Consider the following 55,109-nt stretch of genomic DNA (forward strand, 5'->3'; position numbering starts at 1 on the left):
AGCGCACCACCACGATCCCGATCGTGTTCGCCGTCGTCACCGATCCCGCAGCCAGGGCTTTGTCGAAAACCTCGCGCATCCCGGCGGCAACGTCACCGGCTTTACCGATTACGACGGCCCGCTGGCCGGCAAATGGCTGGAGATGCTGACGCAGGTCACGCCAAAGGTGTCTCGCGTCTTCGTCGTCTACAATCCCGCCACCGCCCCGTTCGCGCCGCTGATGCTGCGCACGATCGAGGACGCCGCACGGACCCTTCAGGTGACGGTCGAGCCCGCGCCGGTGCATGACGCCGTCTCCATAGCAGCGCTGGCTTCGCTGAGGGACGGCGGCCTTCTGATCCTGCCGGACTTCTTCACCATGGCCAATCGCGGCCAGCTTCTGGCGGCGATCGCGCAGGCGCGCGTGCCGGCGGTGTTCTGGAGCCGCACCTTCGTCGAGGAGGGCGGGCTGATGTCCTACAGCACCGACAGCGCCGAGCAGCTCCGCCGCGCCGCGGACTATATCGACCGCATTCTGAAGGGCGCGCGGCCAGCCGACCTGCCAGTGCAGAACCCCACCAAGTTCGAGCTCGCGGTCAACCTCAAGGCCGCTAGGGAGTGCGGCGTCACACTTCACCCGGGCCTCATCGCCCTCGCGAATGACGTGATCGAATGAAATCGTCTAACGTGCGCTTTCAGATTCGTTAATTTTCGCCGCTAGGTTTCCGCTGCACGCTTTCAAGGTCCCGCCGCAAATACATATCGTGATCCTTCCCCGCCTGGATGACTTGTGCAGAATTAGCCCGATACCGACGTGAATTGCGACCGCTGAACCGGTAGGGTTGCACTCCCGACCAATGACAGCGCGGGAATAGGCATTTTCCTGCCTTGGAGGAGCTATGAGCGGTTTCGACATTTTCGCGATTGTTCTGGTGTTGCTCGTCATCGTCACGCTGGTTGCCGGCGTGAAGACGGTGCCGCAGGGCTATGACTGGACCATCGAGCGGTTCGGCAAATACACCCAGACGCTGAGCCCCGGGCTCAATCTGATCGTGCCCTATTTCGATCGCGTCGGCCGCAAGATCAACATGATGGAGCAGGTGATCGACATCCCCGAGCAGGAGGTCATCACCAAGGACAACGCCACGGTAACGGTGGACGGCGTTGCCTTCTACCAGGTGTTCGACGCCGCGAAGGCGAGCTACGAGGTCGCCAATCTGACCCAGGCGATCACGGTCCTGACCATGACCAACATCCGCTCGGTGATGGGGTCGATGGATCTCGACCAGGTGCTGTCGCACCGCGACGAGATCAACGAGCGCCTGCTGCGCGTCGTCGACGCCGCGGTGTCGCCCTGGGGCGTCAAGGTCAACCGCATCGAGATCAAGGACATCGTGCCGCCAGCCGACCTCGTCGAAGCCATGGGCCGGCAGATGAAGGCCGAGCGCGTCAAGCGCGCCGACATTCTCGCCGCCGAAGGCCAGCGCCAGTCCGAGATTTTGCGCGCCGAGGGCGCCAAGCAGGGCCAGATCCTCCAGGCTGAAGGCCGCCGCGAAGCCGCCTTCCGCGACGCCGAGGCGCGCGAGCGTCTGGCCGAGGCCGAAGCCAAGGCGACGCTGGCGGTGTCGGAAGCGATCGGCAAGGGCGACGTCGCCGCGTTGAACTATTTCATCGCCGACAAATATATCAAGGCGTTCGGCCAGTTCGCGGACGCGCCGAACCAGAAGATCATTATGCTGCCGATGGAAGCAACCTCCATGCTGGGCTCGCTCGCCGGCATCGGCGAGATCGCAAAGGCAACGTTCGGCGAAAGCGCCGCCTCCGCAGCCGCCGCCGCGCGCCGCACCGGCTCGGTGCCGACGACCGGCAGCACGCCGCCGGCGGTGCCGCCGCGGCAGGGATAGTCACCGGAGTATGTCCCTCCGCACGGGGGCATGCACCATGATGGAAGGTCGTGTCATGACCGACATGTTCGTATCGCTCGGCAGCTGGAATTGGCTGATCTTCGGCTTCGTCCTGATGGCGCTGGAGGTGCTGGCGCCGGGCATATTCCTGTTCTGGCTCGGGTTAGCTGCGCTGCTCGTCGGCCTGATCTCGTTCACCGTCGTCCTATCGTGGCAGATCCAGCTCGTGATGTTCGCGGTGTTTGCCGCGGCCGCCGTGCCGATATGGCGCCGCCTTGCGCGGCCGAAGCCGGATGCAAGCGCCAGCCCGTTCCTCAACAAGCGCACCGAGGCGCTGCTGGGGCGCGAGTTCACGCTGGAGAAGCCGATCATCGACGGCAGCGGCACCGTGCGCATCGGCGACACCGTGTGGCGCGTCGCAGGTCCGGATACGCCGGCCGGGACGCGGGTGAAGGTGGTGCAGGTCGACGGTGCGAATCTGACCGTGGCGGCGGCGTAGCCGTCTCTTACCCTCCCCTGGAGGGGGAGGGTCGATCGCGCGTAGCGCGAGCGGGGTGGGGTGATCCTCAACACGGGCGCTGCCGCGGTGGAGAGACCGTCACCCCACCCCGTCTCACATTTCGCTACGCTCCATGTGAGCCGACCCACGGGCGAGCTTCGCTCGTCCCGGACCCCTCCAGGGGAGGGTAAGAAAAAGCGCTACCCCTTCCACCTCTCCGCAAACCGGTGCAGCGGCATGACCATCTCGCACAATTCCCGCCCGAGCGGCGTCAGCCCATAGCCTCCGCCTTCCCCCAGCTCCACGAACCCCGCCTCGCGCAACTCCGTCAGCCGCGCTTGCAGCACGGTCGGTGAGGCCTCGTCGCAGGCAGTGCGCAATGCGCGGGAGGTGAGGGGCTCGCCGCGCAACTCCCACAATATTCGCAGGCTCCAGCGCCGGCCGAGCAGGTCCAGCAGCGCCATGATCGGCCGCCCGGTGCGCGAGCCGCGGACGCTTCCTGATGCTGCCTGTTTTGCCATCGCCCCGCCCCCTTGCGCCGTGCTACAGATAATGTAGCGTATAGCTACAATAAATGTAGCAAAGGAGGCGGCCGATGTCCCAATCCACGCCGCGCATTGCCCCGCTCACCCCGCCTTATCCCCCGGAGATCCAGGCGCAGTTCGACCGCATCATGCGCGGCGCCGCGTCGCTGGTGCTTTTCCGGGTGATGGCAGGCCATGCCCGCGCCTGGGACAAGTTTCGCGCCGGCGGCCTGCTCGATCCCGGCCCGCTCTCCCTGCGCCAGCGCGAAATCGTCATCGACCGCACCTGCGCGCTGAACAGATGCGAGTATGAATGGGGCGTGCATGTCGCGGTTTTCGCCGGGCCGGCGAAGCTCGCCGAAGACGAGGTGCGTGCCACCGTGCAGGGCGATGCGACGTCACCGTGCTGGTCGCCGGCCGAACAGGCGCTGATCGCAGCGGTCGACGCGCTGCATCACCGCGCGACGTTCAGCGACGAAGAGTTCGCCGCGCTCTCCGCGCATTACGACGAGGCGCAGATCCTGGAGATCATGCTGCTGTGCGGCTTCTATCGCACGGTGTCGTATCTGGCGAACGGGCTGCGGCTGCCGCTGGAGGAGAACGCGGCGCGATTTCCGGCGGTGGACTCCCTCGCCCCGCAAGCGGGGAGAGGCGAAGAAATTACGCCACGCCGGCCCTCAGCAGATCGTGCAGATGCACGATGCCCACCACCTTGCCCGCCTCGGTCACGACCAGCGTCGTGATCTTGCTAGTGTTCAGCACTTCGATCATCTCGGTGGCGAGCATGGACGGCGGCACGGTCTTCGGCTGCTTCGTCATGATCTCGTCGACCGACGCCGTCAGCAAATCGGGCCGCATGTGGCGGCGCAGGTCGCCGTCGGTGATGATGCCCGCGACCTCGTTCGCTTCGTTGACGATGCAGACGCAGCCGAGGCCCTTGGCCGACATCTCGACCACGGCCTCCGACATCTTGGTGCCCAGGGGCTTGACCGGAATCTCGGCGCCGGTGCGCATGTAGTCGCGGACGAATTTCAGCATCGCGCCCAGCTTGCCGCCAGGGTGGAAATGCGCGAACTCCAGCGCGGTGAAGCCGCGGCCTTCGAGCAGCGCGATCGCGAGGGCATCGCCGATCGCGGCCTGCATCAGGGTCGAGGTGGTCGGCGCCAGATTGTGCGGGCAGGCCTCGCGCGCCTTCGGCAGCTCGATCACGAGGTCCGCGGCTTGTCCCAGCGAGGACGCCGCGTTCGACGTCACCGCGATCATGGGAATGGCGAACCGCGCCGAGTAGTTCACGAGGTTCTTCATCTCCGGCTGCTCGCCGGACCAGGACAGCGCCATGATGACGTCGTCGGTGGTGATCATGCCGAGGTCTCCATGGCCGGCCTCCGCGGCATGCACGAAGAAGGCCGGCGTGCCGGTCGAGGCCAGCGTCGCCGCGATCTTGCGCCCCATATGGCCCGACTTGCCGAGCCCGGTGACGATGACGCGGCCCTTGGCGTTGCGGATCAGATCGACCGCCTTGGCAAACGTCTCGCCCAGCGGGCCGCGCAGCGCGGCTGCGAGCGCGTTGATGCCGCCGCTCTCCGTCTCCAGCGTGCGGAGCGCGGATTCGACGCTGTCGGGGATGGGGCCGGATGATTGGGTCATCAGCGGTTTCGAACTCGGCATGTTCTGGTCCAGGGAGGAGGGGGCGTTTGCCCGGTCGGCGCCTCATTAGCACGCCGCGGCGGTGGAGGCGACGAGCGCGCCTAAGCCCTCAACCGGTCATTAACCATAATTGTTTTAACTCCATTAACGATGGTTCCCGCCAGCCGGCGGAGGTCACCGTGAAAGTGTTTGATTTCGTTGGAGTTATTCCATCGTGGGGTCGTCTCCAGGCACCGGCCGGAGCAAACGCGCGCAGTTCCTGCGCGCGGCTTTGCCGTGCCTTGTGCCGGGTCTTGCGCTGACGGCCCTCACAAGCGTGCCCGTGGCCGGCCAGAGCCTCACGCCCGATCTGTTCAATCCCAATCGCGGCGGCTTCGCCGCGCCCGAGACGCTGCCGACGCGCCGCACGGCAGGCGTGCCGCAGGCGCCGTCGGATGCGTTGCCGGCACTGCCCGATCCCAGTGCCGATCCGCGCAAACGCCAGCAGACGCCGGCGACCTCGCGCGTCGGTCAGGTCCCGACCTACGGACTGCCCGCCGCCACCGGCGCGAGCGGCTCCGGCTATGATTCGCTCAACCGCAAGCGACAGCAACCAAAACTCTATCCGGGCCAGCCGAAGCCGAAGCGCGCCGCCGGGCCCGGCTCGCCGGTGCCGACCACGGCGCCGCCGCCCTCGACGCTCGGCCTGCCCAGAATCGCGCCGCCGCCATCCGCGTCCGCCAACAAGGCGCCGGTGCCGGCGGCGATGGCGGGCACCGTGCCCGGACAGCCGCTGCGCCGCCGCCTCAAGGCGGATGACGAAGCGTTCGGAGCCGTCGGCGACTATGCCGGCAGCTTCCTGATCAAGGGCGGGCTCGAGCTCTCCACCGGCTACGACACCAATCCGACGCGTCTCAACAAGCCGGTGGGATCGCCAGTCTATGTCGTTGCACCGGATCTTCTGGTGATGTCCGACTGGGAGCGCCACGCGCTGGTCGCTGACCTGCGCGGCTCGTTCTCCGGCTACACCAACAACATGCCGGCGACGATCAACGGTTTTGCCTCGCCTTCGCCGGTCGAGGCCGATCGTCCCGACTTCACCGGCCATGTCGACGGCCGCCTCGACGTCGACCGCGATCTCAAGCTGACCTCGCAGCTGCGCCTGCGGCTCGCCACCGACAATCCCGGCAGCCCGAACGTGCAAGCCGGCCTGCAGAAATATCCGGTTTACGCCGCCTATGGCACCACCGTCGGCTTCGACCAGACCTTCAATCGTTTCCAGGTCGCCGCCGGCGCCACCGTCGATCGCACCGCCTACACGGACTCCAAGCTCACCGACGGCTCGACCTTCAGCAACGGCGATCGCGATTTCAACCAGTATGGCGGCATCGGCCGCTTCTCCTACGACCTCAAGCCGGGCCTGAAGCCATTCGTCGAGATCCAGGGCGACACCCGCGTCCACGACCAGGCCGCCGACCGCAACGGCTATTTCCGCGATTCAAACGGCGGCTACGCCAAGGTCGGCTCGTCCTTCGAATTCTCGCGCATCCTCACCGGCGAAATCTCGGTCGGCTATTCCGCGCGCAACTACACCGACCCGCGCCTCAGCCAGCTCGCAGGGTTTCTGACCACGGGCTCGCTGATCTGGAATGCGAGCGGCCTCACCACGGTGAAATTCTTCACCGACACGCAGATCGCCGAGACCACCATCCCAGGCTCCTCCGGCGTGCTGGTGCGCACCTACTCGGCCGAAGTCGACCACGACTTCCGCCGCTGGCTCACCGCCGTCGGCAAGTTCACCTACGGCACGCTCGACTACCAGGGCCAGAACCGCAACGACAAGACCTACTCGTTCGAGAGCAATTTGATCTACAAGCTCAACCGCAACATCTGGGTCAAGGGCACGCTGCGCCACGACATCCTGGATTCGAACCAGCCGGGCTCGAGCTCGCAGGGGACGGTGGTGATGGTGGGCGTGAGGCTGCAGAATTGAGCAATAATTGCTCGTCGGTGTAGCGCAGGTCGTCTTTTGATTATAGCTTAGTCAACGTTCCCAAGATTGGGGAATAGAGAAGACAGTTCGCAAGTAGATCGAGAACGCAGTCTCATAGATGCCGCTGCAGGAAAAAGTAGACTACATCACAATCAAAGGGTTCAAGAGTATTGCTTCAATCGAGAAGCTTTCTCTGAGCTCTGTCAATATTATTGTTGGAGCGAATGGTTCCGGAAAATCGAACTTCATCGGGGCGTTCTCGTTTCTTCATGCGATCCGAGAGGGTCGTTTGCAGGACTATGTTCGCAGGAGCGGAGGCGCAAATCAGATTTTGCATTTTGGTTCCAAAGCGACGGACAGAATGGAGTTCGCACTTTCCTTCAAAGACGAGACCAATCGATATCGACTTGTCCTCGGGGTTTCAGAAGATGACAGCCTGTTCCCGTCTTATGAACAAGTCGCTTACTGGGACAAATCACGAGGCTATGCGAGCCCCTATACAGAATCACTAAGCCCGCAAAATGCGGGGCGCGAAGCGGGAATAAGTAATCCGCGCTTGGTTCGAATTCCAGGGTGGGTGCAGCATCGGCTTGGATTGTGGCGCTTGTATCATGTGCACGATACGAGTCCGACGTCGCCGATGCGTCAGACAGCAAAGCTTGACGAGAATGACTATCTGCGCCCCGACGGCGCTAATCTCGCGGCATTTTTATATTTGCTGCAGGAAAAATATCCGTCGGAGTATGAGTTGATACGTGGGTCGGTGCAGAGAGTAGCTCCCTTTTTCGATGACTTTCTGCTACGTCCTGACCTGTTGAATGAGCTGACAATTCGATTGGCTTGGAAACACAAGAATTCCGATCAATACTTTAATGCGTCGGCGCTCTCTGACGGTTCGTTGCGCTTCATCTTCCTAGCAACGCTTTTTCTGCAGCCGCAAAAGTTTCTTCCCTCAGTAGTATTGGTAGATGAGCCCGAACTGGGCTTGCATCCCTACGCTATCGGACTTTTGGCTTCTTTGATCCGTCAGGTCTCCACCAGAGCCCAAGTTGTAGTCTCTACTCAGTCACCCCTGCTCCTTGATTATTTTGCTCCGGAGGATGTTCTGGTCGCAAAAAGAGAGGACGGGGGGACGACCTTGGTTCGTTTGGAATCCGAGTCCCTTGAAGAATGGCTTTCGGAATACAGCCTCGGACAACTGTGGGAGAAGAACGAAATCGGAGGGCGTCCTACGCCTGACCGAGTATGAAGCGGCTTCTCGTTCACGTTGAAGGGCAAACAGAGGAAACCTTTGTAAATGAGGTCCTCTATAGCCATCTTTCCACTCACGGATACGCCAATGTCGGCGCTCGACTGATCGGAAATGCACGCCTCCGCGTCAACCGCGGAGGTACAAAGCCTTGGGAATCGGTGAAGCGGGAAATCGTAAGTCATCTAAAGAATGACGGAGCCTGCATTTCAACTCTGATGGTGGACTTCTATGCCCTTCCTGCGAGCGCTCCCGGTGGTTGGCCGGGGAGAGCTGAGGCCAACGCATTGGGGTCGGTGGCTGAAAAGGCAGCAATAGTTCAAAAAAGCCTCCTCACCGAAGTGAAAAACGAAATGGGCGGCGGCTTTGATCAAAGTCGATTTGTACCCTTCGTACTTATGCATGAATTTGAAGCTTTACTATTTAGCGACTGCCCCAAGTTCGCGGAGGGCATAGGGCAGACAAGCCTAGCACCCGAATTTCAATTGATACGCGATGCTTTTGTTTCTCCAGAGGAGATCAACGATTCGCCACAAACCGCCCCTTCTAAGCGTATTGCGAAGCTGTTTCCTCAGTACGAGAAAATACTTCACGGAAATCTGGCGATTCTCAGAATCGGTCTCCAGACGATCAAGGACGAGTGCTCAAACTTTCGCGTGTGGCTTGAGACGCTCGAACAGTTGGGTGCGGCTGCCTAACTAGGCTTAGTCTCACCATCCAATTTGCAAAGGTTTATTGACACCTACCGCGGCAGATCCGTCTTCCCCATCAGGAACGTGTCGATCGACCTTGCACACAGCCGGCCCTCGCGGATCGCCCACACCACCAGCGACTGGCCGCGGCGCATGTCGCCGGCGGTGAAGACGTTCGGGCGGGAGGTCTGGTAGTCCAGCGTGTTGGCCTTGACGTTGCCGCGCGGGTCGAGCTCGACGGCGAGCATCTTGAGCAGGCCTTCGTGCACGGGATGGACGAAACCCATCGCGAGCAGGACGAGCTCGGCCTCCAACTCGAACTCGGTGCCGGCAATCGGCTTGAACTTGTCGTCGACGTGGACGCAGTGCAGCTTCTTGACCTGACCGTTCTCGCCGGAAAACTTCTGGGTCAGCACCGCGTATTCGCGCACGGCGCCTTCGGCCTGGCTGGAGGACGTCCGCATCTTCAGCGGCCAATTCGGCCAGGTCAGGCCCTTGTTCTCGCGCTCGGGCGGAGCGGGCATGATCTCGAGCTGGGTCACCGAGAGCGCGCCCTGGCGCAGCGAGGTGCCGATGCAGTCTGATCCGGTGTCGCCGCCGCCGATGACGACGACGTGCTTGCCGCCGGCCAGGATCTCCTGGACGCCGTTCAGCGGCTCGCTGGCGACGCGGCGGTTCTGCTGCGGCAGGAAGTCCATGGCGTAGTGGATGCCTGACAGCTCGCGGCCGGGAATCGGCAGGTCGCGCGGAGCTTCCGCGCCGCCGGTCAGCGCCACGGCGTCATACTCGTTGAGCATCTCGCGCGGATCGACATTGCCGTCGGAGCCGACATGGCTGTTGTAGTGGAAGGTAACGCCTTCGCCTTCCATCTGCTTGACGCGGCGGTCGATGACGCCCTTCTCCATCTTGAAGTCGGGAATGCCGTAACGCAGCAGGCCGCCGGCCTTGGCGTACTTCTCGAACAGATGCACGTCGTGGCCGGCGCGCGCGAGCTGCTGGGCGCAGGCCATGCCGGCCGGGCCCGAGCCGATCACCGCGACCTTCTTGCCGGTCTTGACCGCAGCGATCTCGGGCTTGAGCCAGCCATTGTCCCAGGCGCGGTCGACGATCGCGCATTCGATGGTCTTGATGGTGACGGGGTTGTCGTCGATGTTGAGCGTGCAGGAGGCTTCACACGGCGCCGGGCAGATGCGGCCGGTGAACTCCGGGAAATTGTTGGTCGAGTGCAGATTGCGCGAGGCTTCTTCCCAATTGCCCTGGTAGACGAGGTCGTTCCAGTCGGGGATCTGGTTGTTGACCGGGCAGCCGGGCGTGCCGGGCGCGACCGAGCCGGTGCCGTGGCAATAGGGAATGCCGCAATTCATGCAGCGCGCGGCCTGGTCGCGCGTTTCCTTCTCGGTCAAGGGAACGACGAACTCGTTGTAATGCTTCACGCGTTCGGCGACCGGGGTGTACTTGCGGTCGTGCCGTTCGATTTCCAGAAAACCCGTGATCTTGCCCATTAAACCCGAAGTCCCTGCCGCTTAAGTTCTTTGTTCTCTCACTCCTCATCCTGAGGAGCGGCGCGCTCTTCGCGCCGCGTCTCGAAGGATAGAGGCCCGGATGGTGGTCTCATGGTTCGAGGCGGCGCTTTCCGCGCCTCCTCACCATGAGGGCTTTCTCTTACGCTCCGATCGCGATTTTCGGCTCGGCGTCCGCGTTGGCGGCCATCTCGCGCAGCGCGCGCCGGTACTCGACCGGCATCACCTTGCGGAATTTGGGCAGCCATTCCTTCCAATTGGCAAGGATGTCGGCGGCGCGCTTGGAGCCGGTGGCTTTCGCATGGCGCGAGATCAGGACGTGCAGCCGCTCGACGTCGGAGGCGAGCAGGTTGTTGAACACGTCGACCCGGCCGTGCGCCTCGAGGTCACCGGAATGGTGATAGGTGCCGGCGTTGATCAGCTCTTCCGACAGCACCGGCTCGAGCTCGACCATCGCCATGTTGCACAGCCTGTCGAAATCGCCGGTCTCGTCGACCACGTAAGCGATGCCGCCGGACATGCCGGCCGCGAAGTTGCGCCCGGTCTTGCCGAGCACGACCACGATGCCGCCGGTCATGTATTCGCAGCAATGATCGCCGGCGCCCTCGACCACGGCGACCGCGCCGGAATTGCGCACGGCAAAGCGTTCGCCGGCGATGCCGCGGAAATAGCACTCGCCCTCGATCGCGCCGTACATCACGGTGTTGCCGACGATGATGCTTTCTTCCGGCACGATGGCGGAGTTCTTCGGCGGCTTGACGATGATCTTGCCGCCCGAGAGACCCTTGCCGACATAGTCGTTGCCTTCACCTTCGAGCTCGAAGGTGACGCCGTGGGCGAGCCAGGCGCCGAAGGCCTGGCCTGCGGTGCCCTTGAGGCTGACATGGATGGTGTCGTGCGGCAGGCCGGCATGGCCGTAGATCTTGGCGACCGCACCGGACAGCATCGCGCCCGCGGAGCGGTTGGTGCTGTTGATCGTGGCCTCGATCTTCACCGGCGCGCCGCGATCGAGCGCAGGCGTTGCCTTCTCGATCAGCGAGCGGTCGAGCACCGCCTCCAGATGGTGGTTCTGGCGCTCGGAGTGATAGATCTTCTGGCCCTTCTCTTCCTTCTGCTTGACGAACAGCTTGGAGAAATCGAGGCCCTTGGCCTTCCAGTGCGCGACCAGTTTGGTCTGGTCGAGCAGCTGAACCTGGCCGACCATCTCGTTGAAGGTGCGGAAGCCGAGCGAAGCCATGATCTCGCGGACTTCCTCCGCAACGAAGAAGAAGTAGTTGATCACGTGCTCGGGCTGGCCGGTGAAACGCTTGCGCAGGACGGGGTCCTGGGTCGCGACGCCGACCGGGCAGGTGTTGAGATGACACTTGCGCATCATGATGCAGCCGGCCGCGATCAACGGGGCGGTGGCGAAGCCGAACTCGTCGGCGCCCAGCAATGCGCCGATCACGACGTCACGCCCGGTGCGGAAGCCGCCGTCGACCTGAACCACGATGCGGCTGCGCAGCCGCTCGCGCACCAGGGTCTGGTGGGTTTCGGCTAGCCCAATCTCCCAGGGCGAGCCGGCATGCTTGATCGAGGTCAGGGGTGAAGCACCAGTGCCGCCTTCGAAGCCCGCGATGGTGACATGGTCGGCGCGCGCCTTGGCGACACCCGCGGCCACCGTGCCGACGCCGATCTCGGAGACGAGCTTGACCGAGACGTCGCCCGTCGGGTTGACGTTCTTGAGGTCGTAGATGAGCTGCGCCAGATCCTCGATCGAGTAGATGTCGTGGTGCGGCGGCGGCGAGATCAGGCCGACGCCCGGCGTCGAGTGCCGGACCTTGGCGATGGTCGCGTCGACCTTGTGGCCGGGCAGCTGGCCGCCTTCGCCGGGCTTGGCGCCCTGCGCCATCTTGATCTGCATCATGTCGGAGTTGACGAGATACTCCGTAGTGACGCCGAAGCGGCCCGAGGCGACCTGCTTGATCGCCGAACGCATGGAATCGCCGTTCGGCATCGGCTTGAAGCGGTCGGCTTCCTCGCCGCCTTCGCCGGTGTTCGACTTGCCGCCGATCCGGTTCATGGCGATGGCGAGCGTGGTGTGCGCCTCGCGCGAGATCGAGCCGAAGCTCATCGCGCCCGTGGCGAAGCGCCTGACGATGTCCTTGGCGGGCTCGACCTGGTCGACCGGGATCGGCTTGCGCTTCTCTTCGTCGGCGTTCTTGATCCGGAACAGGCCGCGCAGCGTCAGAAGCCGCTCCGACTGCTCGTTGAGGATCTTTGCGAAGGCGCGATAGCGCTCCTGCGAATTGCCGCGCGCGGCGTGCTGCAGCAGCGACACCGATTCGGCGGTCCATGCATGGTCCTCGCCGCGGCTGCGATAGGCGTATTCGCCGCCGACGTCGAGCGCGGTCTTGTAGACCTGCGCCTCGCCGAACGCGTCGGCATGACGGCGCACCGCCTCCTCGGCGATCTCGCCAAGGCCGACGCCCTCGACGCGGGTATGCGTGCCCGCGAAGAACTTTGCGACGAAGTCCGCCTTGAGGCCGACCGCGTCAAAAATCTGCGCGCCGCAATAGGACTGGTAGGTCGAGATGCCCATCTTGGACATCACCTTCAAAAGGCCCTTGCCGATCGACTTGATGTAGCGCTTGACGATCTCGTAATCGTCGAGCGAGCCGGGCAGGCGGTCCTTCATCGCGACGATGGTCTCGAACGCGAGATAGGGATTGATCGCCTCGGCGCCATAGCCGGCCAGGCAGGCGAAGTGATGCACTTCGCGCGGCTCGCCGGATTCGACGACGAGACCGACCGAGGTGCGCAGTCCGACGCGGATCAGATGATGATGCACGGCGGCGCAGGCCAGCAGTGCCGGGATCGGCACCCGGTCGGTGCCGACCATGCGGTCGGACAGGATGATGATGTTGACGCCCTCGCGCACCGCGCTTTCGGCGCGCGCGCAGAGCTCGTCGAGCACCTGGTCCATGCCTGCCGCGCCGAGACCGGCGTGGAAGGTGGTGTCCAGCGTGCGCGACTTGAAGTGCGACTCGGCGACGTCCGAGATCGAGCGGATCTTTTCGAGATCCGCGTCGGTCAGGATCGGCTGGCGCGCTTCGAGGCGCTTGGTGGTGGCAAGCCCCTGCAGATCGAACAGGTTGGGCCGCGGTCCGATGATGGAGACGAGGCTCATCACCAGCTCCTCGCGGATCGGGTCGATCGGCGGGTTGGTGACCTGTGCGAAGTTCTGCTTGAAGTAGGTGAATAGCGGCTTGGCCTTGTCCGACAGCGCCGAGATCGGCGTGTCGTTGCCCATCGAGCCCGCGGCTTCCTCACCCGTGGCCGCCATCGGCGTCATCAGGATCGCGATGTCTTCCTGGCTGTAGCCGAACGCCTGCTGGCGATCGAGCAGCGACAAATTGGAGCGCACGCCTGTCGTCGGCACCTTCGGCAGCTCTTCCAGCACAATCTGGGTCCGCTCCAGCCACTCCTTGTAGGGGTGGCTCTTGGCGAGCTCGGCCTTGATCTCGTCGTCCGGGATCAGGCGACCCTGCTCGAGGTCGACCAGCAGCATCTTGCCGGGCTGCAAGCGCCACTTGGTGATGATCTGGTCCTCGGGGATCGTCAGCACGCCCATCTCGGACGCCATCACGATGCGGTCGTCCTTGGTGACGAGATAGCGCGCGGGCCGCAGTCCGTTGCGGTCGAGCGTGGCGCCGATCTGGCGACCGTCGGTGAAGGCGATCGCGGCGGGGCCGTCCCACGGCTCCATCAGCGCGGCATGATATTCGTAGAAGGCGCGGCGCTTCTCGTCCATCAGCGGATTGCCGGCCCACGCCTCCGGAATCATCATCATGACGGCGTGCGGCAGCGAGTAGCCGCCCTGCACCAGGAATTCGAGCGCGTTGTCGAAGCAGGCGGTGTCCGACTGTCCCTCGTAGGAGATCGGCCAGAGCCGGTTGATGTCCTTGCCGTAGAGCTCGGAGCTCACCGAGGCCTGCCGCGCCGCCATCCAGTTGGTGTTGCCGCGCAGCGTGTTGATCTCGCCGTTATGCGCGATCATGCGATAGGGATGCGCCAGCGACCAGGCCGGGAAGGTGTTGGTCGAGAAGCGCTGATGCACCAGCGCGAGCGCGCTCTCGAAATCTGTCTCGTGCAGGTCGGGATAGTACTTGCCGAGCTGGTCGGCGAGGAACATGCCCTTGTAGATCACGGTGCGGCAGGACATCGAGCAGGGGTAATAGCCTGCGAGCCCGCGGTCGCGGCGCTGGTAGATCGCCTGCGAGATCGACTTGCGCAGGATGTAGAGCCGACGCTCGAACTCGTCCTCGGTCTTGGCGGTGCCGTTGCGGCCGATGAACACCTGCATGCAGGCGGGCTCGGTCGGCTTCACGGTGACGCCGAGCGAGGAATTGTCGGTCGGCACGTCGCGCCAGCCGAGCAGGGTCAGGCCCTCCTCCTTGATCTGGTCGGCGATGATGCTCTTGATGACGTTGCGCCAGGCGGTGTCGCGCGGCATGAACAGCGCGCCGATGGCGTATTCGCCGGGTGCGGGCAATGCGAAGCCGAGCTCCTTCGCCTTGCGGCTGAAGAAGGCGTGCGGGATCTGCACCAGGATGCCGGCGCCGTCACCGGCGCGCGGGTCGGCGCCGACGGCACCGCGATGCTCGAGATTGCACAGGATGCTCAGCGCGTCCGCGACGATCTCGTGCGACTTCTTGCCCTTGATATTGGCGATGAAGCCGACGCCGCAGGAATCCTTTTCCAGGCTCGGATCGTAGAGGCCAACGGCTGGCGGGCGCGAATTGTGTTCCTGAATCGGATCGGTCGTTTTCGAGGCGACCGTCGCCGACAGCTCTTCTGCCACGATGTTTGCGCGCTCGAATTGCGACCCGTTCATTGTTCCAATCCTCTCCATGCGGCAAGCTGCCTCACCGCCATCATCGGCGCACCTTGGGCGTTCCGCGGCACCCGCCTCTGGGTCACCGCTCGTCCGCTAGCGAGCCGCATTTTCTTAAATTCAGGCCAAGGCGTTCTTCGTCCCCGAGAGCGGCTTTGCCCGTTGCCTTATGGTGCTCGAAAGCACTTCGTTGCAATTCCAATGCCGGAACCGCAAGCAAAATTGAGACAGTCTTCCTGTCCTAACCATCACCTTGCCAAATTTTTGTCTAGCACACAAGCGTGCGGAAGTCCCGATTCCCGATATGTCAATCAATCGCTTTCCGAAAGTTGCGCGGCCCCGGTTTTGAAGCAACGCGCCCCGATTCGGCCCTGTGGGCGCCGAAATCCCAAATGAAGCTTCGGATCAACCCTTCGAAAGGCGCGCCACGCCGCAAGAAGCGAAAGAGCGCGAGGCATTCGGGGGCCTGACAGGAGCGTGTCGCGACGATGAAGTTTTTCACAGGATGTGTGGCTGCCGCCACGCTGGCGCTCGCCATGAGCGCCGGGCATGGGCAGGTTTTGGCGCAAGTTCCCGCGAACGGTATTGCGAGAGGGGCGATCATCCCGGCGTCGGATTTCGACGGACCCTATGCGCCCCCCGAAGCCGCCCCGCCATCGCTGCCGCGTTACGGCCAAGGCTACGGTTACGGCCAAGGCTACGAAGAGCGCGGTCCGGCGTTGCTGCCGTCGACCGAGGTCTACGCGGTCTTGCGTGAAAACGGCTTCTCGCCGCTCGGCATCCCGCGCCTGCGCGGCAGCGTCTACACCATCGCGGTGATCGACCGTCGCGGTGACGACGGCCGGCTCGTGATCGACGCCCGCGACGGGCGGATCATCCGTTTCATGCCAGCCGCCGACGCCTACGGCATGGCGCCCGCCTATGACGAGCGCGCGGCCTCGCCTTACGGTCCGCAAAGCGCGCTGCCGCCGCCGACCGTGATCCGCGGCGGCCCGCCGCGGCCGCCGGCCTTGATCCCGCACGTGGCGAGCCGCGCCGTGCCGCTGCCGAGGGCCGCCCCGCGACGCGGCGAGACGCCGGTCGCCGTCGCCAAGCCGGCCGAACCTGTGACGCAGCAGGCTCAGGCGCCGCAGGCCCAAGCCCCGCAGCAGACCGCTGCCGCGCAGGCCAGGCCTGCCGAGGCCGCGCCACAAGCCATCGCGCCAACCGTCGGCCAGGCCAAGCCGGCCCCAACGATTCTGCCGACGCAGGAGATGCCTGCCGCGCAGGGGCTGGATTAGCACTGCGAGTTTGACGCGATCGCGCCGGCCACACCCACGACGTCGTCCCTGCGAACGCAGGGACCCATACCGCGTAATCATCGGTGCGGATGAGGTGCGAGGACCGGACCACTGGCCTTCGCCAAACTGCTCCCTGGGGTTATGGGTCCCCGCGTTCGCGGGGACGACATCCGGGGGAGAGTGGGCAAAACAAAAAGCGCCCGAGGATCTCGGGCGCTTTTGCGATGTCGCGGCGAAGCCTCAGCTCCGCGGATACCCCGCCGCTTCCAGGATCAAATTCGCGACCTCCTTCGGATGCGACACCAGCGAGAGATGGCCGGCATCGAGCTCGATCGTGGTTGCGTTCATGCGCTTGGCGAGGAAGCGCTCGAGATCGGGATTGATGGTGTAGTCGTTCTTCGACACCGCGTACCAGCTCGGCTTCGAATGCCACGCCGCTTCCGTGGTGCGGCCGGCGAAGATCGACGCCGCGGTCGGCCATTGCACGGCGTAGAGCTCTTTGGCCTGTTCGGGCTTCACGCCGTTGGCGAAGTACTTCAGGAAGGCCTCTTCCGAAAGCTTGGTGTAGCCGTCGCGCTCGACGATGCCGGCGCGGACGGGGCCGGTTGGAAACTGTTTCGACAGTGCGACGAAATCCTCGTTCGCATCCGGCGCACGGGCGGCGACATAGACGAGCCCGGTCACTTTCGGATCGGTGCCGACCTGGCTGATCACGGTGCCGCCCCAGGAATGCGCGACCAGCACCGTCGGACCATCCTGCTCGGCCAGCGCGCGCTTGGTCGCCTCGACCGAGTCCGCAAGCGACGACAGCGGATTCTGCACCGCGGTCACGTGCAGGCCTGCGGCCTGGAGGATCGGGATCACCTCCGACCAGCTCGAGCCGTCGGCCCAGGCACCGTGCACTAGCACGACGTTTTTCGCCTTCACCGTCGTCTGCGCATGAGCAAGGCTGAGGGGAGCCGCCAGAAGGCTCGCGGCGACAAAAAGGCTGCGCCAGAGTGACATGATCTTTCTCCGTCTTGTTTTGGGTTCGATCTCGAAAGGACGGCACGTGGAGCGTCGGCGTTACGCGCGGTCACCAAGCTGTGACAAGCGTCTGGTCGGGGAGCATCGCGATTGCGCAATCGATGCAGCTATCTCTGGTTTCCCGCGCCTGAACCGGACCAGACTTAGAATGACGACCCGAACCTGTATTTCCATTTCGACCGAAAACAAAAGCCGCGGACTGAGCACGCAAAAAACGCCCCGGGGCACCGGGGCGTTTTCGCAACCTGGAAGTGGCCTATTGCTTAGGCGGCGACCGAGTTCTCGATCACCTGCGCCTTGGGTGCGCTGGTGTTGATCGCGATCTGGCGCGGCTTCTTCGCCTCGGGAATCTCACGGACGAGGTCGACGTGAAGCAGCCCGTTCTCGAGCGAGGCGTCCTTCACCTGCACGAAGTCGGCGAGCTGGAAGGCGCGCTCGAAGGCACGCGCGGCGATGCCGCGGTAGAGCACTTCGGACTTGCTGTTCTCGTTGGCGACTTTCTCGCCCTTGATCGTCAGCGTGTTTTCCTTCGCGACGATGGAGAGCTCATCCCTGGCGAAGCCCGACACCGCAACGGTGATGCGGTAGGCGTTCTCGCCGGTACGCTCGATGTTGTAGGGGGGATAACCGGGGCTGCCGTCCGAGCTGGCCTGGTCGAGCAGGCTGAAGAGGCGGTCGAAGCCGACGGTGGAACGATAGAAGGGGGTGAGATCATAGCTACGCATGGTCAAGTCCTCCATTGAGCGACTGTTGGGTAACCCGCCCGCCAATCGGGCCGGGCTTTAGTCTGTGTGCAGCCTGATGTTCCGGTTCCGAAACACTGGTAGCGGCCTGCACGAAGATGATATGGGTGGAACGAGACGGCGTTCAAGAGGGCGGCAATCAGCGCCTTTTCGGCGCTCCCGCCCCTTGATTTGCAGCACTTCGCGCCCAAGCACTTCCAATCATGACGCTGGTCTCGATCCCGTCCAATCCCGTCCCCGAAGACGTCGTCAGCGGTACCATCAAGACGCCCGATGGTGCCGAGCTGCGCTTTGCGCGCTGGGCGCCGCCGGCGAACCGCAAGGGCACCGTCTGCGTCTTCACCGGACGCAGCGAGCAGATCGAGAAATATTTCGAGACCGTGCGCGATTTGCGCGACCGCGGCTTTGCCGTGGCGATGATCGATTGGCGCGGGCAGGGCCATTCCTCGCGCCGCCTGCGCGACCCGCGCAAGGGCTATGTGCGCGATTTCTCCGATTTCGAGGTCGATGTGGAGGCCTTCGTGCAGCAGGTCGTGCTGCCGGACTGCCCGCCGCCCTTCTTCGCGCTGGCCCACTCCATGGGCGGCACGGTGATGCTGCGGGTGGCGCATGCGGGCAAGCGCTGGTTCGATCGCATGGTGCTGTCGGCACCGATGATCGACCTGCCCGGCCGCACCACCTCGCTTCCGGTGCGTGCGCTGCTCAAGACCATGCGCCTGCTCGGGCAGGGCGGCCGTTATGTCCCCGGCGGCAGTGACCGTCTCACCGGGCTCGATCCCTTCATCAACAATCCCGTGACCAGCGATCCGGTGCGCTATGCGCGCAATGCCGCGATCCTGGAGGAGGACCCGACGCTCGGGCTGGCATCACCGACCGTGGCCTGGGCCGACACCGCCTTCCGCGCCATGAACACCTTCAAGGGCAAGAACTACCCCTCGCAGATCCGCCAACCGATCCTGATGCTGGCGGCCTCCAACGACGCCGTGGTCTCGACCGCGGCGATCGAGGAGTTCGCCTATCACTTACGCGCCGGCTCCCATCTCGTGATCGCCGGCGCCAAGCACGAGATCCTCCAGGAGCAGGACCGCTACCGCTCCCAGTTCTGGGCCGCCTTCGACGCCTTCGTGCCGGGCACGCCGTTGTTTAAGTGAGGAGACCTTCTCCCTCGCCCGCTCATGTCCGCCGAAGCCTTGGCGAAGGCGGATGCGGGGACGCGACGAGCTTCGCTCGCGCTGAGAGGGTCGGGGTGAGGGGAGTCTCCGCGGGGGCGGTGAGAGTTGGATTCGCGGAGAGTCCCCCTCACCCGAATCCGATCTGCGATCGAATTCGACCTCTCCCCGCAAGCGGGGAGAGGTGAAGATCATCTACAGCGTCTTCAGATACTCGATCAGGTCATAGCGCTCGGCATCGTCCTTGAAAATGCGGCCGATGACGCCGTCGCGTTTTGGTTCGCCTTCCTTGCGCTCGAAGGAATGGCCGAGCACGCTGTTGCCCTGGACCGGGTCCTTGTCCGACCCCGCCGAGAACTGCGTTTCGCCCGTCTTGCACGTCTCATCCGCGGTCACTGCAAAGCCGACGGTGACGGGATCATAGTCGCGGCGGCCCATGCAGAATTTGGTTGGGCGCTCGTTCGCTGGCTTCAGCAACCAGTACAGCGAAGGCACCGAACCGTTGTGCAGGTAGGGCGCCGTCGCCCAGATACCGTTCAGCGGTCGCGCGCGATAGCGCGGATCAGGCGCCGGATTGAGACAGTTCTTGCGCGCGAGATTCCACATTTTCGCCCGTTCTGCCTCCGGGACCTTCTCGTCGTCCATCCATTTGCGGGCGACGAGATCGACCACCGTCATGAGGCCGAGCGCATAGACCATCTCATTGGGCGATTTGCTCGCGGTGGGGATGTCGCATTGCCACCATTTCTGGAGGTCGGCCGTATTCACCTTCAGGAAGCCGGGCACATCGACGATCCTGTTGCTGAGAACAAGGGATTGTTCGGGATCGGTGCTGATCTCCTTGAGCGGGATCGTGACGGCGTTCAGCACCCTGCTGTCGCCGCTAGGCTCCCAATGCGACGAGGACCAGAAAGCAGGGGTGTCGATGGCAGGCAAATGGCATCCGGAACACATCTCGGCGTAGATCTTGCGACCATTGTCGACCTTCTTCTGATCGATCCTCCAGGCATCGCCGAGGATCTGCGAGGGCCATTTCGGCGCCAGCAGGCCGCCGAATTTCGGATCGGGCGACTTGAACGGATCAGGGCCTCGGAGCATGTCCTCGATCCAGCCGAGTGTCCTGATGTTGACCGAGGACCGCCACAGCCGGTCATCCGGATAGGCGTCGGACAGGTTGAGCAGCGCCGTCACGCCGAGCGCTTCGCCGGCGTTGCGGATCAACGGCTGCTCGATCGATGCGTCGTACTGGGCGAATTTGAACCAGGGCACGGTCCAGATCGCGGGGTAGCTGACCGGCGCGTCCTGGGCATGCAGGTTCTTCTCGAAGCCCTTGATCCCGCTCAGCGCGAGATCCTGCGAGAAGACCTGGTTGCCGATGCGATTGAGAGCGTCGAGGCGGCCGAACCCTTCCTCCGTGTCCTGCTGCTGCCTGCCGTTCCAGGTCTTCTTGCTTTCAACCGTCTTTTGCTGGGTTTTCGCCCAGTCAATCAGGAACGTGCCGATCGCGCTGAGCTTCTGCTTGAGTGCGGCGCGGTCAGTCTTGCTGGCATCGGGGCCGAGCACGCGATCGGCAAAGCGCTGGAAGCGGAACGGGACATACAGGGTGTAGGCGATCGACAGGCCGGTCGAGAGCTCCAGCTTTTTCAGGTCGGTCATGGCCGGGCCGCCGTCGAAGCGCACGTCCACGCCCTGGTAATGGATCTGGCCGGTGTGGCAGGCCGCGCAGGTCAGCCCGATCTTGTCGTCCTCGCGACGGCCGGTCGCGGGATCGACGACGCCGGTCATCCGCGCGAAACCGACCGGCAGGCCGTCGACGTTCTCCACCGGCGTCCATCTGGTCGACCAGTCCGGCACCTGCGTCGTCTCGTAGACATTGGCGTAACCGAAGCGGCGCAACGTCGTCGTGTCGGTCTGAATCGATTGCGGGCTTGGAATAAAGCCGAAGCCTTCGAGGTAGGCGCTGTCCTTCATCATGCCGGGCTTCGAGAACAGATGAAGGCGTGGCTGCTCCAGCGCCATGAACCATTCATAGGGCACGGGGAAGGTCGCGGTGCCCTGGCTGGCATGGTGGAACCAGTGCCGGTCCTTCAGCGACCAGTTTTGCTCGAGCCAGAAAGCGGCCTTCGTCTCCGGGACCGCAGGCAAGGGCGGCGGCAGGAGATTTACGAGAATTCCCTTCTGCGGCAGCATGGCGCGAACCTGATTGGGGAATTCGGCCACCGCGACAAGAGCAACGAGGCCGACGGCGACCAGCAAGGCCGCAAGCTTGAGGGCGCCCCGCACCACGCGCTGGCAGGTCGATAGCACCGGCGGGACCAGTCGCTGGTTGATGCGCGCGGGGAATTGGCGCTCGTTGAACAGCGTGCGCACGTCGGCAACGCCGAGATAGCGATCCTCGCCCGTGCCCTTGCCGATGATCTTCAGGAGGATCGGCCATTCGAACTTCATCAGCAGCGGGTAGTACCAGCGCGCGGCGCTGCCGGCGCGCTTGAGGTTGTCGCGCATGAAGATTTCGATTTCCGAGGCGTTGAGGCCCAGCTCGGAGCCGCCATTCGGATCGGTGTAAGTCCGGCCGAAACTCGCGAACCGAGCGATCTCGTCGTCGTTGACCTTGCCGTCGACGTCGAGGATGCGCGAGCCGGCACCGCGTTTGTCCAGCGGGCCCCCGCGCAGCGCATCGAGCTGCGCGCCCGAAAAGATGCTCTTGAGGATGTGACCGAGACCATTGGCGATGAGCGCCACGCCGCGGACCTGGAGCTGGGCAGACGCCTTCTTCAGCCCGGTCTCGCCGGTCGCGTTCGCGATCGTCTCCGACAGCTTGCCGAGCGGGACGGTGCCGCCCTCGACGAAGCCCTCGCCGACGAGGCCGCGCAGGAATGGGCAGGGATTGTTCGGCGAGACCTGGATCGAGGGATCGAACGGCGGCTTCGAAGCGGGGTCATGCATGGCCCAAAATCCTGAAAACAGCGAATCGTGAAATGAGGCGCCGATCAAGCGCGGAAAGTCCTAACAAACCGACATCAGATTATACTACTTCAGCGTGTGGCGAAGTGTGGCCGAATTCACTGTCCTGTCAACAAGCAGGCGGTTCTGACCAAAGACCAAAGGGAACGGCTGCGGGAGACCGCGGTCTGCCGGTCAGGACTCGGCGACGCGTTTGACGTCGCTCTGAACCAGGGTCAGCTTGCCGAGCGGCACGCCGGCCTTCAGCAGCCCCTCGCGATAATGGGCGAGATCCTCGGGCCGCTTCCAGTGGAAGTTGCGCAAGTGACGATCGACATTGAGGGTCGGGTAGTTGCCCATCAGCACGCCGGTCGCCTCGCTCGCCTCGGCGCTCCGGCCCAATTGTGCCAGGGCTGCGGCGCGGATCGCCAGCGCCTGCATGTGGTTGGGGTTGATGTAGAGCTGCTCGCGCGCCCATGACAGGGTCGCGTCATATTGGCGCAACAGATAATGGCTGAAGGCGTTCAGTGCCGCCCATTGGTAGCGCGGGTCGCTGTTGTCGCGTTGCGCGGCCATCGAGAACAGCTCGATCGCCTCCCGGTGCTCGCCGATGACGAAATGGCAGATGCCGAGGACGCCCCGCGCGCCCATGTCGTAGGGATTGAGCGCGACCGCGCGCTTGGCCGCGTCCATCGCCGCCTCATAATGCCCTTCCATGGCGTGCGCCCAGGACAGGATCGAGAACGCAAAGGACGAGCGCGGGTCGAGCCGGACGCTGGTTTCGGCGAGGTTCATCGCCTCGGCCCACATCTCGCGCGTGCCCTTGACCCAGCCGAACTGGATGCTCTGGATCTGGATCGTGGCGAGATAGGCGTGCGCGATCGACAGTTTGGGATCGACCCTGATGGCTTCCCGGAACAGATCGACGGCGGTGGCCAGGTCCTCCTTGGTCTGCCGGTAGTAATGCGACAGCCCCTTGAGGAAGCGATCCCAGGCGGTGACGTCGGTCGAGAGCCGCGCGGGCGCCGAGGCTTCGGCACGGACGATCTCGGTGGCGATGGCGGCGGACAGATTGGTCGTGATCTCGTCCTGCATCGCGAAGAAGTCGCCGATGTCGCGATCGTAACGGCCGGTCCAGAGCTGCTCGCCGGTCTCCGGTGCGATCAGCTCGGCGGTGACGCGGATCTTGGCTCCGGCGCGCCGCACCGAGCCCTGGATCAAATAGGTGGCGTCGATCTCGCGCGCGATCAGGCGGGTGCTGGTGTTCCTGCCCTTGAAGGCGAAGGTCGAGTTGCGGCTCAGCACGCGATAGAAGGATTGCAGCGACAGCGCGTGGATCAAATCCTCGGTGAGGCCGTCGGAGAAATACTCGTCCTGGGCATCGCTGAGATTGGCGAACGGCAGCACGCCGACGATCGCGGTGCGGTACTGTTGCGAGAGGGCGGACGCCTCCCGGAGCTCGGGCGCGAGCGCCGGCGCACCCTCGGGTGTCCAGGTCCAGACCCCGACCGCATCCTTGATGTTCTTGAAGCGATGATTGCCGGCATCGACCAGCGGCACGCTGAGATGCTTGCTCGCCTCCTTGTAGGCCTTGGCCGAGATCGCAAAGCCGCCGGGGCTCGCCACCGATTCCAGGCGGACGGCAATGTTGACATCGTCACCGAATACCTCGTCCTCATCGGCGATGACGTCGCCCATATGGATGCCGAGGCGGAACTGCATGGCGCGGTCGGCCGGCAGATGGTGGTTGCGCTCCGCCATCAGCGTCTGCATCGCGATCGCGGCTTCGGTGGCGCCGACGATCGAGGGGAACTCCAGCAGGAAGCCGTCACCGGTGTTCTTCACGACGCGGCCGCCGTGATTGAGGATGATCGGGTGGATCGCGCTGCGATGGGCCTTGAAGGCGGCATGGGTGCCGGCCTCGTCGCTGCCCATCATGCGCGAATAGCCGGCGACATCGGCGCAGACGATGGCGGCCAGACGTCTTTCCATATCCCGGAAGCTCCAAGGGATCGATAAGTGATCGTGAAGGGACCTGGGACTGGCCACGGCGTGGCAAGTCGGCTCGAATCCCGCATTTCAAGAACCTCGCCTTTATAAAGCAGATGTGGCCGAGCGGAAGCATGATCCGCATTGCAAATTCGAGGTAAATCCCACGCAATCCCGGCGGTGGACGGCGGCGGCCGAACCGACTAAGCGGAATTGCGACGCACGAACGGGCGGCAGGGGCACCTTTTGCATGCTGGGCATTCACGAAATCGGGCTCTTCATCCTCTCGGGCGTGCTGCTCAACATCACGCCGGGGCCTGATTCCGTCTACGTCATCGGTCGCAGCATGCAGATGGGCTGGCGGGGCGGCGCCGCGGCCGCATTCGGCATCAGTTGCGGCTGTTTTGTCCATGTCGCGGCTGCCGCGATCGGCCTTTCGGCCCTGCTGATGGCCTCGTCGACCGCCTTTTCGATCCTGAAACTGGTCGGCGCGGCCTATCTCGTGTTCACCGGGATTCAGATGCTGTGGTCGCGTCCTGTGCTGGCGGCGGCGATCGACGAGCCGGTGCGAAGCTCGCTGCGGCGGGTGTTCCTCCAAGGGGTCTTCACCAACGCGCTCAATCCCAAAGTCGCGCTGTTCTTCCTGGCCTTCCTGCCGCAATTCGTTGCGGCCGATTCACCGCACAAGCCGCTCGCCTTCCTGACGCTCGGCCTGATCTTCATCTCTACAGGGACGCTGTGGTGCCTGGTGCTGGCCGCGTTCGCGGCCAAAGCCGCCCACCGGCTCCGCGAGTCCGAGGGCGCGATCGCCTGGGTCAACCGCGCGCTCGGCGGCCTCTTCATCTATCTCGGCATCCGCGTCGCCATGCTGGAGACGCGGTAGCTCGTTCGAACGGATGAGGGAAGCTGCGTCGGGTGGGCAAAGGCGCACTTGCGCCGTGCCCACCACCTCTCTCGGTCACAAAAAATGCGTGGGCACGCTTCGCTTTGCTCACCCTACGATCTGCCTCAAACGAATTCCTTCGCCAGCGCGCTGCCGGCGAGATAAAGGCCGAGCAGGATCATCGCGATCAGGAACCAGCGGCGGAACGCTTCCGCCGGCATTCGCGCCCGCACCGACTGTCCCACGAACATGCCGGCAAAAGCCATGGCCATGCCCACCGCGCCCGGCACGACATTGGCTGGCGTCAACAGGCCAACGGCGGTGAGGTTGAAGGCCAGCGCCAGCGTCGCTGTCGTGAAGAACACGCCGAGCGCCTGAACCAGCTCGTCCTTCTCCATGCCGATCGCCTGCATGAACGGCATCGAGGGGATCACCTGCACGCCGGTCGAGGCCGAGATCACGCCGGTGACGACACCGACCACGCCGCCCACCCATTTCTCGTTTTGCTGCGCGACGCGGAATTGGAGCTTGTTCAGACCGATCACGGCATAGATGACGAGCAGGACGCCGAGCACGATCGTGCCGTAGCGCGCATGCGGCCCGGTCAGCGCGCCGGCATTGAGCCAGCATCCGATCACGGTGCCGATCATCAGCGGCCACAGCCGCTTCAGGATGTCGCGCAGATAAGGGCCGACGAAGGTCTGCCAGATGTTGGTGACGATGGCGGGCACGATGACGATGGCGATCGCGCGGCTGGGCGTCATGCTCACCGCGAGCAGGCCCATGGACACGGTCGGCAGGCCGAGCCCGACCACGCCCTTGACGAATCCGGCGATCAGGAAGACGGCGGCGATGACAATGAGAAGCGGGTCGATCATGTCGGCACATTGACCGAAGCCGCGCCGACGCACAATCTGGAGGTTACGGAGCAAGCCTTCGTTGGAGACGAAGGCTGGCGCATGATCCGGACCCGCAGGGCCGCGTCAGCGCAAAGTGCGCAGCGGTTTTCCGTCAAGATCGTGCTCCAACAACAAGAAAGAGACCTGCCATGCGTTTCGACCTCGTCGACCTCCAGCTGTTCATCGCGGTCGCCGACCAGCGCAGCATCACCCGCGGCGCAGAGCGGTCGCATCTGGCCCTGGCCTCGGCCAGCGCGCGCATCAAGGGGCTCGAGGACGCGCTCGGGGTCGCGCTGCTCAAGCGCGGACGGCGCGGCGTCGAGCTGACCGCGGCGGGCGAAAGCCTGCTCGACCATGCGCGGCTGGTCATCCACCAGATCGACGCCATGCGCGGCGATCTCGCCGGCTTTGCCTCTGGCGTGCGCGCCAGTGTGCATTTCCTCGCCAACACCTCCGGCCTGTCCGAGCATCTGCCGAAGGCGCTGGCCGGCTTCCTGCGCGAGCATCGCGACATCGCCGTCGACATCGAGGAGCGCGAGAGCACCGACATCGCGGCCGCGATCACCGCAGGCGCGGCCGATCTCGGTTTCGCCGCCGAGCACGCGCTGCCCGATCATATCGAGCGCTTCGTGTTCAGCGAGGACCGCCTGGCGCTGGTGACCTCGCGCCGCGGCCCGTTCGCCGGCCGCCGCCAGATCGATTTCCAGGAGGCGGGGGCGTGCGAGTTCGTCGGGCTGACCAGCGCCACCGCGCTTCAGATGCATATTTCGAAGCACGCGGCGCGGCTCGGCATGCGCCCGCATTTCCGCGCACGCCTGCGCGATTTCGACGCGATCTGCCAGATGGTCGCCGCCGATGTCGGCGTGGCCCTCGTGCCCGAATCCGCCGCCCGCCGCTGCGCCAAGCTGATGCCTCTCGCCATCGTCCGCCTGCGCGATGCCTTCGCCAACCGCCGCCTCGTGATCTGCGCGCGCAGCTTCAAGGCGCTGCCACGGCCGGCCAAGATGCTGGTGGAGCATTTAAGGGCAGAGACGGTGTGAGCAGTGCCGTCGCGATCGAGGAGCGACGTCCTGACAGACCGCGCCTAGTGCGTGTTCGATTTCTGCCATTTCTCCAGGTCGACCGGTGGCCGCTTCGGATCGATCGGGTCTTTCTCCGGATTGCTCAATTCCCCGCTAGATATCCGTTTCCGCGCCGACGCCTTGGGAAGCATGCTGTTGTTGGTCGGCTACAGCATGTCCGACCCCAACATACGTCTGCTCCTGCATCGGCATATTTGGGACGATTCCGGCCACCGCCAGGACCGGCCGAAATCCCTTGTATTTGTCGCGCAGCGCAATCCTTTGCAGGAAGCCGTCTTGGCGAACTGGGACATCACCACCATTGCGCCGATGGATGGCGTGACCGCTTCCCGCGATCAAGGCTGCCGTGATCGCGCCCGCCGATGAACCGGCCACCCAATCGATCCGCGGTGCCAGATCAGTCAGGGCTTCGAATGCCCCGCCATGATAGGCACCTAGGCCCAGGCCGCCGAGAAGACCACGGCCGTCAGGGATCGCTCCGGGTCCATGGCACGGCTCGCCTTGGCGGAGGTTACTTACCGGTATTCCCTGTAACGGCGTGCCTGGGCATAGCGCGGGTTGATGCCGCAATAGGCGTGCGTGCCCGAGGCGGTCGCCATGCATTGAGCGTAACTGGCAAACTGGCAATTGCCCGGATAGCCCCAGGTCCGGCCCTGGAGGCAGTAGCGATCCTGCGCAACTGCCGAGGTCGAACAGCCAAGGCACGCCATGAACGACAGAGTGGCGGCAGCTATCAGCAAACGACGCTTCATGGAAATCTCCAATTTCGACATTGAAACGCGGCCAGTGAGGCGGCGTTCCAAATGGGCTCGGCACGCCTGGGGTCGCGGCACATCGTGTTCGGCGAGGTCGGCCGCCAGCGGCCCGTCAGCCGGCCCTACTTCGCCGTCTCCACGCCGGCGTCCTTGATCACCTTGGCCCATTTCGCGGTCTCGTCCGCGATGAACTGCCGGAAGTGCTCCGGCTCGTCGCCGACCAGCGTCGCGCCCTGGGCGGCGAGCTTTCCCTTCACCGCCGGATCCGCCATCGCCTTGGTGGCGAGGCCATGCAGCGCCGTGACGATCTCCTTCGGCGTGCCCTTCGGTGCGACCATGCCGTACCAGTTCTCGATCTGGAGGCCGGCAAAACCCGCTTCCGCGGTGGTCGGCACATCGGGCGCGGTCGGCGCCCGCGCGACCGAGCCGACCGCAATGGGACGCAGCGCGCCGGCCTTGACCTGCGGCAGCAGCACGGGGAGATCGAGAAACGTCATCTGCACCTGCTGGCCCAAGAGATCGTTCACGGCCGGAGCTGCGCCGCGATAGGGCACGTGGACGATGTCGATCTTCGCCGTCAGCTTGAACAGCTCGCCAGCGAGGTGTGGCAGGCTGCCAGCGCCGGAGGAGGCGAAGTTGAGCTTTCCCGGCTGCGCCTTGGCGAGCGCGATCAATTCGCCGATGTCCTTGGCGGGCACGTTGGTGGCGATCACGAGCATTTCCGGCACGGTCGCAACCAGCGTCACCGGGGTGAGGTCGCTCAAGGTGTCGTAGGCGACCTTTTCCATGCTCGGGCTGATCGCGAGCGCGCCGGCTGAGGAGATCGCGATGGTGTAGCCGTCGGGGGCGGCCTTGGAGACCGCATCGGTGCCGAGCACGCCGCCCTGGCCGCCGCGATTGTCGATCAGCACCGCCTGCCCTGACAGCTCCGACATGCGCTGGCCGATCACCCGCGCGATGATGTCGTTGGGCCCGCCGGCCGGGAACGGCACGATCAACTTGATCGGCTTCGTCGGAAAGTTCTGCGCGGACGCCAGCGTCGGCAGCAGCAGCAATAATCCAAGAAGAAGCCTGCGTGAGATGGTCATGCAAGCCTCCGCCCGCGTTTGTTATTGGTTGAGCAGCTTCAGTGCTTCTTCGTGAACCCTGGCATCCCCGGCCGCGACGATGCGGCCGCCGCCCTGGGCCGGCTTGCCTTCCCAGGTGGTGACGACGCCGCCGGCGCCGGTCACGATCGGGATCAGCGCTGCGATGTCGTAAGGCTTCAGCTCGGTCTCGACCACGAGATCGACGTGGCCGGCCGCCAGCATGCAATAGGAGTAGCAGTCGCCGCCATAGCGCGACAGACGCGCGCCCTGCTCGATACGGCTGAAAATGGCGCGGTCGCGGTCGTTCATCAGAAGCGGGCTGGTGGTGTAGGTCGTGGCTTCCGAAAGTGAGGCGCAGCGGCGGACCTGGAGCCGGCGCTCGCCGGACGGGCCCTTGTAGTTGGCCGAACCGTTGTCGCCGGAGAAGCGCTCGCCGATGAAGGGCTGGTGCATCATGCCGTAGACCGGCGCGCCCTTGTGCAGCAGTGCGATCAGCGTTCCCCAGATCGGAAAGCCGCCGATGAAGGATTTGGTGCCGTCGATGGGGTCGAGCACCCAGACATAGTCGGCGTCCTCGCGCTCGTTGCCGAATTCCTCGCCGACGATGCCGTGCTGGGGGAAGTTGGCCTTGATCAGCCGGCGCATCACCGCCTCAGCGGCGCGATCGGCCTCCGTGACGGGGTCGAAATCCTTGGTCTTGCTCTTGTCGTCGATCGACAGCGAGGTGCGGAAGAACGGCAGGATAGTTTCGCCGGAGGCGGTGGCGAGCCGTCCGATGAAGGCGGAGAAGTCGATCACCGTCACAGGCCAAATCCTCAAAGCGAAAGTTGGATGGAGCTCCCTCCTGCCTAGCTCAATTCGCCTCCCGCGTGCAGCGCTGTCTTGATCTTGCACCCTGGTATTTTGGATGCCGAAGGCGGCTGCCTCATCCAAGTCATCTGCTGGCCAAATATCGATCACAGAGTTGAAAACTTAGTTCCGAATATGCCTTGTTCGTATGCAAATGACTATCAACCCATTGAATTTCCTTATCAAAGAAACTGAATCTGGGTTTCCATAGAAGCAATTGAGCCATGTGCGTACTGCATGGGAAACGGCTCGAAAGCCCTTGCACTTTGTGCGTCGCGGTCGCATATTGTTGCGGTGCGGTAGCGCTTGGCGTTACCGCTGCCCTCCTTGGGCGTTTCCTCCCTAGACTTGGGCCGCTTGCGTCATTCGCGAGCGGCCCTTTTTTCTTTGTGCCTCTGTTTTCGTTTCAACGTGCGCAGCGAAAGCGAAGCGAAGGCGCGCTCGCGCCAATCACAGGCAATACGATCTGACGAAGGAAAGCCGGCGCCTATTCGGCCGCGGCCTGGAACGGGCCGAGATCGCCGAAGGGAATCGTGGTCGCCAGCACGTCGGCGAGAACGCCGAAGTCGGATGCCACTTGCGCAAAGCGTGCACTCCGCTCGCGCCGCCGCTCGTCCATGTAGATCGCGCGGTTCAGCTCGAGCTGCACCGCGTGCAGGCCGCTCGCGGGATTGCCGTAATGCTCGGTGATGAAGCCGCCGGCATAGGGCTTGTTGCGGCCGATCGAATAGCCGAGGCCGGTCATGGTCTCCTCGACCCGGTCGGGCAGAAGCGGGGTGCAGCTCGTGCCGTAGCGGTCGCCGATCACGACGTCGGGCCGGCGCGGCTCGTCGCGGGACACGCCGACCGACGGCATCGAATGGCAGTCGACCAGCACCACGGTGCCGAACATCTGGTGCACCTTGTTGATCAGCCGGCGCAGCGCGCGGTGGTAGGGCTTGTACAGCGTCTCGATCCGCCCCAGCGCATCGTCGACCAGGATGCGGTCGCGGTAGATCTCCTGGCCGTCGCCGACCACGCGCGGAATGGTGCCGAGGCCACCGGCGACCCGCATCGAGCGGGTATTGGCAAAGCTCGGCAGCCGTCCGCTGAACATGCGGGGATCGAGCTCATAGGGCTCGCGATTGACGTCGACATAGGAGCGGGGAAAGTTGACCCGCACGGTCGGAAAGCCGCGCTCGCTCAAATGGCCGATCAGCTCGTCCATGAAGGAATCTTCGGACCGCCGTAGCGTCGGCAGGTCGATCCTGGACGCCGCGAGGAATTCGTCCGGATAGGTCGAGCCGGAATGGGGCGAGTTGAAGATGACGGGCGCGCGCCATTGCGCGGGCTCAACGATCTCGAAGGCTGGCGACACCTCGCCGTCAAACCGGGTCATCTTCTCAGGCTTCGTCCCTTAGCGGCAGGATCCGGGCCCCGGATCGAATTGATTCGGCCGATCGATGCGGCTCTTATGTGTCGTCATTGTCCGGAATCGCAACCATTCTGCCAAGCGAAAAGATGTGATTGGCGCTGGAACATGTCTTAACCGTGTGGGCAGGGAAGCGGGGATGCGCCGGGGGCTCGATTGATTCGAGCAGCATTCCGGTTCACAAGGAGTCGGCAGCGCAGCCGGCTTGGGGTTAAGATTTTCACCCCAAATTTACCCTCTGTCCGGCTTAGTAAGCTCTGCTGATATCCTCTGGGGATTCGACGTTTCCTGCCATGCCAAAAATCCTGCTCGCCGAAGACGACAACGACATGCGCCGTTTCCTGGTCAAGGCGCTGGAAAACGCCGGTTTTCAGGTCTCGTCCCACGACAACGGCATGGCCGCCTATCAGCGGTTGCGGGAAGAGCCGTTCGAGATGCTGCTCACCGACATCGTGATGCCGGAGATGGACGGCATCGAGCTCGCCCGCCGGGCCTCGGAACTCGACCCCGACATCAAGATCATGTTCATCACCGGCTTCGCCGCGGTCGCCCTGAACTCGGATTCGGACGCCCCCAAGAACGCCAAGGTGCTGTCCAAGCCCGTGCATCTGCGCGAATTGGTCAGCGAAGTGAACAAGATGCTGGCGGCTTAAATCGGCCCCGTTCCGTCCTTGCGCAGGGTCCCCTCGTCCGTTATAGGGACCCCACCCGACGTAAGTGGACTATTAGGGCACGTAGCTCAGCGGGAGAGCACTACCTTGACATGGTAGGGGTCACAGGTTCGATCCCTGTCGTGCCCACCATCCTTCGCTCGCGAAGCGAGAGAAGGATGCCGCGCCGAAGCCCGAAGGGCGCAGGCGGGCTGCCGCCGCGAGCTACGGCTCGGCAAGCCACGATCTCAATGCGAAGCGTGTCCGGCGTAGCTCGAAGAGCGGAGCCGGACTGGCGCGTCTTGCTCGGTTTCGCTGGACAGCCCGTAGCCCGGATGGAGCGAAGCGCAATCCGGGATGCCCCTCCAGAGGCCCATCCCGGCCATCATTTCAGTTCCGTGTTCGCCACCGGCAGGATGGAGGCGACGTGCCAGCCGGTCGCATCCTGAACGTAGGTCTGGCTGATCAGAAACGTATTTTGTTGCGACGGCTTGCCCGGAAGGCCGCGTGTGAAAACGATTGGAACGAGGATCTGCATCACCTCGTTCGAGATCACCGCAACGTGGAATTTCGACATGTCGGGTTCGAGGTGCCAGGTGCCCTCGTAATAGGCCTTGAAGCGGGTGGCGACCGCATCGCGGCCTCGCGTCTCGATGCCTCTCGCAAACAACAGCGTGCCGGGCGAATTCCAGAGCATCACCTTCACATCGTCCGCATCATGCGCATTCTGCGCGGCGATGAATTTCTCGAAGATGGCTCGTGCCTCGGCGTCATTTGCGGCAGCTTGCGCCCCTCCTGCTGACCAGAACGTTGCGGCGAGCACCAGCGCTGCGGTCGCTGCCGCAGCACGACGGCATCGCCCAGATGGCCGCGGCCTGATGGAGCCTCGAGACATCTCGGAAGGGGGCATGGTCACCTCTCGTTTTGAATGATAGCCGTAATATCATCGATCGCCTCGCCGACCTTTCAGGATCGCGCGATCCGCGGTCGCCGCTGCATCACGTCTTCGTTGCCCACGCCTTGGTGGATTGCCGCAGGGATTTAGCCTGCCCCGCGCGGTCGGGGGCTGCCCCTGGAACAGGCCGGTGCTGCCGCGCATTGATCCGCCATGTCCAAGACCCGCGGAAAAAGGTTTGCCGTCGGCGACCACGTCAGCTGGAATTCCGAGGCCGGCCGGGTGCGCGGCCATATCCTGCGCGTGCACACCGCCGACGTCGATTACAAGGGCTACGTCCATCACGCCACGCCCGACGATCCGCAGTACGAGATCAGGAGCGACAAGACCGATCACGTCGCCCTGCACAAGGGCCGCGCGTTGCGGTCGTTGAAAAGCTGACGGCCGGCGAGCCGAGCGGTCGAGGTGTCACCATGGCTCATCCGTTCTTCACCATCGGCCACGCCACACGTTCGATCGAGGAGTTCGTCGAGTTGTTGCAGCACAGCGCGGTCACCTTCGTGGTTGACGTTCGGACCGTGCCCCGCTCCCGTACCAACCCGCAGTACAATCGCGAGACCCTGCCGCAATCGCTCGCGGCTGCTTCGATCGGCTACGAGCACATTGCCTCGCTCGGCGGCCTGCGCAGCCGCAAGCGCGAGGTGCCGCGTGAGACCAATGCCTTCTGGCAGAACGGCAGCTTTCACAATTACGCCGACCACGCGATGGGCGCGGCCTTTCACGAAGGGCTCGCACATCTGCGCGCCGTCGGGCAGGTGGAGCGCTGCGCCATCATGTGCGCGGAGACATTGTGGTGGCGATGTCACCGTAGGATCATCACCGACTACCTGCTCGCCGCCGGCGAGACGGTGTTCCACATTCTCGGTCCCGGGCAGGTCAAACCGGCCGAAATGAACCCGGCGGCGCGGGGCGTGGCTGACGGCCGCCTGGCCTACCCGGCCGAGAGTTAGCCAATCCTCGCCGCGGAGATTATGCTTGCGCTCCATCCTGGCTGCGATGTGGCCTTCCGACGCGAGCCCGCCCATGAGCATATCCGTCATCGAGCAAGCAAAAATCCAGGCCCAGGTGCTGGTGCCGCTGGTCAAGGCGCTCCAGGCCGAGCTCGGCGAGGCGCGCGCCAACGCGCTGGTGCGCAAGGCGCTCGGCGATCTCTATCGCGGCTTCGGCGAGGAATTCTGGAAGGCCAAGAGCCAGGGAGAGAGCGAAGCCGATCTCGGCAAGGCGGTATCGTCTGCCTTCAAGACCTACTCCCGCGATGACGCGCTCGCCTATGACGTCATCGAGCAGTCGCATGATGCCTTTGCCTTCGACGTCAAGCGCTGCGCCTATGCCGAATTCTATAAAGCGCTCGGCGAACCGGAGCTCGGCTTCCTCCTGATCTGCACGGCCGATTTTGCGACCGCGGAAGGCTTTGGTCCCGACATCAAGCTCGCGCGGACGCAGACGATCATGCAAGGCGCGTCCCATTGCGACTTCCGCTATCGGCGCGATGGCGGCGAGGGCCGGTGAGGGAGCGCCTCCTCTCAGGTCCCGCCGTCTTTTGCTCCCAGCAGCACATCCTTCAACCCGGTCGGATAAAGGCTCGGTCCGCCGTCCACGTCGAGCTCGGCAAGGTTGAACCAGCGCGCGACGATCGGCTCTCCATTGTCCTCGAGGAAGTCGATGCGGTCCTCACCGGCGAAGGCGCCGTCAGGAAACTCCACCTCGCAGATGAACATCACCTCGTGCCCGGTCGATCCCTCGTGCACAAAAATGTTCTCCAGCACCAACGGCTCGCTTGCGATGGTGACGTCGATGCCGAGCTCCTCGTTGAGCTCGCGCATCAGCGCAGCGCGCCAGCTCTCGCCGAACTCGATCTCGCCGCCGAGCGGGCGTACGCCCTTGATCCGCCCGGCATCGTCGCGAATTTCGGCCGCCAGCAGGCGCCCGTCCCGCCAGTGCAGGCCGATCGCGACGACGCGGATGTGGGGATGAGGGCGCCAAATGGTCATGACGGATCGTTATCGCGCGCGCCGCCTCCGTGCAATGCACGAAGGTCAGGTCTTCACGCCAGGCCTGATCAGCTTCGCAGGCTTGCTCCATGATTCGCAGCCTGTCATTGTCCGGTCATCCGCCACGGCGAGCTGGTGCGATCGAGCTATCGCGTGCGGCGAAATGCGTCGCTCCGCCGGATATGAAGAGAAGGCAGGCTATTGAGATGAGCAGCGTGAATAAGCCCGGCGGCAACTACTTGCCGGTGATCATCCATGGCGGGCTCGCCTATGTCAGTGGCCAGCTGCCGCGTCGCGGCGAAGACCTGCTGTATGTGGGCAAGGTCGGAGCAGGCGTCGATATCGCGACCGCACAGGAAGCTGCTGCCCTTTGCGCTGATCTCTGCATCTCCGCCATCAATCACGCCACAGGCGGAGAGGACCGGATCGTCCAGGTCCTGCAGCTCGTTGGATACGTCGCTTCAGCGCCTGGATTTATCCAGCAGTCGCAAGTCATGAACGGTGCCTCCGACCGGCTGATCGAACGCCTCGGCGAGCGCGGTCGTCATACGCGGACGTCCGTCGGCGTCGCCGAGTTGCCGCGAGGGGCGCCGGTCGAGCTGAACATGATCGCCGCTGTTCGGTCATAGCGGGCAGCGTTATCTGACGAGATATTTGGCAACCGCCGCCTCGTCCCACGCGATCCCGTTGCCGGGCTCCTCGTTCGGCAGCGCAAAGCCGTCCTTGATCTTGAGCCGCGTCGACAGCACAGCGTCGGCCCAGTCGACATATTCCAGCCAGTGCGCCGTCGGCGTCACGCAGAGCAGATGCGCGCTCACTTCGGAGAACAGATGCGAGGACATCTCGATGCCGGCAGCATGCGCGAGCGATGCGGCGCGCAGCCATCCGGTCACGCCGCCGATCCGTTGCACATCGGGCATCACGTAATCGCAGGCTTCCGCGGAAAGCGCCGCCTGCATCGAGAAGGCGCTGTCAAAATTCTCGCCGATCTGCACCGGCGTATGCAGTGCGTCGGCGATGCGGGCGCAGCCGGCATAATCGTCGTGGCGGATCGGCTCCTCGATCCAGCTCAAGCCCTCGTCGTCGAGCATCTCGCCGCGTTGGATGGCGTCGGTCACCGTCAGTGCCTGATTGTAGTCGCACATCAGCGTCACCTCGTCGCCGACGGCCTTTCTCACCGCGCGGACGACGGCGAGATCCTCCCGCGCATCGGGCCGGCCGACGCGGATCTTGGCGGCCTGAAATCCCTCGGCCAGCAGCTTGTGCGCCTCCTCGACCGCGGCGCCCGCCGGCATGATGCCGAGCCCCTTCGAATTGTACGCCCTGACCGGCTTCGGCGCGCCGCCGAGCAGCCGTGCCAGCGGCAGGCCTCTGCTGCGGGCAAGCGCATCCCAGGCCGCCATGTCGATGCCGGATTGCGCCAGCCGCTGCAGGCCGGCGAGGCCAAGCAGGGTGAAGCGCTGGGTCAGCTTGCGCTCGATCTCGAACGGCAACAGCTCGTCGCCGGCAAGCAGGTCTGACATTTCCGTGACCATCGCCGTCAGCGGCTTCAATGCCGACGGTGTGATCGAGAACAGATAGGCGTGCCCGCGGGCGCCCTGGTCGGTCTCGCAGTCGATCAGCACCAGCGGGGCCTTGGCGACCGCGCCGGTCGAGGTCTGCAGCGGCAGGCTCATCGGCACGATCACGGGCCGCGCATGGAAGCGCTTGATGCGAATGGTCTCGGTCATGAGTCTCTCCAGGCGGGGGCGGAACGATCAGGCTACTTTTGCTGCAAGGCCATGCGAACGCCAAGACCCAGGTAGATCGCCCCGATGACGCGGCCCTGCCAGCGGCCGATGCTGCGATGACGGGTGAGCCAGCCAGCGACTTGCCCGGCAACAAGAGCGATCAACGCGGTGTAGATCGCGCTCATGATGACGAAGATGAGGCCAAGAATTGCAAGCTGGACAACGACGGAGCCCTTCTCGGAATGTACGAACTGTGGGAGAAAGGCTAGGAAGAAGAGCGCCGTCTTCGGGTTGAGCAGTTCGGCCAGCACCGCCTGCCGGAAGGCGAGCGACGCGTCGACCAAACGCGACTGCGCCAACTTGATATCCTCGCCTCTTTCCATAAGCGCGCGGATGCCGAGATATATGAGGTAGGCAGCGCCGGCGTACTTCACCAGGCTGAAGGCGAGAGCCGAGGTCATCAGCACCGCCGACAATCCGAGCGTAGCCATCGCGGTGTGAAGCAGGTCTCCGGTAGCGATGCCAAGACCGGTGGCAATTCCGACGCGATGCCCGCCCACAGACGCGCGCCCGAGCACCAAGAGGACCGCGGGACCCGGAATGAGAAAGAGGCCGAGAACCACCGCGATATAGGTCAGCAACGTGTCGAACTGGATCATGGTGAGTTCCGGTCTGATTGTCAGGAGCTAGAACCAGCCAGACCCGCTCTCTCAATGCAAGTCCTCGATGCGGCATAGGCTCCTGGTTCTGAGAGCTGTCTCCATCAGCCGCGAAATCATTCCCTATTCGGTCGACGCGCTGAGCGATGCGGCGGCCGAGCGAAGCGGTGTCATCACCGAGCGCGCGCCGGGCCTGGAGCTCTATCTCGATCCCGCGGTGGTGAAATCCGGCGATGCGGCGCGCGCTGCTGGAAAACGCACTGGCTTCGCTCAAGCCCTCGTGAGGGCTGCTGTTCTGAGAGAGCTTCTGTGGGGCATGCTCTCTTACCTTCCCCTCCGGGGGAGGGTAAGCGTGCGCTTCCCGCAACGAGAGAGGAAGGAGGCTCACCAAAAGGTCTACGTGGGCCTCACCTCGCCGCCCCCTCCGTGAACGCCGTCTCGATCACCTCACCAAAAGGCTGCCACGACCGCCCGTCGAACTGCACCAGCCGCATCTGCTTGATCGGCAGATAGTTGTTCGGTGAGGTATTCATCCTGATGTTGGGCAGCGCGACGGAAGGGTTGTACCCCCTCAGCGAAGCCGCCTGACGCATGATGTTCTCGCGTGACAGGTCGTCGCCGCATTGCTTCAGTACCTGCGTCAACGCCTCGGCCGCGGCGTAGCCGAAGACCGCCGCGCTGTTGTTGGTGCTTTCGACCTGATGGTACTTGTCCATGAAGGCGAACCATTCCTTCATGGCAGGATCGTCTTTCCAGGCGGGGTCGCTGGGGTCCTTCAGGAAGGCCGCCGAGATCACGCCGGCCGAATTCTCCAGGCCTGCGGGCGCCATCGCATTGGCGATCGAGGCGGAAGTATCGTTGACGATGAAGACCGGACGCCAGTTGAGCGAAGCCGCGAGCCTGATCACCTTGGATGCCGTCGACGGTACGCCGAGAAAGACGAAGATATCGGCACCCGCGCGCTTGAGGATCGAGACGTGCCCGTCGAGGTGCTCGTCACCGATGTCAAAGGCGATGTCGACGAGGACATGGCGGTTCAGATCGCCAAGTCCGTCCTGGATTCCCTTGTAGAGCATGCGTCCGAACTGGTCGTTCTGCCAGAGCACGACGATCTTCTTCCTGGGATAATAGGCCTGAATGTAGTTGGCGTAGATGCGCCCCTCCGACCGGATCGACGGCTGCCAGCCCATGGTCCAGGGGAAAGCCTTGGCCTGGCTCAGCTCCTCGTCGCCGGAGGCGACGAAAAGCTGCGGCACCTTCTTCTCGTTCAGATACCAGCGCGTGGCGAGATTGCCGGGCGTGCCGAACGACCCGAACATCAGGTGCACGTCGTCCTTCTCGACCAGATTGCGCGTCAGCTCCAGCGCGGTCGACGGATCGGAATTGTCGTCGCGCGTGATGAAGCGGATCTTGCGGCCATTGATGCCGCCGCGCGCGTTGATCATGTCGAAATAGGCGGCCTCCGCCTGACCGATCGCGCCGAATTCAGAGAGCGCTCCCGAATACGGCATGACATTGCCGATGCGGATTTCCTTGTCGCTTGTGGGTTGGTCCGCGCGTTGCTCGGACATCGCGCCAAGCGACGCGAGTGCGGCGATCAAAACGAACAGCAGTCTGCCGGTGACGCGCATGCTCGACACCTTGTCTTTGGCCCCCAACGAGGTCGGCTCAGTCCGCACCAAGGCGAGTTGATCTAGATCAGGCGTTTGGCAATCGTGTGGCTTGGCAGCCCGCTTCAATACAGCGCAGGACCGTACAGAAATGGCAGGCGTACTGACACGCCGCTACGGCAGCCCGCGCGCCTCGAGCTGATGCACCAGCAGCAGGGTCGGCTCGGCGAGGCTGTCGCCGGAGCCGTCCAATCCGAAGGCGGAGGCGATGCCGTCGCGGCTGCGCAGCAGCGCGCTGCGTGGACAATGGCCGGCGCCGCAGAGCGTCTTCTTCAGGGTCTCGCCCTGCGTCACGAGGCCAGGGGAATCGTCCGCGGCCCAGGCCAGCACGATCGGCACATCGACATTGAGGATGCCGGGGAATACCGAGCGCGCGTTGTACTGGCTGGCGTCGCCGCCGAGATAGGCCTTCTCGCTGTCGCTGGCGTCCTTGCCGGCGCGATAGATGCCGGACACCAGCACGACGGCAGCGACATCGGCACGGTCGGCCTGGAGCTCGGGATGCGCCAGCAGGGTTGCGACATGGAACGCGCCGGCGCCGTAGCCGACCGCGACGATCTCGCGGGCGTCGCCGTTGAACAGGTCGATATTGCCGTGAACCCAGGACAGCGCCGCCGCCACGTCGGTCGCTCCCATCGGCCAGGTCGCTGCGGGGGCCAGGCGATAATTGACGCGCACCCCGATCATGTCATTGCGGGCGGCAAAGCACATGGCCTGGTCCTGGATCTGGCGCGACAGCTCGGGGGCGGCGCGGTCACCGGTGAAACTGTCGCCGGTCACGAACAGCAGCACCGGCCGCGGCGTATCCGCCTTGGTCGTGCTGGCGGCGACGTCGAGCACATTGGCCTCGTTTTCGCCGTAGCGCAGGCCCCGCGAGAAGGTGACCTGCTCGCACAGCCGCGCAGTGCCGCCGGCGGTGGTGTCGGAATCGGTCAGGCCTGTCTGGATGAGGTCGGAGGGCGGCGTCAGCCGCGCCGGCAACGGGCCGTGCGCGGATGCTGTCGTGATGGTCAGAAACAGGAAAAAAGCGAGATAATTCTTCATTTGGTGCCGGCCTTTGCGCCCCCCATATTGGTTCGCCGGTTTGGCCTGTCTTTTCAATTCGCCTTATTCGTCCGCCTTGAGGCGATTTCACGGCACCTTTGGTTTGGCGACAGCAAAGCGATCACCCCGAAAGCCCCACTGCCGTCGCGTGCGAGATTTTCGGCTGGCGCCCGGCCGCCAGCGGCCTCCGGGCGCACTGGCGACGACGTGGCCCATGTGACCATGGCTTCCGAGGTCTCAGGCGGCGCTCTTGCGCTTGGCTGCCTTCTTCGTCGTCTTCTTTGTCGTCTTCCTGGCCGATTTCTTCTTTGCCGTCTTCCGGGCGGCGAGATAGGCCTCGACCTTCCTGGAGGAATGGCCGGCCGCGGCGACGGCAGCTTTCAGCTTGGCCGGGGTGATCTTGAATCTCTTCGACCAGTAACGGACCTCATAGGCTTCGCTCAGCGCGATCCGGCTCTTGTCGGAGGCGCGGTGCTTCTGGAGCTTGATATACGCCTCGACCTTCTTGGCGGAACGGCCGACCTTCTTGACGGCGTATTTCAGCTTGGCCGGGGTCACCTTGAACTTCTTCGACCAGTAGGCGACTTCATATTTTTCCGTGAGCGCAATCAGCGCCCGATCGGCCCCGCCGCGCTTTGCCTTGTTGTCGGCCATGCTTCCCTCCTGCCGCGGAATGCGTGCCGCCAATCTAGCATGCAACCGGATTCGGAAGGCAAGACGCAAGCCGTGCGGTGATTGCGCAAGCCGGCGGTTTTGCACCGATGTGTCAAACCCTTGTGCGGCGTGGCCACGCCTCGGGCAGAACGGGCGTTCTACTTTGCATGGGGTTGTTTTCGCATTTTTTGTTTGGCCGGCCGCGTTAGGCCCGCTTCATCGTCCGGAACGTGATGGAGTAACGCCGCGCCTCGACCGGCGGGATACTGTGCTCCCATTGCGAGCGCGCCTCGCCCTCCATCATGTACAGTGAGCGCGGCTGGGCCTCGAGCGTGTGGCGCTGCCATTTGTCGCCGCTGCGGCGGCGGAAGCGGAATTTGCAGGCAGAGCCGAGCGACAGGCCGAGGATCTTGTCGAAGTGAGGCTTGTCGCGGTGCCAGCCGATGCCGACGCCGGCCTCATACTCGGTGCAGAGCACCTGCCGGACGCTGGCCTCCGGCAGCCCGGCCCAGGCCTCGGCCTGACGCGCGATGGGCAACAGCCAGTCCGGGATCGGCTCCGCCTCGGCGAGCCGCTGCAGCGTGTAGTCATAGCGATAGCCGAACGACGCCACCCGGCGGTTGCCCTCGAACGCCCCGAACTGAAAACGCTCGAGCGGCAATGTTGCGATGCGGCCGATCAAGCCTTGCTCGACGGCGGCTTCGATAAAACTGTCCGCGTAGCGAAGACCGGTAGGGCCTTCGTCAGGGACGGCGAACAAGCCAAGCTGCGTCATGCCTCGCATTTCCGTGATGGAACCTAATGGCGGCTGATGCGACTTACATATGACGCGGGAAGAAACGTGCGAGGCTGTCATGGCACACAAGCATACCGCCGATCCGGCAGAGATCATGCGGGCGACCGGTCATCCTGAGCTGGAATATGCCGCCGGCTGGACCATCGCTGGTCTCGTCACCATCGGCACCATCGTCGCGGCGTGGGTGTTCGCGATCTAGGGCATGATCCGGAAAAGTGTGAAGCGGTTTTCCGAACAGATCATGCCCAAATAAAAGCTGAGGGGCGATGACCTCATCGCGCCTCAGGCGACAGGGAATTGTAGCTCGAAGGCCGCGCCCTCGTCGGTCGGCTTCAGCCTGATCGAGCCGCCATGGCTCGCCATCACCGCGCGCGCGATCGCAAGCCCCATCCCGGTGCCGCCCTGGTCGCGGCGGGTGGTGAAGAACGCATCAAAAATCCTGTCGCGGTTCGGTGCCGAGATCGGCTCGCCGTCATTGCTCACTGTCAGACGCAGGGTCGTGCGCTCGTCCACAGCCTCCAGCCTGATCGTCCCGGCCTTGTGCCGCATCGCGTTGTCGGCGAGATGCGACAGCACGATCAGCGCCTTTTCGCCGGACATGCCGATCGCCCGGTCGAGGCTGCCGCTGGCCTCGATGGAGCTTGCCGGAAATCTGTTCCTGAGATCGGCGATCACGGGGGCAAGCTCCGTGCGCTCGTTCTGCGGCAGGCTCTCGGCGCGCGCCAGATCGCGCAGCCGCTGCGCCATCGCCTCCAACCGCTGGGTGTCGGACAGGATGTTGGCGATGAACGTCTTCCGCTCGGCCGGCGTCAGTCCGTCAGACCTGCCTTGACACGAATCCTGCAGCAGCTCGGCCGCGCCCTTGATCGAGGTCAGCGGCGATTTCAGCTCGTGGGTGAGATGGGCCGAGAATGTCGCGATATAGTCGGAACGCCGCGCCAGCTGCTCGGCCATGCCGAGGAAGCTGTGCGAGAGCTGGGCGAACTCGCGCGTGCCGTAATGCCGGAGCGGCTGGAAGGCCTCGCGGTCGCCGCGGCCGATCCGTGCGGCACGGTCGATCAGCTCGCGCATCGGCAGGGTGATGGTGCGCGAGAACACGAGGCCGATCGCGATCGTGCCGAGGATGACGGCGAGCCCGGCCAGCACGAACTTGGCGCGCTCCTGATAGAGATGGTCGAAGATGTTGCTCGGCGTCCGCGTGGTGTAGATCACGCCCGCGACGCGGTTGTTGACGATGACGGGCATCGCCGAGAACACGTGCACGCCGAGGCCGCGGCTGAAGGAATAGATCGGCGGCGGCGGCTTGTCCGGCACACGGTTGCGCAAGGTGGCGCGGTATTGCCCGTGCAGCGCGTCCGCGACCTCCTCGATATGGGCGAGCGATTGGCCGACCTCCTGGCGCCCGGCGATGACGACGCCCTGCGGATCGAGGATGCGGAAGCCCGCCAGTGTCACCTTCTGGGTCTCGCGGATGATCGGCGTCAGCCTTGCGCCGATCTCGACATAGGCCGCCTGCGCCGGATGAGGCGCGGCTTGCGCATCCGGCCGCCGCCGCAGCAGATCGTTCGCGGTCAGGTCAAGTGCTGGACGGATCGGGGTGACCTGGTCGCCGGGGTCGGGCAGCACGTTCGGCGGCACCTCGGCGCCGAGCGTCAGGCCGCTGTCGAGCCTGGCCGTGACCTCCTGTGCATAGATCGTCGCCAGCACGCGGCTTTGCGCGATCAGCTCGGCCTGGGTCTGGCGGATCAGCTGGTTGTCATAGAGGCGGAAGAAGAACAGGCCGACCAGCGGCAGCACGCCTACGGTGGTCAGCACCGTGAAGATCACGAGGGCCAGCGACGGCCGCCATTTGTCGGGCGCCGCGCTCATGCCGCTTTCTCGCAGCGGCCGAGCTTGAAGCCGACGCCGTGGATGGTCTCGATCACGTTGTCGCAGGCCAGCGCGGCGAGCTTGGCGCGGATGTTGCGGATGTGGCTGTCGATGGTGCGGTCGGAGACCTGGATGTTGAGCTGATAGGCCGCCCGCATCAGCTGCTCGCGGTTGAAGACCGAGGTCGGCCGGGTCAGGAACGCGCGCAGGATGCCGAATTCGATCGCGGTCAGCTTCAGCGGCGTGCCGGCAAAGGTCGCGACATGCTGCTCGGGATCGATCAGCAGGCTGCCTTGCGACAGCGCGGCCGGACCCGCCTTGATCTCGCCATTGCGCGGACTGAGCCGGCGCAGGATCACGTTGACCCGCGCCACCAGCTCGCGCGGGCTGAACGGCTTCGTCACGTAGTCGTCGCCGCCGATCTCGAGACCGAGGATGCGGTCGATCTCCTCGTCGCGCGCCGACAGGAACAGGATCGGCACGTCGGACGTCTTGCGGATCTCGCGGCAGACATCGAGGCCGTCGAACTCGGGCATGCCGATGTCGAGCACGATCAGGTCGGGCCTGTCGGCGGCAAAGCGGCTGAGCGCCTCCTTGCCGTCGCGCGCCTCGATCACGTCCATGCCGGCCTTCTTCAGCGCAACGCGGATGACCTCGCGGATATGGCCTTCGTCGTCGACGATGAGAATGCGATGCGCCAAGAAACTCTCCGCTCACCCTGCCGGCCGGCTGCCGGACTGATCTTTCACCTGCGCGCCCAGCCTGCGCTGCAGTCGCCAGCTCCGAAAGCCCCAGCTCCGCCAGGCCAGATCCTGACGCTGCTGTTCTACAAGGCGGTCGCGTCGCGACACAAGACAGCTCTCGCTGGCGCCGGGCCGAAGTGCGATGGCCCTGTCGATGGCGGGGAGTGCCTGCGGTCCGAGCGTCAGGAGATAGTCGATGTCGATCTGCACGCCGTTGCCCGATGCTTCCCGGCTGTGGCTGACATTGTAGTCGGCAATGAAGGCATCGAAGTTCACGAGTGAGCAGCCATAGAGCACGATCGCGAGCGCGATCAGATTGACGCCCACGAGCCATTGGTTCGACCGGTTGAGGGCGATGCGGGTCACGATCAGGACCAGTCCGAGCGCGACCAGCCCCATCCAGATGAAGGCCGCGATCCGCCAGTAGGTCAGCATGTAGATGTCGACGTAGAGGTTGAGGCGAAGGATGGAGGAGGCGACGAGAAGAACGTTCTGCCCGACCCAGAGATAAACCAGCGGGCGGATCACTGGCGATTTCTCAGCCGGCCCGCCCGGGCGCATCGTCACTAGCACGAAGGCCGCGGCGAGCAGGGCGGTCACGATCAGCGGATAGGCGCCGCGATGCGCATAGCCCGCATAGGTCAGATTGTCCGGCAGCGCCATATGGCCCCAGAGATAGATGCCGTCGAGAGTGGACTGCGCGGCGAACAGCAGGTTGAACAGGATCAACGAGCGCAGGATGGTGGAGGGGCCAAGAAACTCCGCCGAGACCAGCGGCGGGAGCGGCGGCGGCACAGGTCCGTCCGCGACGGCGGTGGCGACTATGGATTTGCGCCGCCAGCGCACATGGATGAACGGCCAGACCAGCGCCAGCATCAAGGCCCAGAACAGGACGCGCGGGATGCTGATATATTGGAGGATGAGTTTCGGATTGAGCAGGGACACCCATTGCTCGATCACCGGATTGGCCGCGGCGAACAGCGCGATGAAGACCGTGCTGAGTGCTGCAGGGAGCAGCCAGCGCGCGATGCCGCGGGTCAGCGCCGACGCGTTGAACACCTGGGGCGCATCGAGGAAGAACCTGAAGGGGCCGAGCAGGACGAAGTTGCGTAGCGCGCGGACGCGATCGGCGAGCCCGGTCGTCTCCGGATTGGTCGCCAGCAGCAGGGCGATAAGCAGAGCCGCGCCGAGGATCAGCAACGAGATCGCGTTGAGCTCCTCGACGGCCGGTGCGAGGCCGGCGATGAGAGTGGCTGTGGCGATCAGGGCGCGCCGCAGGTTCAGGGCCGCGTGATTGAAGAGCACCGACACGCAAGCCGTGGCGACGGCAAAGAGGGCCAGCGATAGGCCGATCCGGTGGCCATAGAACAGCCAGTCCGCCAGTGCGGCCAGCACCAGCGCGAGGCCGAGCTTGGCCGGAATGGAGGAATGCCTGAGCGGCTGGAGGTCCGCTGCTATCGTCGAAGCCAGGCTCGTCATGTCCAGAAGACCTTTCGTGATGGGTGGCATCACGAAGTTTGAAGGGTGCTTGTGCAGAAGCCGGGATCATCGTCTGCACGGTTTCAGGAGTCTTTTGCAGTTTTCGTGCAGGCGCGCTTTTGCCTCTCGCCCAGCGCAAATCGCTTTGATAGGTGCGAAGCATCGCCACTCCCAGCGCGTGATGCATCATGCAATTCCTCCGCCGTATCGGTCTCATCCTGCTCTGGCTTGCCGCGCCTGTGGTCGCATTCGTGGCCGCGAACAAGAACGATCCCTATCTGGTCCCGTTGCGCGGCGCCGGAAACATCGCGCTTGTCGTCGCAAGCATCGCGATCGTCATTCTCCTGCTGCGCCGCGGGCGCTGGCGTAGTATCGCGGGCAAGCTCCTGGTCACGCTCTGGTGCCTGCCGCCGCTCCTGATGTCCGCGGCACATCTGAAGTTCGAGCTGCGCAAGCACGACGTTCTCGGGGCAAGCGCCGCCGAGGCGCGACAGCTCGGGCCTCACTTCATGGTCGGCTATTCCTCGTTTCCCGAGGTCGCGCGACTGGCCGAGCAGGGATTGATCGGCGGCGTCTACGTGACCCGGCACAACATCCGGGGCCGGACGATTGCGGCGCTACGTGCCGAAATCTCGGCGCTTCAGGATAAGCGGCGCGCGGCGGGCCTGCCGCCGCTGGTCGTCGCTGCCGACCAGGAAGGCGGCATCGTCGGGCATCTTGCCCCGCCGCTCACCAAGGTGCCGGCGCTGGCGACGCTCACTGGGCTAGCTCCCGACGACCAGCAAGCCAAAGCCGAAGAATTCGGCCGCATTCACGGACATGAGCTCAGCGCGCTTGGGGTCAACCTCAATCTCGCGCCGGTGCTCGACCTCAAGCCGCCGGCGAGGCGCAATCGTCTCGATTTTCACACGCTGATCGGCCAGCGCGCAATTGCAACCGATCCTGCTGTCGTCAGCACGATCGCAAGCGCCTATGTCCGCGGGCTGGAAGAATCCGGCGTCGGTGCCACGCTCAAGCATTTTCCGGGCATCGGCCGCGTGCGTAACGACACGCATCATTTCAGTGCCAATCTCGATACGTCGGTCGGGGAATTGGAAGCCACCGACTGGCTTCCGTTCCGCGAGGTGCTGTCGCATTCGCGCAGCGCGCTGATGGTCGGGCATGTCACGCTGACCGCGGTCGATCCCGACCGCGCCGCCTCGCATTCCAAGCGCGTCGTCGATGGCATTCTCCGTGACAAATGGGGCTACCAGGGCATGGTGATGACCGACGACCTCGTGATGGGTGCGATCTACCAGAACGATGTCTGCAAGGCCGTGGTCGAGGCGAGCAATGCCGGCGTCGACCTGCTGCTGGTCGCCTATGACGGCGCGCAGTTCTACCGAGTCTTCGCCTGCGCTCTGGACGGCTTACGGCAGGGCAGGCTCGACGCGGCGATGCTGCGCGCCAGCGCGACGCGGCTGGAAAGAGGGGTTCCGGTCGAGCAGGCACGCGTAGGCTCGGGCGCGATCAGCCTCGTCCGCCAGGACTAGCCTTTCACATACTGACGGTAGTCCGGCTCGCGGTGAAACCAGAACTCGTAGCCGGTGACGGCCCTCTGCATGGCGACGTCGTGGATTGGCTGGTTGAGCGGAACGATCGGCACGTCGCGGATGCAGAGCGCGATGAAGTCCTTCACGCACCGGTCGTACTCGGCTGCGTCCGCGGTGAAGCGGGCCTTGTCGATCAGCGCGTCCATCTCCTTGTTCTGGTAGGAGGAGATGTTGAAGATCGAGTTGTTGCCGTGGAAATTCCAGTAGAAGTAATATTCGGGATAATCGAGCCAGCCGCTGAAACGGTTGAGCGCAAGCGGCAGCTCCTTCTTGTTTAGCGTCGTTCGCCAGTTCGCGCCGGGGATCTTCTCGATTGCCGCCTTGATGCCGATCTTGGCGAGGTTCTCCTGGATCAGGATCGCGGTCGGCTCGCCGACGGTCGCGGTGCCTGTGTCGAGCGACAAGGTCGTCTCCAGGCCGGAGGCGAAGCCGGCTTCCTTCATCAACGCCTTGGCCTTGTCGAGATCGGTGACATAGGGAAACGGCTGCGGCCAGACCGGCTTTGAAACGTCGGCGGCGCCGCCGTACATCGGAACGGCACGGCCGAAGAACGCGCTGTTCTGGATCTGCTCATACGGCATCGCCCAGGCGATGGCCTGGCGCAGCTTGGCGTTGTCGAACGGCGGCTTTGCGGTGTTCAGAGCAACGTACCAGAGCGCATTGGGGATCGGCACGCCCGACACCCTGACCTTGCCTTCCCTGATCAGCTGGTCGAAATCGCGCGGCGCAAAGCCGCTCGACAAGTCCGCATCGCCTCGCTCCAGCATGGCGCGGCGCGTGCCGCCGGAGGGAACGTCGCGTGCGATCACGCGCCTGATCTTCGGCAACGGTCCGCTCTTCCAGTCGTCGAAGCGCGCCAGCACGGTCTCGCTACCGGGCTTCCAGCTCTCGATCCTGTAGGCGCCGCCGCCGGCCTCGTTGTTCTTCAGCCACGCGAGCGCCCACGGGTCTTCAACCGTCGCATTTTTCTTCGCCAACTCGGAATTGATGATGAACGGCACCACGACGGCGACGTTGAACAGCAGCATCTTGTCCTTGCGGACATAGTCGATGCGGAAAGTGTGATCGTCGACGACTACGAACTGCTCGGGCTTTTCCAGCGATCCCGCCGACATTTGGGAGGTCGGAAAGCCGCCGACCTTCACCGCGCGGTCGAACGACCACTTCACGTCCTTGGCCGTAACCGGCGTCCCGTCGTGGAATTTTGCATCTTTTCGCAGGCGGAAGGTGCAGGACATGCCGTCGGCCGCGACCTCCCAGCTCTCGGCGAGTTCGGGCGCGAGCTTTTCGCGATCATACGACAGCGTTCCGTCCGGCAGCGTCTTGGAGGCGTAGGAGAGCAGGCGGTCGTAGCAATTCCACGATAGCCCGTTCACAGTCTGGTTGGAGCCGACGCCCTGCATGTCCAGCGAGTTCGGACCCAGCTCCTGCACCACCAGCAGCGTCTCGCTCCGGCCCTGCGCCCAGGCGAAGGAAGGCGCGACGGCACTTATGCCGGCGGCACCCACGCCGCCGAACACCACGCTGCGGCGGCTGATATGGAAGGGTGAACTGCTCATGGGGGCCTCCTGTCCGGCAATTGTCCGGTATCGAGAGGCAAGGTGTGTGCCACCGGCACGAATGATCGTACCGTATCCATGGCCGGCCGCCTCACGCGACGGCGCGAGGCGGTTTCATTCAGTGCGCCGGTGCGTTGCGCCAGGCGCTTCCTATTCGGCCTGCTCCAGTGCGGCAGGCATCTTCGCAACCGACATCAGCGATCGCGCGACCTGATTGAGCAGGAGATCGGCGTTTTCCTCTTCGGCGAGGGATTTGGAGAGCAGGGCGACCACTGCGCTATGCCGGAGCTGCTGTGCCAGGTTGCGTGCGGTGGTATAGCCGGACATCTCGTAATGTTCGACGCGTTGAGCCGCAGAAATCAGTGCGAGGTCGGCGGCTGCGTCCTCTTTTTCTTCGCCTTCCTTCATGACCTCCTGGCCTTCCTCGATGAGGCCCATCATGCCCTTGCAAGGCTTGGCGCGAGCGTTCTCGCCGAGCAGCTCGAAGCATTCGTTGATGCGCTCGATCTGATTCTCGGTCTCGGCCAGATGCTGCTCGAACAATTCCCGCAGCTGGTCGAAGCGGGCGGCCTGCGCCATCTTGGGAAGCGCCTTGGTCAACTGCTTCTCGGCATGGAGAATGTCGCGCAGTTCATGGAGCAGCAGATCGGTCAGGCCGGCTTCGTCGACGGGCGGTGAGCTCTCCGTGACGATCGGCGTGCCGGCGCCGGGATCGGCGGACTGCAGCGCGGGCGATTCCGTGAATACCCAGTCCTCACCCTCGTTCCAGGGACCGCGGGTGTCGATTTCGCCGTGCTCACCGCTGCCGGTGGAATCGTTGAAGTACTGGTTCACCAGGCCGGGCGTCGGCGCGATCCTGCCGACGCTGAAGGCCGGCTTCGACAGGCTTTCGAGCGCTCGCGCGAACGCCTTCATATGAGTGATCTCCCGCGTCATCAGGAACTGGAGTGCGTCCTTGCTGCCGGCGTCGTCGCAGAAATTGATCAGCCGTTCATAGACGATCTTCGCGCGCGCTTCGGCGGCGATGTTGCTGCGGAGGTCGACGTCGAGCTCGCCGGTGATCTTGAGATAGTCGGCGGTCCAGGGATTGCCTTGCGAATTGAACAGGTTGACGCCGCCGCCGCAGGCGATCGCAATCAGCGGATCGGCTTCCGCCGCTTGGCGGTCGTTCTTCGAAGGCGCAAGATGCATCCGTGCGAGACAACCGACGACTTCGAGATGGCTGAGCTCTTCGGTGCCGATATCCATCAAGAGATCCTTGCGGTCGGGGTCCTCGCAATTCAAACCTTGAATCGAATATTGCATCGCGGCCGCGAGTTCCCCGTTGGCGCCGCCGAATTGCTCGAGCAGCATATTGCCGAAGCGGGGATCGGGTTCGTCGACACGCACGGTGAACATCAGTTTTTTGACGTGGTGATACATGGGAGGGCTCGCGCTCTGAGGGAAACTATGCGCGTCAACCGACCCTCGGAATGTTCGTTCCTACTCTCGTCGAGATTCAGATCCGGTGCTGCGCGAAGGTGTGAAGCGGAGCGCATATGCACGTTCGTTGGTGCAGGCGAGATCTCTACGATCCCGCTGCTGCGCGGTTCTACGGCGCCCGCGCGATCAGTCCGTCAATCATCGCGCGCACGAGGCCTGCGATTTCCTTGCGCAGCGCTGGTAGCGGCACGGCGACCAGCTTCTGCTCCAACCCCAGCGCCACCATGCCATGCACCGCCGAGAACAGGCTGCGCGCGGTGATGCCGAGCTCCTCCTGGCCACGCTTTGGAAACAGCGCGGCCAGCGGCTGGTAGATGTGGCGGAACAGCTGCATCTGATCCGCGACGGACCAGTCGGGGACGGCCTTGTCGGCCTCCATGCGGTGCTCGAACAGCGCGCGCCAGAGCTGGAGATTTTCCGCCGCGAAATCGCAATAGGCGATGGCGATGCGGACCAGCGTCTCCTGCGGCGAGGGGACGCCCGCGCCTTCGGCCTCGCTCAGCGCCTCGTCGAGCCGGAGCAATGTGCGCGACCCCACACGCAGGATCAGCTCGTCCATGTCGGCCACGAGATTATAGACCGCACCATTGGCGCAGCCGATCTCGCGGGCGAGATCGCGGGTTTTCAGCCCTGACAAGCCACGGCCCGTGATCATCCGTTCCGCCGCCAGGATGAGCGCGGATCGAAGTTTCTCTCGACGTTCCAAGGCTTTAGACATATGTCGGCAAAATTCTTGAGCGCTGCTCAAATTTCTCTTGAACAATGTTCAAGGCTGTTGCTACAAAGGTTCTGTGAGCAACGCTCATAACAGGGAGCAACAGATGTTCAAGACCGTCGTGACACTTTTCCGCGGCAGCGTGGCCGCCGCCGGCGAAGAGCTGGAAGACCGAACTGCCCTTCTGATCCTCGACCAGCAGATGCGGGATGCGGCAGCCGCCGTCGAGCGCAGCAAGCGGACGCTGGCGCTGGCCATCGCGCAGGATCAGCAGGAAGGCCGCAAGCTCGAGGCGACGATCGCCCGCATTGCCGATCTCGAGACGCGCGCGGTTGCGGCGCTCGACGGCGGCCGCGAGGATCTCGCCAGGGACGCTGCCGAAGCCATCGCAGGCTTGGAGGCCGACCGCGATGCGGCGATGACGGCCCGCGCCTTGTTCGCGACCGAGATCGCCCGGTTGAAGCGGCACGTCGCAACCGCGCAGGCCCGCATCACCGAGCTCGATCGCGGCCGCCGCGTCGCCCGCGCCTCGGAGGCGGTGCGCTCGCTTCGCCGTAGCGGCATCGAGGCGGCTCGCCCTTACGAATCCACGCTGCCGGAGGCGGAGAGCACCCTGCGGCGCCTGCGCGAGCGGCAGATGGAAACCCAGGCGGCCGATGATGCGCTGGTCGAGCTCGATGCGGCGAGCGGTCCGCTCGCCACCGCCGAGAGACTCGCCGAGCAGGGTTTTGGCCCCCGGCTGAAGACGACTGCGGACGACGTGCTGGTCCGGTTGAAGTCCAAGCGCGCGCCGACCGCGTGATCCCCAACCCCATCATCATTCGAACCAACAGGAGACGATCATGAACCAGAACGGCCAACCCCATAGCAGCGCCTGGGTGACCTTCACTTACGCGTCCTTCGCGGCTTCCGCGTTCCTCATTGCCATCGGCATCTTCTTCCTGCCGATCGACCTCTGGATGAAGGGCTATCTCACCATGGGCATCGTGATGCTGATCCAGACCTGCATCACCCTGACCAAGACCGTGCGCGACAATCACGAGAGCAGCCGGCTGGTGAACCGCATCGAGGATGCCAAGGCCGAGCGGCTGCTGATGGAGGTTTCCAAGGCGGCTTGAAAAATGTGTCTTGCGCCAATCGGACGACGAGCAAGAGAGCCACGGAGCGTCGCGCCGCGGCTCTCGCGTCCGCGACCACCCGGAATGACGTTTTGATCGGGCCTTCCGATCCGCATCCCGCATTGTACTTCGAACGCAGGTGCGTTATGGCTCTCGCGCTTTCCAGAGGCGGAGACGAGCTTTGTCGAAACAATCGCTGCGTGAGGAGGCCGAGCGCCTGATCCGCGAATCGATGGAAAAGAAGTCCATCGTCGTCAAGCAGGGCTCGACCCGCATCGAGGCCGTCTGCGGCAAGTGCGGCGCGCCGAACCGGGTCCAGGCGGAAAAAGGCCAGACCCGGGTCAAGTTCGCTTGCAAGAATTGCGGGCATCAGCAAGAGACGCTGTAGGGCGGTTGCGACTTACCGCGCCGCGAACACTCCAACCCTCATCCTGAGGAGCCCGCTGAAAGCGGGCGTCTCGAAGGATCGAGGCGGGGCTGTCGCAGCCGGGCCTGCATGGTTCGAGACGCGCGCAAGGGCGCGCTCCTCACCATGAGGGTCTGACAGTTATTTCCCTTCCACGAACCTGGTGAACGCATCCGCGTAATCCGGGTGCCAGCGCGACAGCGGCGGGCGGTTCTCGACGATGTCACCGGCGGCCCATTGCATGCGCTTCTCGTCGAGCGCTCGCGGCACGTCGTTGTCCGGGCACAGGATGTAGAAATCGCCCGCCTCCAGCCGCGCCAGCATGAAATCGACCGTTTGCTCCGGCGTCCAGGCGCCGGCCGGCTTTTCGGTGCGCCCCTTCGCGGTGAGGCCGGTGAAGACGAAGCCGGGAATAAGCAAATGTGCCGTGACGCGACAGTCTCTCATGTTGCGCAGCTCGTGCTGAAGCGCTTCGGTAAATGCCTTCACGCCGGCCTTGGAGACATTGTAGGCGGGATCGCCCGGCGGCGTGGTGATGCCCTGCTTCGAGCCGGTGTTGATGATGAGGCCGGTCTTGCCGCGTGCGATCATGTTGGGCGCGAAGATGCGCGAGCCGTTGATGATGCCCCACATATTGACGGCGATGATGCGCTGCCAATTGTCGGGTTCGCCGAACAGCGTGCTGCCCGGCTGGATGCCGGCATTGTTCATGAGCAGGTCCGTTCCGCCGAACTGCGCGGCCACGGCGTGTTCCAGTTCCGTCACGCTCTCCGCGCTGCTGACATCGACGGCGAAGGTCATCACGTTTGTGGCAACCGTGACGGATGACAGTTTTGTCGCAGCGTCCGCCAGCCGCTTCTGGTCCACGTCCGCGATACACACCTTCATGCCGGCGCGCGCGAACGCTGCGGCGGCGGCAAATCCGATTCCGGATGCGCCACCTGTGATCACGGCGACATTGTCTTTGACGATGGCGGGATGTGGCATGGATCATCTCCGGGGAGGACTCTTCGTCGAGTTATAACATGGCAGCACTCCGACCCTGCACAAGTTGGCATGGGAGGTCTTCGTTCGGCGCTGCCTTTACGCCTATCCGGCACGGCTGTATCCTTCATCCCAACGATCCCGCCCAGATCGAACCAATAAATCACCTGACAGGGAGTGCAGCCATGGCTGTGTCGCAGGCTATTCCGATCACGCGCCATCCGTTCGCGAATGGGTCCTACAAGCAGATGCTGATCGACGGGAAGTGGGTCGACGCAGCCTCAGGCAAGCGCTTCGAGACTCACAACCCTGCCACCGGCGAATTGCTCGCAACCGTCGCCGAGGGCGACAAGGAAGACATCGATCGTGCGGTTGCCGCCGCCCGCCGCGCCTTCGAGGGCCCCTGGAGCAAAGTGAAACCGTTCGAGCGGCAGAATCTGCTGCTCAAGCTCGCCGATCTCGTCGAGAAGAATTTCGACGAATTGTCGCAGCTCGACACCCTCGACATGGGTGCGCCTCTCAGCCGCACCCGGGCCTATCGTCTGCGCGCCGTCGGCATGCTGCGTTATTACGCCGGCCAGACCACGGCGATCCACGGCGAGACCATCGAGAACTCGTTGCCCGGCGAAATCTTCTCCTACACGCTGAAGGAGCCGATCGGTGTCGTCGGCGCCATCATTCCCTGGAACGGCCCGCTGACCGCGACGATCTGGAAGATCGGCCCGGCGATCGCGACCGGCTGCACCGTGGTGCTCAAGCCCGCCGAAGAGGCGCCGCTGACCTCGCTGCGCATCGCCGAGCTGGCGATGGAGGCCGGCATTCCGCCCGGCGTCGTCAACGTCGTGCCCGGCTATGGCGAGACCGCGGGCGCCGCGCTCGCCTCGCATCATGACGTCGACAAGGTCGCCTTCACTGGCTCGCACGTCACGGGTCAGTCGATCATCCGCGCCTCCGCCGGCAACTTGAAGCGTGTTTCGCTCGAGCTCGGCGGCAAGTCGCCGGACATCGTGTTCGCTGACGCCGATCTCGATGCCGCAGTACCTGGCGCGGCGATGGCGGTGTTTGCCAATTCGGGGCAGATCTGCAGCGCCGGCACGCGCCTTTTCGTCGAGCAGTCGATCTACGAGGAGTTCGTCGGCCGCGTCGCCGAGTTCGGCAAGAAGCTGCAGGTCGGCAACGGTCTCGATCCCAATGTGCAGATCGGCCCGCTGGTGTCCGAGCAACAGCTCGAGCGCGTCACCGGCTATCTCGACATCGGCCAGAAGGAAGGCGCGAAGGCGCTCGCCGGCGGGGGCCGCGTCACCGAGGGGGCATTGTCGAAGGGCTTCTTCGTCTCGCCGACCGTGTTCGCGGGCGTTCAGGACAACATGCGCATCGCGCAGGAGGAGATTTTTGGCCCCGTCATCTCCGCGATCGCATTCAAGGACATGGACGAGCTGGTCAAGCGCGCCAACAACACCACCTTCGGCCTCGGTTCGGGCCTGTGGACGCGCGACGTCAGCAAAGCGCATGCGGTCGCAAAATCGCTGCGTGCCGGTTCGGTGTGGGTGAACTGCTACCAGGCCATGGACCCGGCCGTGCCCTTCGGCGGCTACAAGATGAGCGGCTATGGCCGCGAGTCCGGCAAGCAGCATGTCGAGGAATATCTCAACGTGAAGGCCGTCTGGGTCAAGACGGCCTAGCGGCTGTGCTCTCCGCCTTCCGCGAGAGGGAATATCTGCTTTTGTGGGGCGGCGCCTTTTCCGGGGGCCGCCCCTCGCTATATGATCCGCATCCTTCCAAAGTAATTCGGGGTCAGCATGAAATTCGAGGCGTTGTTTAGACCGTTGCAGGTCGGTCCGTACAAGCTTGCGCATCGCGTCGCTATGGCGCCGCTGACACGCATGCGGGCCGAGCGCGCGAGCTTTTCTCCGAGGCCGCTCAACGCCGAATATTACGGCCAGCGTGCGACGCAAGGTGGCCTGCTCATCGCCGAAGCCTCGCCGGTGCTCTCGCATGGCCGCGGTAATCCGGCGACGCCCGGCATCTATTCGG

Annotated in this window: 50 protein-coding genes, 1 tRNA gene and 4 pseudogenes (2 of these 55 running past the window's edge); 26 read left to right on the top strand and 29 right to left on the bottom strand. The window is 64.2% G+C overall.

Annotated elements, in window-relative coordinates:
• The 3 genes and pseudogenes from GGD62_RS17815 to GGD62_RS17825 all read left to right on the top strand — a co-directional run.
• Window positions 1-655: pseudogene (locus GGD62_RS17815) on the top strand (ABC transporter substrate-binding protein); it begins 178 nt to the left of the window's first position.
• A gap of 223 nt (window positions 656-878) precedes the next feature.
• Entirely contained in the window at window positions 879-1,883 is a 1,005-nt protein-coding gene (locus tag GGD62_RS17820) for an SPFH domain-containing protein (RefSeq protein ID WP_018316177.1), read from the top strand.
• Window positions 1,884-1,938: 55 nt separating this feature from the next.
• Window positions 1,939-2,382, top strand: a complete 444-nt coding sequence (locus GGD62_RS17825) for an NfeD family protein (protein WP_183709215.1) — start codon at window positions 1,939-1,941, stop codon at window positions 2,380-2,382.
• A 200-nt stretch (window positions 2,383-2,582) separates the two neighbouring features.
• Here the strand turns inward: GGD62_RS17825 and GGD62_RS17830 are convergent, their stop codons facing one another.
• Window positions 2,583-2,903, bottom strand: a complete 321-nt coding sequence (locus tag GGD62_RS17830; protein ID WP_092255516.1) for a helix-turn-helix domain-containing protein — start codon at window positions 2,901-2,903, stop codon at window positions 2,583-2,585.
• A gap of 74 nt (window positions 2,904-2,977) precedes the next feature.
• Between GGD62_RS17830 and GGD62_RS17835 the strand changes: the two are divergent.
• Window positions 2,978-3,526: pseudogene (locus tag GGD62_RS17835) on the top strand (carboxymuconolactone decarboxylase family protein); the annotation flags it as partial.
• 40 nt (window positions 3,527-3,566) lie between these two features.
• Here GGD62_RS17835 and GGD62_RS17840 read toward each other — a convergent pair.
• The gene (locus GGD62_RS17840) at window positions 3,567-4,574 is read right to left on the bottom strand and encodes an SIS domain-containing protein (RefSeq protein ID WP_179731790.1); all 1,008 of its coding nucleotides are present in this window, start codon (window positions 4,572-4,574) and stop codon (window positions 3,567-3,569) included.
• Between the two features lie 193 nt (window positions 4,575-4,767).
• Between GGD62_RS17840 and GGD62_RS17845 the strand changes: the two genes are divergently transcribed.
• The 3 genes from GGD62_RS17845 to GGD62_RS17855 all read left to right on the top strand — a co-directional run bounded on the left by GGD62_RS17845 (window position 4,768) and on the right by GGD62_RS17855 (window position 8,472).
• Window positions 4,768-6,525 carry an outer membrane beta-barrel protein gene (locus GGD62_RS17845; RefSeq protein WP_183709219.1) on the top strand — a complete coding sequence of 586 codons (1,758 nt, stop codon included), beginning with the start codon at window positions 4,768-4,770 and terminating at the stop codon, window positions 6,523-6,525.
• Window positions 6,526-6,643: 118 nt separating this feature from the next.
• Window positions 6,644-7,774, top strand: coding sequence for an AAA family ATPase (locus GGD62_RS17850; protein WP_183709221.1), 1,131 nt, complete (start codon window positions 6,644-6,646; stop codon window positions 7,772-7,774).
• Entirely contained in the window at window positions 7,771-8,472 is a 702-nt protein-coding gene (locus GGD62_RS17855) for a DUF4276 family protein (RefSeq protein WP_183709223.1), read from the top strand. The genes GGD62_RS17850 and GGD62_RS17855 overlap by 4 nt, the downstream gene beginning before the upstream one ends.
• A 44-nt stretch (window positions 8,473-8,516) precedes the next feature.
• Here GGD62_RS17855 and GGD62_RS17860 read toward each other — a convergent pair whose 3' ends face one another.
• Both GGD62_RS17860 and gltB read right to left on the bottom strand, forming a co-directional pair.
• Window positions 8,517-9,968 carry a glutamate synthase subunit beta gene (locus tag GGD62_RS17860; RefSeq protein ID WP_183709225.1) on the bottom strand — a complete coding sequence of 484 codons (1,452 nt, stop codon included), beginning with the start codon at window positions 9,966-9,968 and terminating at the stop codon, window positions 8,517-8,519.
• Window positions 9,969-10,128: 160 nt separating this feature from the next.
• The gene (gene gltB, locus GGD62_RS17865; protein ID WP_018316170.1) at window positions 10,129-14,862 is read right to left on the bottom strand and encodes a glutamate synthase large subunit; all 4,734 of its coding nucleotides are present in this window, start codon (window positions 14,860-14,862) and stop codon (window positions 10,129-10,131) included.
• A 488-nt stretch (window positions 14,863-15,350) separates the two neighbouring features.
• Between gltB and GGD62_RS17870 the strand changes: the two genes are divergently transcribed.
• A complete protein-coding gene (locus GGD62_RS17870) occupies window positions 15,351-16,142 on the top strand; it encodes a hypothetical protein (RefSeq protein WP_183709227.1) in 792 nt (263 codons plus the stop codon).
• 240 nt (window positions 16,143-16,382) lie between these two features.
• On the opposite strand, the gene GGD62_RS17875 is transcribed toward GGD62_RS17870, so the two are convergent.
• Window positions 16,383-17,147 (bottom strand): alpha/beta fold hydrolase, encoded by a 765-nt coding sequence (locus GGD62_RS17875; protein WP_183709229.1) that lies wholly within the window; start codon window positions 17,145-17,147, stop codon window positions 16,383-16,385.
• Window positions 17,148-17,431: 284 nt separating this feature from the next.
• The gene (locus GGD62_RS17880) at window positions 17,432-17,893 is read right to left on the bottom strand and encodes an Hsp20 family protein (RefSeq protein WP_026201620.1); all 462 of its coding nucleotides are present in this window, start codon (window positions 17,891-17,893) and stop codon (window positions 17,432-17,434) included.
• A 221-nt stretch (window positions 17,894-18,114) separates the two neighbouring features.
• On the opposite strand from GGD62_RS17880, the gene GGD62_RS17885 reads away from it, so the two are divergent.
• Window positions 18,115-19,062: an alpha/beta fold hydrolase gene (locus GGD62_RS17885; RefSeq protein WP_028140009.1), complete on the top strand. Its 948-nt coding sequence runs from the start codon at window positions 18,115-18,117 to the stop codon at window positions 19,060-19,062.
• Between the two features lie 213 nt (window positions 19,063-19,275).
• On the opposite strand, the gene GGD62_RS17890 is transcribed toward GGD62_RS17885, so the two are convergent.
• Complete coding sequence (locus GGD62_RS17890; protein ID WP_183709231.1) at window positions 19,276-22,026, bottom strand: di-heme-cytochrome C peroxidase; 2,751 nt, start codon at window positions 22,024-22,026, stop codon at window positions 19,276-19,278.
• A 192-nt stretch (window positions 22,027-22,218) separates the two neighbouring features.
• Window positions 22,219-24,015, bottom strand: coding sequence for an adenylate/guanylate cyclase domain-containing protein (locus GGD62_RS17895; RefSeq protein WP_177237068.1), 1,797 nt, complete (start codon window positions 24,013-24,015; stop codon window positions 22,219-22,221).
• A 247-nt stretch (window positions 24,016-24,262) separates the two neighbouring features.
• On the opposite strand from GGD62_RS17895, the gene GGD62_RS17900 reads away from it, so the two are divergent.
• The gene (locus GGD62_RS17900; protein WP_092255486.1) at window positions 24,263-24,895 is read left to right on the top strand and encodes a LysE family translocator; all 633 of its coding nucleotides are present in this window, start codon (window positions 24,263-24,265) and stop codon (window positions 24,893-24,895) included.
• Window positions 24,896-25,020: 125 nt separating this feature from the next.
• On the opposite strand, the gene GGD62_RS17905 is transcribed toward GGD62_RS17900, so the two are convergent.
• A complete protein-coding gene (locus tag GGD62_RS17905; RefSeq protein WP_183236621.1) occupies window positions 25,021-25,773 on the bottom strand; it encodes a sulfite exporter TauE/SafE family protein in 753 nt (250 codons plus the stop codon).
• A gap of 170 nt (window positions 25,774-25,943) precedes the next feature.
• Here GGD62_RS17905 and GGD62_RS17910 point away from each other — a divergent pair, with 170 nt between their 5' ends.
• Entirely contained in the window at window positions 25,944-26,834 is an 891-nt protein-coding gene (locus GGD62_RS17910) for a LysR substrate-binding domain-containing protein (protein WP_092255480.1), read from the top strand.
• 126 nt (window positions 26,835-26,960) lie between these two features.
• A pseudogene (locus tag GGD62_RS17915) lies at window positions 26,961-27,242 on the top strand (SIR2 family protein); the annotation flags it as partial.
• A 21-nt stretch (window positions 27,243-27,263) separates the two neighbouring features.
• On the opposite strand, the pseudogene GGD62_RS41850 reads toward GGD62_RS17915, so the two are convergent.
• The 5 genes and pseudogenes from GGD62_RS41850 to GGD62_RS17935 form a co-directional block, all read right to left on the bottom strand.
• Window positions 27,264-27,479: pseudogene (locus GGD62_RS41850) on the bottom strand (hypothetical protein); the annotation flags it as partial.
• Window positions 27,392-27,628, bottom strand: a complete 237-nt coding sequence (locus GGD62_RS17920) for a DUF3551 domain-containing protein (protein WP_092255938.1) — start codon at window positions 27,626-27,628, stop codon at window positions 27,392-27,394. The gene GGD62_RS17920 and the pseudogene GGD62_RS41850, both read right to left, overlap by 88 nt.
• A 125-nt stretch (window positions 27,629-27,753) precedes the next feature.
• On the bottom strand, window positions 27,754-28,719 hold the full coding sequence (locus tag GGD62_RS17925) for a tripartite tricarboxylate transporter substrate binding protein (protein WP_183709233.1): 966 nt from the start codon (window positions 28,717-28,719) through the stop codon (window positions 27,754-27,756).
• A gap of 21 nt (window positions 28,720-28,740) precedes the next feature.
• Window positions 28,741-29,523, bottom strand: coding sequence for a histidinol-phosphatase (hisN, locus tag GGD62_RS17930; protein WP_018316157.1), 783 nt, complete (start codon window positions 29,521-29,523; stop codon window positions 28,741-28,743).
• A gap of 532 nt (window positions 29,524-30,055) precedes the next feature.
• Window positions 30,056-30,946, bottom strand: a complete 891-nt coding sequence (locus GGD62_RS17935; protein ID WP_018316156.1) for an N-formylglutamate amidohydrolase — start codon at window positions 30,944-30,946, stop codon at window positions 30,056-30,058.
• Window positions 30,947-31,272: 326 nt separating this feature from the next.
• Here GGD62_RS17935 and cpdR point away from each other — a divergent pair, with 326 nt between their 5' ends.
• On the top strand, window positions 31,273-31,632 hold the full coding sequence (cpdR, locus tag GGD62_RS17940) for a cell cycle two-component system response regulator CpdR (protein ID WP_007597092.1): 360 nt from the start codon (window positions 31,273-31,275) through the stop codon (window positions 31,630-31,632).
• Between the two features lie 75 nt (window positions 31,633-31,707).
• Window positions 31,708-31,782: transfer RNA gene (locus GGD62_RS17945), tRNA-Val, on the top strand.
• Between the two features lie 232 nt (window positions 31,783-32,014).
• On the opposite strand, the gene GGD62_RS17950 is transcribed toward GGD62_RS17945, so the two are convergent.
• Complete coding sequence (locus GGD62_RS17950; RefSeq protein ID WP_183709236.1) at window positions 32,015-32,539, bottom strand: DUF4440 domain-containing protein; 525 nt, start codon at window positions 32,537-32,539, stop codon at window positions 32,015-32,017.
• A 198-nt stretch (window positions 32,540-32,737) separates the two neighbouring features.
• Here GGD62_RS17950 and GGD62_RS17955 point away from each other — a divergent pair, with 198 nt between their 5' ends.
• From GGD62_RS17955 to GGD62_RS17965, 3 genes are all read left to right on the top strand, one after another.
• On the top strand, window positions 32,738-32,965 hold the full coding sequence (locus GGD62_RS17955; protein WP_183238404.1) for a DUF2945 domain-containing protein: 228 nt from the start codon (window positions 32,738-32,740) through the stop codon (window positions 32,963-32,965).
• 32 nt (window positions 32,966-32,997) lie between these two features.
• Entirely contained in the window at window positions 32,998-33,534 is a 537-nt protein-coding gene (locus GGD62_RS17960; protein ID WP_183709238.1) for a DUF488 family protein, read from the top strand.
• Window positions 33,535-33,607: 73 nt separating this feature from the next.
• Window positions 33,608-34,093 carry an L-2-amino-thiazoline-4-carboxylic acid hydrolase gene (locus GGD62_RS17965; RefSeq protein ID WP_049814776.1) on the top strand — a complete coding sequence of 162 codons (486 nt, stop codon included), beginning with the start codon at window positions 33,608-33,610 and terminating at the stop codon, window positions 34,091-34,093.
• A 14-nt stretch (window positions 34,094-34,107) separates the two neighbouring features.
• Here the strand turns inward: GGD62_RS17965 and GGD62_RS17970 are convergent, their stop codons facing one another.
• Entirely contained in the window at window positions 34,108-34,575 is a 468-nt protein-coding gene (locus GGD62_RS17970; RefSeq protein WP_018316151.1) for an NUDIX hydrolase, read from the bottom strand.
• Between the two features lie 89 nt (window positions 34,576-34,664).
• Between GGD62_RS17970 and GGD62_RS17975 the strand changes: the two genes are divergently transcribed.
• Window positions 34,665-35,204 carry a RidA family protein gene (locus GGD62_RS17975; protein WP_246800144.1) on the top strand — a complete coding sequence of 180 codons (540 nt, stop codon included), beginning with the start codon at window positions 34,665-34,667 and terminating at the stop codon, window positions 35,202-35,204.
• Between the two features lie 9 nt (window positions 35,205-35,213).
• Here the strand turns inward: GGD62_RS17975 and GGD62_RS17980 are convergent, their stop codons facing one another.
• Window positions 35,214-36,305: an enolase C-terminal domain-like protein gene (locus tag GGD62_RS17980; protein WP_183709240.1), complete on the bottom strand. Its 1,092-nt coding sequence runs from the start codon at window positions 36,303-36,305 to the stop codon at window positions 35,214-35,216.
• A 32-nt stretch (window positions 36,306-36,337) separates the two neighbouring features.
• Window positions 36,338-36,964 carry a LysE family translocator gene (locus tag GGD62_RS17985; RefSeq protein ID WP_183709242.1) on the bottom strand — a complete coding sequence of 209 codons (627 nt, stop codon included), beginning with the start codon at window positions 36,962-36,964 and terminating at the stop codon, window positions 36,338-36,340.
• Between the two features lie 67 nt (window positions 36,965-37,031).
• Between GGD62_RS17985 and GGD62_RS40815 the strand changes: the two genes are divergently transcribed.
• The gene (locus GGD62_RS40815; RefSeq protein ID WP_246800146.1) at window positions 37,032-37,394 is read left to right on the top strand and encodes a hypothetical protein; all 363 of its coding nucleotides are present in this window, start codon (window positions 37,032-37,034) and stop codon (window positions 37,392-37,394) included.
• On the opposite strand, the gene GGD62_RS17995 is transcribed toward GGD62_RS40815, so the two are convergent.
• The 4 genes from GGD62_RS17995 to GGD62_RS18010 form a co-directional block, all read right to left on the bottom strand.
• The gene (locus GGD62_RS17995; protein WP_183709246.1) at window positions 37,372-38,595 is read right to left on the bottom strand and encodes an ABC transporter substrate-binding protein; all 1,224 of its coding nucleotides are present in this window, start codon (window positions 38,593-38,595) and stop codon (window positions 37,372-37,374) included. The two genes, GGD62_RS40815 and GGD62_RS17995, sit on opposite strands and share 23 nt — an antisense overlap.
• 153 nt (window positions 38,596-38,748) lie before the next feature.
• Complete coding sequence (locus GGD62_RS18000; RefSeq protein WP_183709248.1) at window positions 38,749-39,678, bottom strand: alpha/beta hydrolase; 930 nt, start codon at window positions 39,676-39,678, stop codon at window positions 38,749-38,751.
• Between the two features lie 237 nt (window positions 39,679-39,915).
• The gene (locus GGD62_RS18005) at window positions 39,916-40,332 is read right to left on the bottom strand and encodes a DUF3606 domain-containing protein (protein ID WP_104464870.1); all 417 of its coding nucleotides are present in this window, start codon (window positions 40,330-40,332) and stop codon (window positions 39,916-39,918) included.
• Between the two features lie 205 nt (window positions 40,333-40,537).
• Window positions 40,538-41,107 carry an alpha-ketoglutarate-dependent dioxygenase AlkB gene (locus GGD62_RS18010; RefSeq protein WP_183709250.1) on the bottom strand — a complete coding sequence of 190 codons (570 nt, stop codon included), beginning with the start codon at window positions 41,105-41,107 and terminating at the stop codon, window positions 40,538-40,540.
• Window positions 41,108-41,186: 79 nt separating this feature from the next.
• Here GGD62_RS18010 and GGD62_RS18015 point away from each other — a divergent pair, with 79 nt between their 5' ends.
• Complete coding sequence (locus GGD62_RS18015) at window positions 41,187-41,327, top strand: hypothetical protein (protein WP_018321489.1); 141 nt, start codon at window positions 41,187-41,189, stop codon at window positions 41,325-41,327.
• 83 nt (window positions 41,328-41,410) lie between these two features.
• Here GGD62_RS18015 and GGD62_RS18020 read toward each other — a convergent pair whose 3' ends face one another.
• Genes GGD62_RS18020 through GGD62_RS18030 form a run of 3 tightly spaced genes read right to left on the bottom strand, consistent with a single transcriptional unit; the run spans window position 41,411 to window position 45,219 of the window.
• Window positions 41,411-42,997, bottom strand: a complete 1,587-nt coding sequence (locus GGD62_RS18020) for an ATP-binding protein (protein ID WP_183709252.1) — start codon at window positions 42,995-42,997, stop codon at window positions 41,411-41,413.
• Entirely contained in the window at window positions 42,994-43,698 is a 705-nt protein-coding gene (locus GGD62_RS18025) for a response regulator transcription factor (RefSeq protein WP_183709254.1), read from the bottom strand. The genes GGD62_RS18020 and GGD62_RS18025 overlap by 4 nt, the downstream gene beginning before the upstream one ends.
• A gap of 12 nt (window positions 43,699-43,710) precedes the next feature.
• A complete protein-coding gene (locus GGD62_RS18030) occupies window positions 43,711-45,219 on the bottom strand; it encodes a DUF4173 domain-containing protein (protein ID WP_183709256.1) in 1,509 nt (502 codons plus the stop codon).
• 188 nt (window positions 45,220-45,407) lie between these two features.
• Between GGD62_RS18030 and GGD62_RS18035 the strand changes: the two genes are divergently transcribed.
• Window positions 45,408-46,751, top strand: a complete 1,344-nt coding sequence (locus GGD62_RS18035) for a glycoside hydrolase family 3 protein (RefSeq protein ID WP_183709258.1) — start codon at window positions 45,408-45,410, stop codon at window positions 46,749-46,751.
• Here GGD62_RS18035 and GGD62_RS18040 read toward each other — a convergent pair.
• The 3 genes from GGD62_RS18040 to GGD62_RS18050 all read right to left on the bottom strand — a co-directional run bounded on the left by GGD62_RS18040 (window position 46,748) and on the right by GGD62_RS18050 (window position 50,570).
• Window positions 46,748-48,370 carry an ABC transporter substrate-binding protein gene (locus GGD62_RS18040; RefSeq protein ID WP_183709260.1) on the bottom strand — a complete coding sequence of 541 codons (1,623 nt, stop codon included), beginning with the start codon at window positions 48,368-48,370 and terminating at the stop codon, window positions 46,748-46,750. The genes GGD62_RS18035 and GGD62_RS18040 overlap by 4 nt on opposite strands.
• A gap of 150 nt (window positions 48,371-48,520) precedes the next feature.
• A complete protein-coding gene (locus tag GGD62_RS18045) occupies window positions 48,521-49,792 on the bottom strand; it encodes a DUF892 family protein (RefSeq protein ID WP_183709262.1) in 1,272 nt (423 codons plus the stop codon).
• Window positions 49,793-49,961: 169 nt separating this feature from the next.
• Entirely contained in the window at window positions 49,962-50,570 is a 609-nt protein-coding gene (locus GGD62_RS18050) for a TetR/AcrR family transcriptional regulator (RefSeq protein ID WP_183709264.1), read from the bottom strand.
• Window positions 50,571-50,673: 103 nt separating this feature from the next.
• On the opposite strand from GGD62_RS18050, the gene GGD62_RS18055 reads away from it, so the two are divergent.
• The 3 genes from GGD62_RS18055 (at window position 50,674) to GGD62_RS18065 (ending at window position 52,073) form a co-directional block, all read left to right on the top strand.
• Window positions 50,674-51,369: a PspA/IM30 family protein gene (locus GGD62_RS18055; RefSeq protein WP_183709266.1), complete on the top strand. Its 696-nt coding sequence runs from the start codon at window positions 50,674-50,676 to the stop codon at window positions 51,367-51,369.
• Window positions 51,370-51,409: 40 nt separating this feature from the next.
• A complete protein-coding gene (locus GGD62_RS18060) occupies window positions 51,410-51,685 on the top strand; it encodes a YiaA/YiaB family inner membrane protein (RefSeq protein WP_018321499.1) in 276 nt (91 codons plus the stop codon).
• Window positions 51,686-51,866: 181 nt separating this feature from the next.
• Window positions 51,867-52,073, top strand: coding sequence for a hypothetical protein (locus tag GGD62_RS18065; RefSeq protein WP_179731745.1), 207 nt, complete (start codon window positions 51,867-51,869; stop codon window positions 52,071-52,073).
• 159 nt (window positions 52,074-52,232) lie between these two features.
• Here the strand turns inward: GGD62_RS18065 and GGD62_RS18070 are convergent, their stop codons facing one another.
• The gene (locus tag GGD62_RS18070) at window positions 52,233-53,078 is read right to left on the bottom strand and encodes an SDR family NAD(P)-dependent oxidoreductase (RefSeq protein ID WP_183709269.1); all 846 of its coding nucleotides are present in this window, start codon (window positions 53,076-53,078) and stop codon (window positions 52,233-52,235) included.
• A gap of 182 nt (window positions 53,079-53,260) precedes the next feature.
• On the opposite strand from GGD62_RS18070, the gene GGD62_RS18075 reads away from it, so the two are divergent.
• Window positions 53,261-54,757, top strand: coding sequence for an aldehyde dehydrogenase family protein (locus GGD62_RS18075; RefSeq protein ID WP_018321502.1), 1,497 nt, complete (start codon window positions 53,261-53,263; stop codon window positions 54,755-54,757).
• A gap of 117 nt (window positions 54,758-54,874) precedes the next feature.
• Window positions 54,875-55,109, top strand: partial view of an alkene reductase gene (locus GGD62_RS18080; RefSeq protein ID WP_183709272.1) — the start only. 893 nt of this gene lie beyond the right edge of the window; only the first 235 of its 1,128 coding nucleotides appear in the window; it begins with the start codon at window positions 54,875-54,877; its stop codon lies beyond the right edge, outside the window.

It is taken from the genome of Bradyrhizobium sp. ERR14, assembly GCF_014198235.1.
Taxonomy (GTDB): Bacteria; Pseudomonadota; Alphaproteobacteria; order Rhizobiales; family Xanthobacteraceae; genus Bradyrhizobium.

What these genes read in the sequence shown, in the direction of transcription:
- GGD62_RS17970 (WP_018316151.1), bottom strand. Translation starts at nt 34,575, where the DNA reads ATGACCATTTGGCGCCCTCATCCCCACATCCGCGTCGTCGCGATCGGC.
- GGD62_RS17920 (WP_092255938.1), bottom strand. Translation starts at nt 27,628, where the DNA reads ATGAAGCGTCGTTTGCTGATAGCTGCCGCCACTCTGTCGTTCATGGCG.
- GGD62_RS18050 (WP_183709264.1), bottom strand. Translation starts at nt 50,570, where the DNA reads ATGTCTAAAGCCTTGGAACGTCGAGAGAAACTTCGATCCGCGCTCATC.
- GGD62_RS18035 (WP_183709258.1), top strand. Translation starts at nt 45,408, where the DNA reads ATGCAATTCCTCCGCCGTATCGGTCTCATCCTGCTCTGGCTTGCCGCG.
- GGD62_RS17925 (WP_183709233.1), bottom strand. Translation starts at nt 28,719, where the DNA reads ATGACCATCTCACGCAGGCTTCTTCTTGGATTATTGCTGCTGCTGCCG.
- GGD62_RS18055 (WP_183709266.1), top strand. Translation starts at nt 50,674, where the DNA reads ATGTTCAAGACCGTCGTGACACTTTTCCGCGGCAGCGTGGCCGCCGCC.
- GGD62_RS17890 (WP_183709231.1), bottom strand. Translation starts at nt 22,026, where the DNA reads ATGCATGACCCCGCTTCGAAGCCGCCGTTCGATCCCTCGATCCAGGTC.
- GGD62_RS18005 (WP_104464870.1), bottom strand. Translation starts at nt 40,332, where the DNA reads ATGGCCGACAACAAGGCAAAGCGCGGCGGGGCCGATCGGGCGCTGATT.
- GGD62_RS17935 (WP_018316156.1), bottom strand. Translation starts at nt 30,946, where the DNA reads ATGACCCGGTTTGACGGCGAGGTGTCGCCAGCCTTCGAGATCGTTGAG.
- GGD62_RS17850 (WP_183709221.1), top strand. Translation starts at nt 6,644, where the DNA reads ATGCCGCTGCAGGAAAAAGTAGACTACATCACAATCAAAGGGTTCAAG.
- cpdR (WP_007597092.1), top strand. Translation starts at nt 31,273, where the DNA reads ATGCCAAAAATCCTGCTCGCCGAAGACGACAACGACATGCGCCGTTTC.
- GGD62_RS17905 (WP_183236621.1), bottom strand. Translation starts at nt 25,773, where the DNA reads ATGATCGACCCGCTTCTCATTGTCATCGCCGCCGTCTTCCTGATCGCC.
- GGD62_RS18040 (WP_183709260.1), bottom strand. Translation starts at nt 48,370, where the DNA reads ATGAGCAGTTCACCCTTCCATATCAGCCGCCGCAGCGTGGTGTTCGGC.
- GGD62_RS17855 (WP_183709223.1), top strand. Translation starts at nt 7,771, where the DNA reads ATGAAGCGGCTTCTCGTTCACGTTGAAGGGCAAACAGAGGAAACCTTT.
- GGD62_RS18010 (WP_183709250.1), bottom strand. Translation starts at nt 41,107, where the DNA reads ATGACGCAGCTTGGCTTGTTCGCCGTCCCTGACGAAGGCCCTACCGGT.
- GGD62_RS17885 (WP_028140009.1), top strand. Translation starts at nt 18,115, where the DNA reads ATGACGCTGGTCTCGATCCCGTCCAATCCCGTCCCCGAAGACGTCGTC.
- GGD62_RS17880 (WP_026201620.1), bottom strand. Translation starts at nt 17,893, where the DNA reads ATGCGTAGCTATGATCTCACCCCCTTCTATCGTTCCACCGTCGGCTTC.
- GGD62_RS18030 (WP_183709256.1), bottom strand. Translation starts at nt 45,219, where the DNA reads ATGACGAGCCTGGCTTCGACGATAGCAGCGGACCTCCAGCCGCTCAGG.
- GGD62_RS17895 (WP_177237068.1), bottom strand. Translation starts at nt 24,015, where the DNA reads ATGGAAAGACGTCTGGCCGCCATCGTCTGCGCCGATGTCGCCGGCTAT.
- GGD62_RS17860 (WP_183709225.1), bottom strand. Translation starts at nt 9,968, where the DNA reads ATGGGCAAGATCACGGGTTTTCTGGAAATCGAACGGCACGACCGCAAG.
- GGD62_RS17820 (WP_018316177.1), top strand. Translation starts at nt 879, where the DNA reads ATGAGCGGTTTCGACATTTTCGCGATTGTTCTGGTGTTGCTCGTCATC.
- GGD62_RS18015 (WP_018321489.1), top strand. Translation starts at nt 41,187, where the DNA reads ATGGCACACAAGCATACCGCCGATCCGGCAGAGATCATGCGGGCGACC.
- GGD62_RS17985 (WP_183709242.1), bottom strand. Translation starts at nt 36,964, where the DNA reads ATGATCCAGTTCGACACGTTGCTGACCTATATCGCGGTGGTTCTCGGC.
- GGD62_RS17840 (WP_179731790.1), bottom strand. Translation starts at nt 4,574, where the DNA reads ATGCCGAGTTCGAAACCGCTGATGACCCAATCATCCGGCCCCATCCCC.
- GGD62_RS18045 (WP_183709262.1), bottom strand. Translation starts at nt 49,792, where the DNA reads ATGTATCACCACGTCAAAAAACTGATGTTCACCGTGCGTGTCGACGAA.
- GGD62_RS17995 (WP_183709246.1), bottom strand. Translation starts at nt 38,595, where the DNA reads ATGCGCGTCACCGGCAGACTGCTGTTCGTTTTGATCGCCGCACTCGCG.
- GGD62_RS18000 (WP_183709248.1), bottom strand. Translation starts at nt 39,678, where the DNA reads ATGAAGAATTATCTCGCTTTTTTCCTGTTTCTGACCATCACGACAGCA.
- GGD62_RS17960 (WP_183709238.1), top strand. Translation starts at nt 32,998, where the DNA reads ATGGCTCATCCGTTCTTCACCATCGGCCACGCCACACGTTCGATCGAG.
- GGD62_RS17965 (WP_049814776.1), top strand. Translation starts at nt 33,608, where the DNA reads ATGAGCATATCCGTCATCGAGCAAGCAAAAATCCAGGCCCAGGTGCTG.
- GGD62_RS40815 (WP_246800146.1), top strand. Translation starts at nt 37,032, where the DNA reads ATGCGGCATAGGCTCCTGGTTCTGAGAGCTGTCTCCATCAGCCGCGAA.
- GGD62_RS18060 (WP_018321499.1), top strand. Translation starts at nt 51,410, where the DNA reads ATGAACCAGAACGGCCAACCCCATAGCAGCGCCTGGGTGACCTTCACT.
- GGD62_RS17870 (WP_183709227.1), top strand. Translation starts at nt 15,351, where the DNA reads ATGAAGTTTTTCACAGGATGTGTGGCTGCCGCCACGCTGGCGCTCGCC.
- GGD62_RS17830 (WP_092255516.1), bottom strand. Translation starts at nt 2,903, where the DNA reads ATGGCAAAACAGGCAGCATCAGGAAGCGTCCGCGGCTCGCGCACCGGG.
- GGD62_RS17975 (WP_246800144.1), top strand. Translation starts at nt 34,665, where the DNA reads ATGATTCGCAGCCTGTCATTGTCCGGTCATCCGCCACGGCGAGCTGGT.
- GGD62_RS18070 (WP_183709269.1), bottom strand. Translation starts at nt 53,078, where the DNA reads ATGCCACATCCCGCCATCGTCAAAGACAATGTCGCCGTGATCACAGGT.
- GGD62_RS17875 (WP_183709229.1), bottom strand. Translation starts at nt 17,147, where the DNA reads ATGTCACTCTGGCGCAGCCTTTTTGTCGCCGCGAGCCTTCTGGCGGCT.
- GGD62_RS17825 (WP_183709215.1), top strand. Translation starts at nt 1,939, where the DNA reads ATGACCGACATGTTCGTATCGCTCGGCAGCTGGAATTGGCTGATCTTC.
- gltB (WP_018316170.1), bottom strand. Translation starts at nt 14,862, where the DNA reads ATGAACGGGTCGCAATTCGAGCGCGCAAACATCGTGGCAGAAGAGCTG.
- GGD62_RS17900 (WP_092255486.1), top strand. Translation starts at nt 24,263, where the DNA reads ATGCTGGGCATTCACGAAATCGGGCTCTTCATCCTCTCGGGCGTGCTG.
- GGD62_RS18075 (WP_018321502.1), top strand. Translation starts at nt 53,261, where the DNA reads ATGGCTGTGTCGCAGGCTATTCCGATCACGCGCCATCCGTTCGCGAAT.
- GGD62_RS17910 (WP_092255480.1), top strand. Translation starts at nt 25,944, where the DNA reads ATGCGTTTCGACCTCGTCGACCTCCAGCTGTTCATCGCGGTCGCCGAC.
- GGD62_RS17955 (WP_183238404.1), top strand. Translation starts at nt 32,738, where the DNA reads ATGTCCAAGACCCGCGGAAAAAGGTTTGCCGTCGGCGACCACGTCAGC.
- GGD62_RS18020 (WP_183709252.1), bottom strand. Translation starts at nt 42,997, where the DNA reads ATGAGCGCGGCGCCCGACAAATGGCGGCCGTCGCTGGCCCTCGTGATC.
- GGD62_RS17950 (WP_183709236.1), bottom strand. Translation starts at nt 32,539, where the DNA reads ATGCCCCCTTCCGAGATGTCTCGAGGCTCCATCAGGCCGCGGCCATCT.
- GGD62_RS17980 (WP_183709240.1), bottom strand. Translation starts at nt 36,305, where the DNA reads ATGACCGAGACCATTCGCATCAAGCGCTTCCATGCGCGGCCCGTGATC.